Origin of the sequence: Comamonas terrae, assembly GCF_001544075.1 — a bacterium.
GTDB classification, from domain to species: Bacteria; Pseudomonadota; Gammaproteobacteria; order Burkholderiales; family Burkholderiaceae_C; genus Comamonas; species Comamonas terrae.
Genome location: NZ_BCNT01000008.1, coordinates 111,537 through 167,324, shown reverse-complemented (window position 1 = coordinate 167,324; position 55,788 = coordinate 111,537). Strand labels below are relative to the sequence as shown.

Genomic DNA, 55,788 nt, shown 5'->3' with positions numbered 1-55,788 from the left:
CTGGCCGAAGTCAACAACACGTTCGGCGAGCGGCATGCCTATCTTCTTGCAGGGCCTGACCTCGCCTGGGGGCGCGAGCAGGCGGCAAGCAAGCAGTTCCATGTATCGCCGTTCTGCGAGGTGCGAGGAGAGTACCGCTTCCGTTTCGAGCGCAGCGAAGACCGCGCCGTGGTGCGGGTGGATCTCCATGACGAGGCAGGCCCGCTGCTGTGCACCGGCGTGGAAGGCGCGCTGCAGCCATTGAGCATTTCCCATGTGCGCCGCGCTTTCTTCGGCATGCCGCTGATGACGCTGGGGGTCATCTTCCGCATTCACTGGCAGGCGCTTCGCCTCTGGGCCAAGCGCCTGCCTTTCCACCGCAAACCTTCCGAGCCCAAGCGCTTCGTCACACGATGAACACGACCACCGCCCCCGTATTGAGTCCGTCCTCCGCTGCGCCGCGCTCCATGCCTCGCAGCGCGCGCCGCGTCATGAAACTGCTGGAGCGCCTGCCATGCGGCCACCTGGACGTGCAGCTGCCGCAGGGGGGAGTGCTGCATTTTCCGGGGAAGAACCCTGCGGAAGCCGATGCGCGCTGCACCATCCAGCAATGGAGTGCCCTGGAGCGCATCCTGCGTTCCGGCGATATCGGGCTGGCCGAAGGCTACATAGAAGGGGAATGGGACAGCCCGGACCTCAGCGCGCTGCTTCGGCTGTGCATCGGCAATCGCGACCATATGGAGCAGCTGGTATATGGCAGCTGGTGGGGAAGAATGGGCTTCAGGCTGCGTCACCTGCTGCATCGCAACACGCGGGCGGGCAGCGCCCGCAACATCCATGCCCACTATGACCTGGGCAATGACTTCTACCGGCTCTGGCTGGATCCGAGCATGAGCTACAGCGCCGCCTGGTTCGGGGGGCTCGACGGCGAGGCCTTGCAACAGGCCGACCTGCAGCAGGCGCAACAGGCCAAGATGAGGCGTGCGCTGCGCGAGGCGGGACTCCAGCCCGGCCAGCGCCTGCTGGAAATCGGTTGCGGCTGGGGGGCTCTCGCGCAGACTGCGGCCGCCGAGTTCGGCGCCCACGTCACCGGCGTGACGCTGTCGCGCGAGCAGCTGCAGTGGGGCGTGCAGCGCATCGCGCAGGCCGGTCTGCAGGGGCAGGTCGAGCTGCATTACCAGGATTACCGGGATCTGGCCGCCCGGCATGCCGAACGGCCCTTTGATGCGATTGTTTCCATCGAGATGTTCGAGGCCGTGGGACATGAATATTGGCGCAGCTATTTCCAGATGCTGCGCGACTGCCTCAAGCCCGGGGGCCATGCCTGCCTGCAAACCATCACGCTGCGCGAGGACCTGTTTGCGCGCTACCTGCGCTCCACCGATTTCATCCAGCAGTACATCTTCCCGGGAGGGCTGCTGCCCAGCATTCCTGCTTTCGAGAGGGAGGCGCTGAACGCAGGCCTGATCGTGGAGAACAGGATGGGCTTCGGCAAGGACTATGCCGAAACCCTCAGGCGCTGGCGCAGCTCCTTCGAGGAGAACCTCGACGCCGTACGAGGCCAGGGTTTCGACGAGCGCTTCATCCGCATATGGAGGTTCTACCTGGCCTATTGCGAAGCCGCGTTCGACATGGGCAACACCGATGTCGTCCAGTTCACCTTGCGCAGGCCCGGCCATGATTGACGTTCGGCGCCGCCAAGCCCTGGCCTGGAGCGCCAGCTTTCTTGCTCCTATTCTTGCTGCAATGACCCACGATCTTCCGGCCGCTGTGCCTGCCCTCCCGCCAGAGCTGCGTTCTGCCTTGCCCTCGGCCCGCCTTGTCGGCAGCGGCGTATTGCGCTTCTTTGGACTGCGCGTGTATGAAGCCCGCCTTTGGGCGCCGCCTGGTTTCGAGCCAGCGGACTATGCGCGCCAGCCGTTCGCTCTGGAACTGATCTACGACCGCAAGCTGGAGGGCGAGGCGATCGCCGAGCGTTCGGTCGCCGAGATGCGGCGTGTGGGCGGCTTTTCCGATCAACAGGCACGCCAGTGGCTGCTCTTGATGAAGAAGGCCTTTCCCGATGTGGCTGCGCAGGATCGCCTGCTGGGCCTCAGCGATGGAGCGGGGGGCGTGGGCTTTTTCCATAACGGCCGTGAAACCGGGCGGATACGGGATGCGGAATATGCGCGCCTGTTTTTCGGCATCTGGCTCTCCGAGCAGACGTCCGCGCCGGCGCTGCGCGCTGCCTTGCTCGGCCAGGGCTGATCGGATCTGCGCCCCATGAACGCGCCGTCGCACCCCCGCCCGACACCGCTGTCCTGGCGCACGGGGCTGGCCTATGGCGGACTGGCGGCGCCGCTGGCCTTTGTGTCGCTGCCTTTGTACGTCACCTTGCCCCATCACTACGCCGCGGTGGCAGGGGCACCGCTGGCTGGCCTCGGTGCCGTGCTGCTCGCCACCCGCGCGCTCGATGCCGTGCTGGATCCCGCCCTGGGGCGCATGGCCGATCGCCTTCTGCATCGCGGATCGGGCCCGGCCTGGTTCGCGGCGGCGCTGGGCAGCGTGCTCATGGCCTTGGGTTTCGCCGCGCTGTGGCACCCGCCCGCCGGAGGTCCCGGCCGGTTGCTGGGCTGGCTTTCTGCCAGCCTGCTGGTATGCACGCTGGCCTACAGCGCCGTGGGCATCTTGCACCAGGCCTGGGGCACGCGCTGGGGGGGCGATCCTGCATGGCGCACGCGGGTGACGGCCTGGCGGGAAGGCGCCACCCTTGCCGGCGTGGTGCTCGCCAGCGTGCTGCCTGCATGGCTGGGCCATGATGCAACCAGCGGTGTGCTCGCGGCAGGGCTTGCCCTGGGCCTTGCAGGACTGCATCGCCTGCGTGGGCCCGCTGCAGCACCGGCATTCACCGGGCAGCCGCGCGGAGCCAGCGCGCGGCCGGCGCCCTGGGCAGATGCAGGTTTCCGCCGCCTGCTGTCGGTCTTCATGCTCAATGGCGTAGCCGCTGCCATACCCGCCACCCTCTTGCCGTTCTTCGTGGCGGACCGGTTGCACGCACAGGAATTGCAGCCGCTGTTTCTGCTGTGCTACTTCGGCGCCGCCGCTGCAGGTCTGCCGCTGTGGGTCACGGCAGTCTCCCGCTGGGGCCTGGCACCCAGCTGGCGTGCGGGCATGCTGGCGAGCGTCATTGCCTTTTGCTTCACGCCCTGGCTCGGGGCGGGCGATGGCGGGGCTTTCGCCGCCATCTGCCTTGTCAGCGGACTGGCCCTGGGAGCGGATCTGGCGCTTCCCGGCGCTTTGCTGACCGGAGTGATCCACGAGTCGGGGCAGGGCGGTTCGGGTGAAGGCCGTTATCTGGGCTGGTGGGCCTGCGCCGCCAAGCTCAATCTGGCGTTGGCGGCCGGGTTGGGCCTGCCGCTTCTTTCCGCTGCGGGCTATCGCAGCGGCACAACCGACCCTGCCGGCCTGCAGGCGCTGGCATGGGCCTACGCAGGCCTGCCCTGCCTGCTCAAACTGATGGCTGCGGCGTGCCTCTGGCGTGCCGAGCGCCTGCACATGTCCTGGAGGTTGATATGAAGTCCATGGTAAGCACTCGTTCTTTCCTGCCCTTGCGGCGTGCCGGGGTGTGGCTGGCGCTCATGGGAATGCTGGCCGGCTGCGCGGGCCCGTCGGTCCAGGAATATGCCAGGGAGCGCCCCGAACTGGATCTGCGCCAGTACTTCAATGGACCGCTGCTGGCGCATGGAGTGTTCACGGACCGCTCCGGAAAAGTGGTGAAGCGCTTCACCGTGCGCATGACGGGCCGCTGGAGCGGCGACGAAGGCACGCTCGACGAGCACTTCGTCTACAGCGACGGCAGCACTCAGCAGCGCATCTGGCATCTGAAGTACCTGGGCGAAGGCCGCTACACCGGGCGTGCCGACGATGTGGTGGGAGAGGCGCGCGGCCAGAGTGCCGGCAATGCCTTCCATTGGAACTATGTCCTGGCCCTGCCGGTGAACGGAAAGGTCTGGAACGTCAGCATGGATGACTGGATGTACTTGATGGATGGGCGCACCATGCTCAACCGCGCGGCAATGAGCAAGTTCGGCATCCATCTGGGGGATGTGACGCTGTCCTTCACCAGGGAGTAGCCGCCATGTCGCTGCTGAACGCCAGGCTCAATCCGCCGATGGCCCGCTGGCAGGGGAAATGCGCCTGGATTGTCGGTGCCTCTTCAGGCATAGGGAAGGCCACTGCCGAGGCCCTTCATGCCGAGGGCGCCCGTGTGATCGTATCGGCCAGGGATGCCGCTGCACTGCAGGCATTCGCCGCAGGCCATCCCGGATGCGTGGCCTTGCCGCTGGATGTGACCCGGCCCGAAACCGTGGCGGAGGCCGCCCGGGCCGTGCAGGCCCATGCGGGAGGAGCTCCGGATCTGGTCTTGTATTGCGCGGGCCTTTACCGGCCCCTGCGCGCCACCGAGTTCGACCTTGCCGAAATGCAGCATCATCTGGCGGTCAACTATGTCGGTGCCCTGCAGTTGCTGGATGCCGTGCTTCCGATGCTGCTGGAGGCCGGCCACGGCCACCTGGCCCTGGTGGGCAGTGTGGCCGGTTACCGGGGGCTGCCGATGTCGCTGGCCTACGGTCCCACCAAGGCCGCGCTCAACAATCTGGCCGAGAACCTGTATCTCGACCTGCATCCGCGGGGGGTGGGTGTTTCCATCGTGAACCCGGGCTTCGTCGAGACGCCGCTGACGGCGCAGAACCGCTTTCGCATGCCTGCGCTCATCACTCCCGAAGAAGCCGCGCGGCACATGCTGCAGGGCTGGGCCCAGGGCCATTTCGAAATGAACTTTCCGCGGCGCTTCACGCGCTGGATGCGGCTTCTGCGCTGTCTGCCCGACGGCTGGTACTTTTCTGCCGTGCGCCGCATCACGGGAGCCTGACCGGCCGTTGCGCCCGGAAGCCGCCTTCGAGCTTGCTCCCGGTCAAGAGGCAGCAGCTGCGGGCGCTGTGATCGGAGGCGAAGCGCGTATATTGCAGCGATCAGGGGCAAGGGAGCTTTTCTATGAGCGACAGCCGGGCAGGGCTGCTGGCGCAGCAGGCATGGCACGAGGATGGCGTGCACTTCCTGCGTGCCGTGACCGATATGGCGGACCGCCGTCGCGTGGTGGCAGTCCAGGCCATCTATACCGACAAGGGCGTCAAGCTGCTGGACAAGGGGGCTCGCATCGACAGCCGTGTTTATGCGCGTCTGGTGGAGCACAAGCTGCGCGATCCTGTCGAAAAATATCTGAGCGTGGACGGTTGCGTGGACGTGCAGGAGATCGGGGCCCGTGCCATGGACCAGATCGAAACCATGGAGCTGATGCGCCGCATGGCACGGGCGCTGGACGGGGCGCAGCGCCTGCTGGCGCCGGTGCGCCAGATCGTGCTGCCGCCGCAGCTGGCCTTCAAGCTCACGGTCATGCGCGAGCAGCGTCCCGGCCTGTTCGCGCACAGCATCCAGATGATGCTGGTGGCCGTGTACCTGGCACAAAAGAATGGCTGGAGCGGGCACGACTGCGCTTTGCTGGCTGCGGCGGCGTTGCTGCATGACGTGGGCATGCTCCATATGGATCCGGCCTGGACAGACACCGAGCATTGGCTGACGGGTACCGAGCGGCGGCATCTGGTCGCGCACTCGGTCACGGGCATGCTCATCGTCCGCAGCTGCGGCGTCTATCCCCAGGCGGTGGAAATGGCGGTGCTGGACCATCATGAGCGCATGGATGGTTCAGGCTACCCGCGCGGCAGCCGGGGCGACGCGATATCGACAATGGGACAGGTGCTGTTGCTGGCCGAAGTGGTCGCGGCCTTTTACGACAAATTCCGGGACCTGCCCGGCCAGCGGCTGTCGCTGATGCTTCGGATGAACCATCGCAGCTATCCGGCGCATCTGGTACGCCACGTCTTGCCGCTGCTGTACGACGAAAGCGCGCCGGGCGCCCCGTTGCAGCCGTTGCAGGCCGAGTTCACGTACAACGTGACGGCACTGTCGGCGGTCTTTCAGCTGTGGCGCACGCTGAGCCGGCAGTTTCCCGAGCGCTGGCAGGACATGCCCGACCACCAGGCGGCCATCTTCATCGACTCCAGCCTGAGGGGGCTGCAAAAGCAGCTGGCCGAAGCCGGCCTGCATCCGGGCCAGCAGTCCGAGCTGCTGGCTTTCCTGCAGGACGATGCCCTGGGCATGGGGGAGCTGGCCCTGGTCAGCCGGGAAGCCCGATGGCAGCTGCAGGCCATTGTCAATGCATGCCTGCACCGCTGGCCCGACACCGGTGCGCGCAGGCATGCGTTGGATGCTGCCGTCATGGAGTGGTGCGAGGCCAGCCTGCGGATCGATGCCGTGCCACCGCTGCAGGAGCCTGCCGGCAACGCATAGCGTGCCATGGCGCCTGCAAGCAAGGGGCGGGGGCCCCGCTCCTGGGACGCTGCTTTGCAGTCAGGGTATTCACCCGCTTTGTGGGCAGCAATGGATTTGATAGCTGCCAGCGCTTTCCGATAGGCGATACTAGGCATGTTTGACCTACAAAAAGACACAGTCTTTCAGGCCGGGCACATGTCTTATTTGTAATCAAATGATAATTTTGTATATTTTGTGTACGAAGCTATCCGCGTACCAAGCCTTGGGAAAGTCCGCATGAACGAGAAGATGGCGCAAAGTCCGCAGTCGGATAGCGTCGAATGGCGCGATGACGGTGTGCATTATCTGCGTGCCGTCACCGACATGGCCGACCACTGCCTGGTGGTGACCAACGAGGCGATCTATACGCACAAAGGCATCAAGCTCGTGGAAAAGGGACTGCGCATCGACAGCCGCATGTACGAGCGACTGGCCCTGTATCCCCTGCGCTATCCGGTGGACTGGCATCTGAGCACGGACCATCTCGTCGATGTGGCCGAGCTGGAGGCCACGGCACGGGAGCAATGCCGGACCGTGGAGCTGCTCCAGCGTCTGGTGCGCTCCATCGGGGATGCCGAGCGCCTGCTGGCGCCGGTCCGCGGCATCGTGCTGGCGCCGCGCATCGCCTTCAAGCTCACCGTCATGCGCGAGCAGCGCCACGAGCTGTTCATCCACAGCCTGCAGATGAGCATGGTGGCCATTTATCTGGCGCTGCAAAGCGGCAGGACCGAGCGCGAATGCGTGCCCCTGGCCACGGCGGCGCTGCTGCACGACCTGGGCATGCTGTACATGGACCCGGCCTGGACCGATGCCAGCTACCGGCTCACGGGCGAGGAGCGCAAGCAGCTGGTGGCGCATTCGGTCACCTCCATGCTGATGGTGCGCAGCGCCGACACCTATTCGCAGGCGGTGGAGCTGGCCATCCTCGAGCACCACGAGCGCATGGACGGCTCGGGCTATCCGCGCGGCGTGCAAGGCCGCAATATCTCCGCCATGGGCCAGGTGCTGATGCTGGCCGAGGTCATCGCTGCCTTCTTCGAGAAATTCCCCGAGCTGCCTGGCCAGCGACTGTCGCTGATGCTGCGCATGAACCACCAGCGCTACCCCGCGCCACTGGTGCAGATCATCCTGCCGCTGCTGTATGACGAAATCGAACCGGGCATGCCGCTGCCGCCCCTGCAGGCCGAGGTCGGCCACAGCGTGAACGCGCTGGCCGCGGCGTTCCAGATGTGGGCCACGCTCAGCCAGGCCTTTCCCGCGCTGTGGCAGAGCATGCCGGACCACCAGGCCGCGGTCTTTGTGGACGCCGGCATAGGCCAGCTGCAGAAACAGCTGGCCGAGGCGGGCGCGCATCCCGACCAGCAGACCGACCTGTGGAGCTGCCTGCGGGACGATGCGCAGGGCATGAAGGAGCTGGCCCTGGTCAACCGCGAGGCGCTGTGGCAGCTGCAGTCCATCGTCGACAAATGCCTGCAGCAATGGCCGTCCGTGAGCCGGCGCGAGAACGCCGTGGATGCGGCCGTGGCCCAGTGGTGCGAGGCCTGCATGCAGATCCAGCCGGACCAGCCCGCGCAGATGCCGCCCGTGCTGCAGGCACCCTGAGCCGGGCGGCAGAGCACGACCGTTCAAGCGATGCCGGCCATGCCGGCATTTTTCATGCCTGCGCCGGCTTTGCTGGCTGCAAAAACCGAATAACTGTATATTTATACAGTTACCAGGATTTTTGCATGCCTGCTCTTTCTTCCATCGCCTTGCCGCCTCTGCCCCAGGAGCCTGGAGGCCGGACTGCGGCCGCCATGCCCCAGGTGGCGGGCGTCTGGCGCGGCTCGGACTGGCATGAGAGAGGCGGCGGCAGGGCCTGGCCCACGGGCTATGGCGTACTGGATGCCGAACTGCCCGGCGGCGGCTGGCCGGCCAATGCGCTGATCGAAGTGCTGCAGCCCGCGCATGCCCATGCCGAATGGCCGCTGCTGCTGCCGGCGCTGGCGGCCCGCATGCAGGAAGGCAAGGCCCGGGCGGCCGGGGGCGGCCACCGGCGGCTGGTGCTGGTGGCGCCGCCTTTTCTGCCGTTCGTGCCGGCCCTGCAGGCTGCGGGCATAGCGCCCGAGCGCCTGTGCTGCGTGCAGAAGGCGGCAAATGCCAGGGCTGCCTCCTGGAGTGTCGACCTGGCCTGGGCCTGCGAGCAGGCGCTGCATTGCCGGGATGTGCTGGCCGTGCTGGCCTGGCTGCCCGATCTGCCGGTGCCCGTGCTGCGGCGCCTGCAACTGGCCGCTGCTTCCCAGGGGCGGCCGCTGTGGCTGTGGGGCGGACTGGAGGCAAGCCGGCGCAGCTCGCCCGCAGCCCTGCGCCTGCAGCTCGAAATTGCAGAGGACTGCACGCTGCAGGTGCGCCTGCTCAAGCGCAAGGGCCCGGCACTGGAAAAGGCCTTGCTGCTGCCCCGCACCTCCTGGGGCTGGCTGCCCGTCATGCAGGCCCAGGCCATGCGCCAGGCCGCGCAGCACAGGGAAGCCGCTTTGCTGCTGCACGGGCACTCGATGGGCGGACGCCCGGCCACAGCGGCGGCTGCCGCGCATGCGGGCGCATAGCGGAGCAGGGAGGCGGCATGGACGGCATGGAGCGGCACTGGATTGCATGGCCCCACGGGCAGGGGACGGCTGCGGCGGGCGGGCAGGAGGCTGGCAGCGATGCGCTGTTCAGCGCCGCCTGCTGGGCCTTGCAGTTTTCCCCGCGCGTGGTGGTGCTCGAAGAAGCCGTGCTGATGGAAACCGCCAGCGTGCTGCGCCTGTGGGGCGGACTGGACGCGCTGGTCGATGCAGTGCGGCAGCAGTTGCAGATGCATGCCCCGGCGCAGCCGCCGGACTTTGTCTGGGCGCAGGGCGCCACGGCCTGGCTGGCATTGGCGCGGCTGCGGCTGGCGCAGCGCTTTCCTGCTGCAAGGCCGGCCCTGGTGGGGGCCGATGCGCTGCCGCTGTGGACGCTGTCCGCGCTGCAGCCGCATATGCCGGTGCTGCAGCGCCTGGGCTGCCGCTCTTGGGGCGATGTGCGGGCCCTGCCGCGCGCGGGCCTGGCGCGCCGCATGGGCGCAGCATCCATGAAGGTGCTGGACCAAGCCTATGGGCTGCTGCCCGAAGCCCATGAGTGGCTGAGCTGGCCCGAGCGTTTCGTCCTGCGGCACGACCTCGGCTATCCGGCCCATGATGCGGCGGCCGTGCTGCAGGCGGCCCGGCCCCTGCTGCGCTCGCTGCAGCTGTGGCTGCAGGCCCGCCACCATGGCGTGCTGGCCCTGCAGCTGCGCTGGCACCATGATCTGCGGCGCATGGACGGAGAGGCGCTGCCGCCCTGGGATGCGCTGGAGATCCGCACGGCGCAGCCCACGCAGGCCATGGCCCATCTGGAGCGGCTGCTGCGCGAGCGCATCGCGCGCCTGAGCTGGCGCGCACCCGTGGACATGCTGGAGCTGCAGGCGCCGGAAACCACGGCCTTTGCGGCCGAGGCGCTGAGCTGCCTGCCGCCGTCCCTGCAGGATGGGCAGGACGGACCGGCAAGCACGCGGGACGGCGCAGGGGCTGCGTCCCTGCAATGGCATGAATGGGTGGAGCGGGTCGGCGCGCGCTGGGGCGAGGACTGCGTGCAGATTCCCTTGCCCTGTGCCGACCACCGGCCCGAGGCCATGCAGCAATGGATCCCTGCCGCAGCGGCACCGCCGGAGCATGCCGCTGCGAGGCGAAGCCCCGCTGCGGGCTGCGCCGATCCCTGGCAGGGGCTGTGGCCCCCCTGGCTGCTGCCGCAGCCCAGGCCGCTGCCGCTGGAGCGCAACCGCCCCTGCTGGCACGGGCCGCTGCAGCTGCGCGCCGGCCCCTACCGGCTGGAGGCGGGCTGGTGGGACGAGGAGGGCGCAGCCGCGGTACGCGACTATTTCGTAGGCTACAACGAGGCGGTAGGCCATGTCTGGATCTACCGCGAGCGGGTCCAGCTGCCTGTCCGCGAGGCCGGGGCGGGCGGCGCATCCGGGCCATCGGTGGCCTGGTATGGGCAGGGCGTGTATGGCTGAGCAGGCCGCCGTTTGGAACCGTCCTGCGGTCCGGCTGGCTTCTCCGCCGGTGCCGCCGCCGGGAGACATGCCTGCGCCGCCCGGCGCCTGGGGCGCAGGCCACGGGCCGCTGGCCTATGCCGAGCTGCATTGCCTGTCGCATTTCAGCTTTCTGCGCGGTGCCTCCTCGCCCGAGGAACTGGTGCAGCGCGCCAAGAGCCTGGGCTATGCGGCGCTGGCGCTGACCGACGAATGCTCGGTGGCCGGTGCCGTGCGCGCCTACGAGGCGGCCAGGGACTGCGGCCTGACGCTGATCCACGGCAGCGAATTCGCTCTCGCCGATCAGGAGGGGGCGCGCATCGTGGTGCTGGCGCGCGACCTCGCGGGCTGGGGCGACCTGTGCGAATTCATCTCCGCCGCGCGCGGCCGCAGCGGCAAGGGCGGCTATGTGGTGGATGCCTGCAGTCCCTGGCAGGCGCTGGCGCGCAGCTGCGAATGCATTGTGCTGCCCCGGCGGGAGGTGCTTGGTGCTTCCGATCTGGAAGCGGTCCGCGCTTGCGTGCAAAGCGTTTCGGCCTGTTTTGCCCAGGAATGCCCGCAGGCCGGCATCTGGCTGGGCGTGGAGCTGCACCTGGCGCCCGACGACAGCCTGTGGCTGCAGACCCTGCAGCAGGTGGGCGCGGCGCTGGGGATTCCGCTGGTGGCCTGCGGCGATGTGCACATGCATGCGCGCTCGCGCAAACCGCTGCAGGACGTGGCCACCGCCATACGCCTGGGACGGCCGGTGGCCGAATGCGGCTTTGCGCTGCAGCCCAATGCGGAGCGCCACCTGCGCTCGCGCCTGCGGCTGGCGAGCCTGTACCCCAAGGCCTTGCTGGAGGCCACGCTGCGCTTGGCGGCGCGCTGCCGCTTCACGCTCGACGAGATCCGTTACCACTACCCGCAGGAAAGCGTGCTGTCCGGCATGGATGCACGACAGACCCTGGCCTGGCACACCTGGCAGGGTGCGGCGGGCCGCTATCCGCAAGGCATTCCGCAGAAGGTGCAGGAGCAGCTGCACAAGGAGCTGGACCTGATCGCCGAGTGCCGCTACGAGATGTACTTCCTCACCGTGCACGACATCGTGCGCTATGCGCGCAGCGAAGGCATTCTGTGCCAGGGCCGGGGCTCGGCCGCCAATTCGGCGGTCTGCTACTGCCTGGGCATCACCGAGGTCAGCCCCGAGGGCAAGCACCTGCTGTTCGAGCGCTTCATCAGCCGCGTGCGCGGCGAGCCGCCCGACATCGACGTGGATTTCGAGCATGCGCGCCGCGAGCAGGTCATCCAGTACATCTACACCAAGTACGGGCGCGAGCGCGCGGCGCTCACGGCCGTGGTCAGCTGCTGGCGCAGCCGCAGCGCCCTGCGCGACGTGGGCAAGGCGCTGCGCATCCCCCCGCCGCTGGTGGATGCGCTGGCCAAGGGCCAGTACTGGTTCAGCGAAACAGCGGAGCAGGGGGCTGGCGCCGAGGCAGAGGGCGAACAGGACCTGCCCGAGCCCCGACCCGAAGCACTTCCCGACGACTGGGTGGAACGCAAGTTCCTCGAAGCCCAGGCCCTGGCCAAGGCCCAGTCCCATGCGTTGACGCCGCGCCAGCTGCGGCTCTGGATCGAGCTGGCCTGGCAGCTCAAGGACAGCCCCCGGCATCTGAGCCAGCATGTGGGCGGCTTTGTGCTGACCGATGGCAAGCTCACGCGCCTGGTGCCCGTGGAGCCGGCGGCCATGAAGAACCGCTCGGTCATCCAGTGGGACAAGGACGACCTGGATGCCATGGGCCTGCTCAAGGTCGATGTGCTGGCCCTGGGCATGCTCACCGTGCTGCGCCACAGCCTGGACGAGCGCGCGGCCTGGCGCGGCGAGCGCTGGAGCCTGGCCCAGATTCCGCCGGAAGATGCGGCCACCTACGCCATGATCCAGCGCGCCGACACCGTGGGCACCTTCCAGATCGAGAGCCGCGCCCAGATGAGCATGCTGCCGCGCCTGCGGCCCGAGACGCTGTACGACCTGGTGGTGGAGGTGGCCATCGTGCGGCCCGGGCCTATCCAGGGCGGCATGGTCCACCCCTATCTGCAGGCCCGCGAGCGCCGGCGGCGCGGCGAGCCGCTGGTGCTGGAACGCTCGCGTTTCGAGAAACCGGACGAGAAGGCCGCACTGGAGGATGCGCTGGAGCGCACCCTGGGCGTGCCCATCTTCCAGGAGCAGGTCATGCAGATCGCCATGGTGGCGGCGGGCTTCACGCCCGACCAGGCCGATGCGCTGCGCCGCTCCATGGCCGCCTGGAAGCGCAAGGGCGGCGTGCACCGCTTCGAGCGGCCGCTGATCGACGGCATGGTCGCGCGCGGCTACCGGCTGGAGTTTGCCCAGGCCATCTTCAGGCAGATGCAGGGCTTTGGCGAATACGGCTTTCCGGAAAGCCATGCCTACAGCTTTGCCTCGCTGGCCTACGCCAGCGCCTGGCTCAAGCGGCACGAGCCGGCCATCTTCCTGCAGGCCCTGCTCAATGCCCAGCCCATGGGCTTTTACTCGCCCTCGCAACTGGTGCAGGATGCGCGCCGCCACGGCGTGCGCGTGCTGCCCGTGGACGTGCGCCACAGCCATTGGGATTGCACGCTCGAAGAGCCGCTGCAGCCCGTGCCCGGCGTGCAGGCGCTGCAGCCCGCCGTGCGCCTGGGCATGCGCCTGGTGGCGAACCTGGGCGAGGCCGCGGCGCTGCGCATCGAGGCGCAGCGCGCCCAGGCCCCATGGACCGGCACGCAGGACCTGGCCTTGCGCGCCAGCCTGAGCCCGGGCGACCTGCGGGCCCTGGCCGCCGCCGATGCCCTGAGCGGCCTGTCCGGCCACCGGCGCCAGCAGATGTGGGATGCGGCGGCGCATGCCGCGCTGCCGCCCCTGTTTGCCGGCGTGCCCGTGAACGAAGGCTCGGTGCAGCTGGCCGAGGCGCCCGAGGGCGAGGAAATCCTGCACGACTACGAAGCCACGGGCCTGACCCTGCGCCGCCACCCGCTGGCCCTGCTGCGCGAGCGTCTGGCCCGCCACGGCATGCGCACGGCCGTGGAGCTGCGCAACGCCCTGCCGGGCCAGAAGGTGCGGGCCTGCGGCATCGTCACCGTGCGCCAGCGCCCGCCCACGGCCGGCGGCACGCTGTTCATCACGCTGGAGGACGAAACCGGCGTGGTCAACCTGGTGGTCTGGGCCAGGGCCTTTGCGCGCTGGCAGGCCGCCCTGCTCGGATCGCGCCTGCTGGCGGTGGAGGGCGTCTGGCAAAGCAGCGCGAACTGGTCGCGCGATGCCGATGAGGAATTTGAGCGAAATTCGCCTGAAACCCAGAAGAGAAAAGCGCCGGCAGCTCATCATTTGGTAGTGCAACGGGCCAGGGACATGACGGCCTGGCTTGGGCGTCTGGCGGGCGCCGGGCTGAGCAGCCGGGATTTCCATTGAGCTGCTGGCTGCTGATGGGCGCCATGGTGGTCCCGCCGGTGTGCAAGGCCGAGGTTGGGCTGGCGGCATCCGGCCGGGACTCGCCCCGGCAGGCGAGACCCGATGTCTGTTGCCGGTGGCGTACAGCCCAGGCAGGGCCATGTGCCATGACCCTGGCCGCAGTGCCATCGCGCCTGCCGCTATACTGCCCGCCCCGATGAAAAAGCAGGATTTCCTGTCATGCGTTTGAAGAATTCTTTGGTGTACCTGGGGCTGGCCGGTCTGGCCGCCCTGTCCGGCTGCGGCAGCAACCCGCCCGTCAAATCGGCGGCTCCCGAGGCCACGCCCACAGCGCCCGCGCCCGGCGTTGCGCCGGTCAGGATCGGCGTTGCCCTGGGCGGCGGTGCAGCCAAGGGCTTTGCCCATATCGGCGTGATCAAGATGCTGGAGGCCAACGGCTTCACGCCCGCCGTGGTGGCCGGCACCAGCGCGGGCAGCGTGGTCGGTGCGCTGTATGCCAGCGGCATGAACGCCTTCGAGCTGCAGGAAAAGGCCGTGGCCCTCGACGAAGCCAAGATCCGCGACCTGCAGCTGTCCTCGGGCGGCCTGGTGCTGGGCCAGAAGCTCGAGGACTATGTGAACGAGCAGGTACAGCGCAAACCCCTGGAGCAGCTGGCCAAGCCCTTTGTGGCCGTGGCCACCCGGCTGGAGGACGGCGAGCGCACCGTGTTCGCCCGCGGCAACACGGGCCAGGCCGTGCGTGCCTCCAGCAGCGTGCCGGGCGTGTTTCAGCCCGTGGGCATCGGCAAGTCCCACTATGTCGACGGCGGCATCACCAGTCCCGTTCCCGTGGATGCGGCGCGCCAGCTGGGCGCCGACATCGTGATCGCCGTGGACATCTCCAACAAGGCGCGCGGCAAGACGCCCGAGAACATGCTGGGCGCCCTGGGCCAGTCGATTGCCATCATGGGGCAGAAGCTGGGCCAGGCCGAGCTGGCGCGTGCCGACATCACCATCCGCCCCAAGGTGCTCGATATCGGGCCTGCCGATTTCAGCCAGCGCGCCAGCGCCATCGTGGAGGGCGAGAAGGCCGCGATGGCGGTCATGCCCAGGATCCGCGAGCGCGTGGCCCAGCTGCAGGCCGAGCGCGCCAAGGCCGCGAGCCTGGCGCAGCAGAAGGCGGCCGAAGCCCGGCACCAGGCCTGCCTGGACAACCGCTCCAGCCTGCAAAAGCTCGCGGGCATGGCAGGCCTGGACGGCGCCTGCGCCCATCCCTGAGCACGCGTTTCTTAGCACGACTCCACACCCTCCGCGATGTGGCGCTCAGGGGCACGCTCTCACTTTGCGTGAACCTGGGTCAGCAGCTGCCTGCAGTTCACATCGTCCTCGGCCGCCGGCACGGTCAGCGGCACCAGGGCCAGGGCCACGGGCGCTGCAACCACGGCCGCCACGGCCGCGCCGGCGCGCGCCAGCAGCGGGCCCGCTTCCAGGCCCACGTCGGGCTGGGCAAAGCTGCCGCGCACATACAGCGGCGTGCGCAGCGAGAAGAACTTCCACTTGAGCGACTCGGGCACGATGCGCAGATCCAGGGTTTCCTTCGCCAGGTTGACCTGGCCGGTCGCCTGCACGATGGCCTCGGTCGTGGCCAGCTTGGCGATGCGGGGCGTGGCCAGGCCGTTTTGCACATTGAAGTCGGCCACGGCGCAGCGCAGCTGCACTTCCTTGTCGGTGCCGAACAGCTTGGCCACGATGACGGAGCCCAGGTTCAGGCCCGCCAGATCGAGCAGCTGGCGGCTGAAGGTGCCTTCTCGCACATAGAGCCGGATCGAACCGTCGCCCGAGCCCAGCCACTGGGCCACGGATTCGCCGCGGCCCTGCATGGACATGGCACCGTCCAGGCTGCCCAGGCTTTTCTTCATGGCCTCGACCTTGGGAAACAGCGCCGACAGCCGCAGCCCGCTGACCTGGCCCTTGAGCTGCGCCCTGACGGGCCTGGCATGGCTGTCCACCGTGGCGTCCAGGGTCAGCGTGCCCTGGGCCAGGCCGAACTTGAGCGGCGACAGCACGAGCTTGCCGTTGTCGAGCACGGCATGCACGCTCAAATTCTGCAGCGGCAGCGCTTCGGGGCGCAGGATATGGTCGCCGGCATAGCGCAGGTCCAGGTCCATGGCATCCCAGTTGGCGGTCTTGAAGCGGGTCTGCGGCAACACCTTGCCGTTGACGGCCTTGGGCTTGCTGCTGCCTGAGGGGGCAGCGCCGATCACGGGTCCCAGGTCGACCAGCCGCAGCTGCCTGGAAGCAAGCTCGCCGCTGAGCCGGGGCCGGGGCTGGCCCGAGACATAGTGCAGATCGCCGCGCAGGTCGCTCTGGCCGACCTTGCCCTGGAACTTGCGGTAATCCCACACGGCCTTGCCGGGCTGCAGGCTGCCGATCAGGTGGCCGCTGGTTTCGAAGGGCGGGGTGGGCGGCAGCAGCAGGCCGGTGAGAGGGAACAGGTCGGCCATGCTGTTGCCGCGCAGCCGCACTTCGAAGTCCAGTCCGTCCAGCGCCTTGGGATTGTCCAGAAAGCCTTCGGCCTGGGCCTGGATGCTGCCGGCGCGCGCGGACAAGCGCAGCGGGAAATGCAGCTTGTCCCGGCGCAGGTCCAGCACCGGCCCGGTCAGGCCCTGGGCCTGGATCTGCGCCTTGCCCATATGGCCTACCAGGCCGAAGCGCAGGCCGTAGGGATGGTCCTCGCTGACGGGCCTGCGCAGGCTGTCCACGCGTGCGCGCACGGCCAGGTTCTTGACGCCGTCGGCCCAGCCCAGCACGCCGTGGCGTATGCGCAGCTGGCCCAGCTCCACGCTCCAGCGCGGGCCGCTGCTTTCGGGGGAGTGGAAAGTCCAGTTGTTGTCCCCGCCAGGCTTGCGCGCCAGCACGATGTCGGGCGCTTCCAGCACCACCTGGTCGAGCTGCACATGGCGGGCCATGAGCGGCCACAACCGCAGGCTGGCCGTGGCGCGTGCCGCCGTGGCCATGGTTTCCGGCGTGCGCTCGGGCGGCTGTTCCTGGGCCGGGGCAATGGCGTCGGCATCCGCCTCACCTGCAGACGGTGGGACGGAAGCCGCTTTTCCTGCGCCGGGCAACCGGCCCGCGTTGAGCTCCCGGGGCACGGCGGGCAGGGCAGGCAGCTCGCTGCCGTTCTTTTCCGGTGCCTCCGGCACCCGCCAGCCCGGCGGCTGGCCCAGGCGCAGATTGGTGGCAATGACGGTCACGCCCGGAATCCAGTGGCGCCAGCCGTCATCGAGCGGCTGGGGCCAGGTCCAGCGCAGCTGCAGGTCGCCATCGACGGCGAATTCCCGGCCCGTGGCGGTGCTGACCCTCTCGTTCACCCAGGGCTTGAAGCGGTTCCAGTCCATCAGCGCGATGGTGGCGGCCACGGCCAGCACGAGCACCACCAGCGTGCCCAGCACGGCAGCCAGCAGGCGCAGCCACAGCCGGGGCCTGGCGTGCGAGGAGGCGGGGGCGGCAGAGGTGGCCGGGGCGGCCGGTTGTTGTGCGGTATCGTCCATGGGTCATTCAGCCTGTGAAGGCCCATGCTAGCGGTCTATGGGCTGCACGAATACCTTGCGAGCCCGTCAGTTCTGCGCAGGCATGTCCTACAAGCGTGTACGAGGCCCCGCCTTGCAGGATTGTCGGTGGTGCCTGCGCCAGGGTAGGCGGCCCCGCCGGGGGAGCGGCATAGCCGCCCAGGGCTCAAACATCCATATCCTTGCGCTGCACCGGCGGCTGCGCTGCATTCCTGCGGCTGGCGCCGGCGCGGCCGGCCTTGCTCCATTCGTAGGCCTGGCCGTCGGGCGTAAGCCCGTCCTCGACGGCGGCCACGCCGATCTGCCCCACCATGTCGCGCAGCTCGGAAGAGATGACCACATGCGCATGGCGCGGGTCGCCGCGCAGCGCCTGGCACCGCGCCAGGGCTTCGCCCATCTGGGCGTCGCCGTACGAAACGCACTCCGGCTGCCAGACGGGCGCCTCCCCTTCGGGGCTGCGGTTGCGAAGATAGAAGACGGCGATGCTCATGGTTTCTGGTGAAAGCTGAAAAATGGCGCTCCATGGCGCGGGTGGTCGCTGCCCTGCGGCTGCCTCCCGGAGCGGCCCGGCGAGTGAAAGGCGCCGCCCAGTATGCACCAGCGGGAACGGACTGCCGGCCGGTCTAGAATCGCCGCGCCATGCATAACTCCCACGATCCCAAGGTACTGCCGCTGCGTGACGGCGTCAGCCCCAGCTGCGTCGTCCTGCCCAGCCAGGGCCAGGGGCTGCTGATCGACTTTCTCGCCCGGCGCCTGCCCGCGGTCACGCATGCGGACTGGCTGCGGCGCATGCAGGCCCGCGAGGTGGTGAGCGAGCGGGGTCAGGCGGCCACGCCGCAGACGCCGTTCACACCGGGGCTGCGCTATTACTACTACCGCGAGCTCGAGCGCGAGCCGGAGATCCCGTTTGCCGCCGAGGTGCTGTACCAGGACGAGCATCTGCTGGTGGCCGACAAGCCGCACTTCCTGCCCGTGGTACCGGCGGGCCGGTATCTGCAGAACACCTTGCTGGTGCGGCTCAAGCGTATGCTGGACCTGCCCGAGCTGTCGCCCATCCACCGCATAGACCGCGACACGGCGGGGCTCGTGGTGTTCTCGGTGCAGCGCGCCACGCGCGGCATCTACCAGGCGCTGTTCCGCGACCGGGCCATCCACAAGGTCTACGAGGCCGTGGCCCCGTACCGCGCCGACCTGGCGTTCCCGCGCGAGCATGCGAGCCGCCTCGAGGAAAGCGGCCATTTCTTTCGCATGCACGAGGTGCCCGGCGAGCCCAACAGCCGCACGCGCATGGACATCATCGAGCACAACGGCCGCTGGGCGCGCTATCGGCTGGAGCCGGTCTCGGGCAAGCGCCACCAGTTGCGCGTGCACATGGCGGCATTGGGCCTGCCGCTCAGGGGCGACGCCTTCTATCCCGAGGTCAACGATCCCGAGCCCGGCGACTACTCCAATCCTCTGCAGCTGCTGGCGCGCAGCCTGGCCTTCGACGATCCGCTGACCGGCCAGCCGCGCGCGTTCGCGAGCCGGCGCAGCCTGCTGGCATTGCCCGGCTGAACACCTGCCAGGCTGCGCCACGGCCTCTGCGGCAAGTCTGCATGGCGGTAGGAGGGCGCCCTTCATGCGAGTAGGGAATGCGCAAACGTGACACTTATTCGGACATTTTTGTCCGATAATTGTCCGCATGAATGCCAAGCGTCCCGCTCCCGCCGAACGCCGCGCCCAGTTGCTGGACGCGGCCGATGCCGTGTTTGCCGAACATGGCGTGACGGCGCCGCTGGACCTGATCGTCGAGCGCGCGCAGGTCGGCCGCGCCACGCTGTACCGCCAGTTTCCCGACCGCAAGGCCATCATGCTGGCGCTGCTGGAGCGTTCCCTGGAGAAAACCCGCCAGGCAGCGCAGGCCCTGGGCGATGACGACCAGGCCTTCTTCAAGCTGCTGGCCCTGGTGGCCGACCGCATCGCTGTCTCCGCGCCGCTGGTGGACTACTGGCGCGCCGTGGAGCGCGGCGACGAGGTGATCGCCCAGGCGCGCCGGCAGATGTGGGAAGCCTTCCAGGGGCCCATGAAGCGCGCGGTGGAGGCCGGTCTGTGCAGGCAGGTGCTGAGCTTTCAGGACCTGTCGCTGGTGTTCGGCATGCTGGGCGGCTCGCTGCGCGGCGAGACGGCGCAGCAGCGCAAGAAGCTCGCGCGGCGCGCGCTGCAGATCATCTGGCACGGGCTGGCGGACTGAACCATGAGCCAGGCCCAAGACACTTCCGCCTCCGCGCAGGCCGCCATGCCCGCACCCCAGCCGGCGCTGGTCTACCTGCGCCGCCCGCCCGATTGGGAGGAGCATGAGAAGCCCAGCCTGCCGGGATCGCCCTCCATGCCGGTGCACGCACCCATGGTGCGCGTGGCCTATGGGCTCATCGCCGTGCTGGTGGCCATCACGGGCGGCCTGGGCAATGCGCTGTTCACGGCCAACCTGCCCACCATCCAGGGCCAGATGGGGCTGACGCCGGCCGAGGCCGGCTGGCTGACCGGCAGCTACGTCATGCTCAACATGACGGCCAATCTGCTGGTCTACAAGTTCCGCCAGCAGTTCGGCATGCGCCTGTTCGCCGAGATCGGCTTGGGCGCCTATGCCCTGCTGTGCGTGCTGCACCTGCTGCTGGGCAGCTACGACAGCCTGCTGCTGCTGCGTGCGGCCAGCGGGCTGACGGCCTCGGCCTGCTCGTCGCTGGGCACGCTGTACCTGCTGCAATCGGCTCCGCGCAAATACGTGATGAAGATGCTGGTGATAGGCGTGGGCCTGTCGCAGATCGCCACGCCGCTGGCCTGGATGCTGTCGCCGGGCCTGCTCTACAACAGCGAGTGGCACAACCTCTACATCTTCGAGGCCGGGCTGGCGCTGATTTCGTTCGCGGGCGTGGTCGTGCTCAAGCTGCCGCCGGGCCTCTATATCAAGACCTTCGAGAAGCTGGACTTCGTCACCTTCTTCCTCATGGTGCCGGGCCTGGGCATGCTGATTGCCGTGCTGGTGCAGGGCTACACGCGCTGGTGGCTGGACACGCCGTGGCTGGCCTGGCTGCTGGTCGGCTCCATCGTGCTGCTGTGCACTGCCCTGTACATAGAACACCACCGCAAGAATCCCATGCTGCAGACCCGCTGGTTCGTGCAGGGGCCGACCATACGCTTCGTGATCGGTGCCGTGCTGCTGCGCTTCCTGACCACCGAGCAGACCTACGGCATGGTGGGCCTGATGCGCACGCTGGGCATGACGCCCGACCAGATGCAGCCGCTGTTCGGCGTCATCCTGCTGGGCACGGTGGCTGGCATCGCCCTGTCGGCGCTCACCTTCGGCGTGCCCCACATGGGCAAGCAGATTCTCGCGTCCATCGCGCTGTTTGCCGTGGCCGCCTTCCTGGACCACCACCGCACCAGCCTGGACCGGCCCGCCGATTTCTACTACAGCCAGTTCCTGCTGGCCATGGGGGCTGGCATCTTCATGGGGCCGCTGATGCTCACGGGCGTCATCCAGGGGCTCAAGTTCGGCCCCAACCACATGCTGACCTGCATCGTCACCATCTCCATGACCCAGTCCATGGGCGGGTTGATGGGCTCGGCCCTGCTGAGCACCTACCAGACCCACCGCGAGCAGGTGTATTCGACCGCGCTGGTGTCGCAGATCGACCCGACCGACCCCGTGGTGGCCGATCGGCTGCGCATCCAGGGCCAGGTCTACGGCCGCGTCACGGTGGACCCGGCCCTGCGTGCCGGCCAGGGCACGCTGCAGCTTTCGCAGATCGTGCGGCGCGAAGCCAACGTGCGGGCCTACAACGATGTCTTTGCGCTCACGGGCGCGATTGCGCTGCTGTACCTGCTGTGGAGCCTGGCTGCCTCGGTGCGCGTGCGCCGCGCCGCCGCCATGGTGCGCCTGATGACGCGCCAGAGCGGCAACCAGGGCACGGCCGCGGCCGCCACCGACGGCGCGCCGCAGCGCGCGCCCTCGGTGGCCGCGCAGCACCAGGCCGGCCCGGATGCGCAGCCGCCGGGCGCGCTGACCGTGATCGTCGACGACAGCGGCAGCGACGCCTCGGATGAGACAGGCCTTCCCGCTGGCGCCGGGACGGCCGCTGCGGCACGCCAGCGCAGCATGGTGCTGGGCGGCGCCCAGGCCCGGCATCTGAGCGAGGCCATGCAGGCGGCCGAAGCCGGCGAGCAGCAGGCGCTGGACAGCGCCGACCCGCTGCGCGACAACGAGCAGGTGCTGGAGCTGGAAAGCGAGCTCGAAGCCGAACTCAGGCAGCACCCGGGTTCCGAAACCCCGCAAGGCGAGGGCGCGCCGCCCGCCGCCCCGCAGAAGCCCGGCAAGACCACGGATGCCGAGCCGCCGCACCGTACCGAATGACGCAGCAGCGAACCCATCGATTCCCATGAGCGAAAACCAGACCCACAATCCATCCTCATCGCCCGCAGCATCCGCTGCGCCCGCTGCCGCACCGGCGGCCACGCTGCCGCCCACGCCCAAGAAGATCAAGCCTTCGCGGCGCAGCGTGCTGGTCATGGCCGTGGTGGCGCTGGCCGGCATCCTGCTGGTGCTGCGCGCCTGGAACCAGTGGCCGTTCAACAGCTCGGTGGTCTCCACGGACAACGCCTATGTGCGCGGTGCCGTCACCGTGCTGGCACCCCAGGTCAACGGCTATGTGACCGAGGTGCTGGTCCGGGACTACGAGCAGGTGCAGGCGGGCCAGCCCCTGGTGCGCATCGACCGCCGTACCTACGAGGCATCGCTGGCCCAGGCCGAGGCCCAGCTGGCCAATGCCCGGGCCCAGCTGGCCAATGCCGACCAGACCCAGGCCCAGAACCGCGCCACGCTGTCGGCCAGCCGCGCAGGCCTGGCGGCCGTGCAGGCCGAGGCCGAGCGCTCCCAGGCCGAGCTCAGGCGCGTGCAGGAGCTGGCCGAGCGTGGCTCGGTCTCGCTCAACGAGCGCGACAAGGTGCGCGCCACCGCGCGCCTGGCCAGCACCAACGTGGCCAAGGCCCAGGCCGACATCGAGATCAACCAGGAGAAGATCAAGGCCACCACCGTGGGCCGCGAATCGCTCAAGGCCCAGGTGCAGATGGCCGAGGCCCAGCTGCGCCAGGCCCAGATCAATCTGGACAACACCGTGGTCTACGCGCCCAGCAGCGGCCAGGTCAGCGAAGTCTCGGTGCGCAAGGGCCAGTACGTGGCCGCCGGCACCCAGCTCATGTACGTGGTGCCGCCGCCATTCTGGGTGATGGCCAATTTCAAGGAGACCCAGACCGCCCATGTGCAGATCGGCCAGGCCGTGAGCTTCAGCGTGGATGCGCTGGGCGGCGCGCGCCTCAGGGGGCATGTGCTGGAGATCGCGCCGGCCACGGGCTCGGAGTTCAGCGTGCTCAAGCCTGACAATGCCACGGGCAACTTCACCAAGGTCGTGCAGCGTCTGCCCGTGAAGATCTCCGTCGACGAAGGCCAGCCGCTGGCCGCACGCCTGCGTCCGGGCATGTCGGTGGTCGTGCGCCTCGATACCGCGCAGAAAAAGGAGCAGGCTGCGCAGGACCGGCAAGGGGCCGAGGCTGAAAACGCTCAGAAGCAGCCAGACCCGGAAAAGGCCAAGCCATGAGCCTCAAGACCTTGGCAACCTGCCTTGCAGCCTGCGGCGTGCTGAGCGCCTGCAGCGTGCCGGCCATCACCGAAGCCCCGGCTCGGGCCGCGCCCGCCATCCCGTCCGCCTGGCCGGGCGAGCCAGCCAGCCAGGGACAGCAGGCGGTGCAGGCCGCCTGGTGGCAGGCCTTTGGCGATCCGCTGCTGGACCGCTGGATGGCGCTGGCCGCCGAGCGCAACAACGATGTGCTGGCCGCCATGGCCCGCGTGGACGAGGCGCGCGCCAACCTGGAGCTGGCAGGCTCGGCCGCCTTGCCCCAGGTGTCGGCCACGGCGCCGCTGTCGGCCGGGCGCAGCCTGGGCGCGCGCGGCCTCACGCAGACGCGCTCCCTCCAGCCCGGGCTGCAGGCCAGCTGGGAGATCGACCTGTGGAACCGCCTGAGCCAGCTGCGCAATGCTGCCGACCTGCGCCTGCAGGCCACGCAGGCCGACCGCGATGCGGTGGGCCTCGCGGTGGCCGCCACCACGGCCCAGGCCTATATCGCGCTGCGCTCGCTGCAGGCCCAGCTGGCGGCGGCGCAAAGCACGGTGCGTTCGCGCCAGGATGCGGTGCGCCTGGCCGACGACCAGGTGCGCGTGGGCTATATCTCGCAGCTGCAGCAAAGCCAGGCGCTGGCCGAGCTGCAAAGCGTGCAGCAGGCCGTGGAGCAGCTGTCGCTGGCACTGGAACGCCAGCGCCTGAGCCTGCTGCAGCTGGTCGGTGGCGCGGGCGACGAAGCGGCCCAGGCGCTAATGCGCGAAACCCTCGGGCAGGGCAGCTTCGACGCCGTGGCCCTGCCGGCCGTGCCGTCCGCCGGCATGCCTTCGGCCCTGCTGGAGCGCCGGCCCGACATCGCGCGCGCCCGGCTGCAGCTGGCGGCCAGCGACAGCAACCTCGCGGCCCAGCGCGCGGCCTTCCTGCCCCAGGTCACCCTGAGCGCCAGCGTGGGCAACCTGCTCATCAATGCGCTGGACTACCACCCGGCCACGGTCTGGTCCGTGGGCGGCAGCATTCTGGCGCCGCTGTTCAACGGCGGGCGGCTGCAGGGCCAGTTCGATGCGGCCTCGGCCCAGCGCGACCAAGCCGCTTATGCCTACCGGGGCGTGGTCGTCAAGGCCTTTGCCGATGTGGAAGGCGCGCTGCTGTCGGCCAAGCGCCTGCAGGCCCAGTGGGAGCATGCGCGCCAGCGCGAGGCGGTGCTGGCACGCACGCTGGGCTTTGCCAAGGACCGCTACGAGGCCGGCTACGCGAGCTACCTCGAGGAGCTGGACGCCCAGCGCAATCTGTATGCGGTGCAGCAGGAAGTCATCAAGCTGCGCGAAGCCCAGCTGCAGAACGCCGTGGCGCTGTACCAGGCCCTGGGCGGCGGCTGGCAGACGCCGCCGGCGGCACCGGCCGCGGCGAAATGAACAGGGCGGCCCGGCCGCGCGCGTCCGGCATTCAGGGCAGTCCGAAATAACGCCAGACGCCGTAGGCCACGGCGGCGGCCGCCGCCAGCGCCATCCAGCCCAGGGCACTGCCGCGCGGCACTTCGCCCGGCACGAGGCCGGCTGACGGGGCGCGGGGCACTTCGCTGCGCAGGTCCAGCGCCTCGCCTTGTTCGGCGGCATCGACACGCCTTTTGGCCTCGGCCAGGCTCAGGTGGCAAGCCTCGCGCAGCAGCTTGACCGCCTCGATCTTGCGGTCCCGCGCCAGCTCGGCGGCAATGCGTAGCTCCAGGCCGGGCGGTGGCGGTGCATCGCCGGGCAGGGAAGGCGACGCCCCGTCGGGGGATTCGAGCAGCTGCCTGGCTTCGGCCAGGCCCAGCCTGCTTTGCTCGCGCAGCAGCTCGATGGCCTGCACCTTGCGGCCGCTGTTCCAGGCCTGGAGGGTTTCTTCCGGGATGGGGCGTGTCATGGGAGTGGGCTGCTATCGGCACATGAGCTGTTTTCGCCGGGCATCCATGGTTTTTATGGGGTTTGCGCGCTGAAAGCAAGAGTATTCAAGCGGCAGCAGCTATTCAAGCCATAGCGGCATGCGCCATGGGCCTGCGGGTCTCCTGCGGCAAGCCCTTGCATCCCGGATTCAGGCAGTATATTCAGCGATATATAGCGAGGCGCCTGGATCGGCTCGCCGTTGTCCGTTGGAGGTGGAGTTTGATGCAGGAATTTCTTCCCTATCTGCTGGCGTTGCATGGCGCGCGGGACTGGTTGCAGGCAGCCCGGGACTGCGGCCTGACCGAGGCCGAATTGCGCCGGGCCGTGCAGCATGCGCAGCGCGAATACGGCCAGGTGCTGGTCGTGGCCGGCAACGGGCATGTGGACTTCACCGCCGCAGGCGAGGAACTGGTGGCCCGGGCGCGCGAACTGGCCGGCGCCGTCGATGCGCTGCAGCGCTGCTTTGCCGAATCACGCCGGAGATCCGTGGTTGCGCCGCTGCTGCAGCGCCGCTCGGTCTCGCCCAAGCGCCTGACGGGGCCGGGCCCCGACGCGGCCGAGATCGACCTGATGATCGAGGCGGCCCTGCATGCGCCGGACCATGGCAGCCTGCATCCCTGGCGCGTGCTGGTGTTCGCGCAGGAGCACCGCGCCCGGCTGGCCGATCTGTTCGAGCAGGAAAAGCTGCGCCGCGACCCGCTGGCGCCGCGCAGCGATATCGAACGGGCACGCGAGCATGCGACGCGCTCGCCGGCTCTGCTGGGCTTTGTAGTCTCGCCCAGGGCGCGCACGCAGGTGCCCTTGCGCGAGCAGTGGCTGGCCGCGGGCGCGGCCCTGGGCAACTTCATGAATGCCGCCCACCAGCTCGGCTTCGGCGGCATCGTGCTCAGCGGCGAACGCTGCTTCGATGCGGTGCTGGGTGCCGAGCTGGGCCTGGCATCCACGGAATGGCTGGCCGGCTTCATCAGCCTGGGCCGCATTGCCCAGGCACCGCCGCAGCGCAAGCCCGTGGCGCTCGATGCCGTGCGTGCGCAGTGGATTCCCGGTCCGTCCCTTGCTGCGGCCGAGCTGGGGCCCCGAGTTTCCTAGCCCCCGGCCCAACAACCCGGCGTGCAGCGGGCACAACGGCGGCTTGCTATGATGGCTGTATATAAATACAGTCATTGCGATTTTCTTTGCCTTGCCCGCGCCCATGCTTGCTCCCCATCGCTACTACTACCTGCACAATTTCCGGCAGGCGCTGGACTGGATAGGCGAACGCCATGGCGACCTGCTGGCTGCCGACGAGCAGTGTTTTCTCGCGCAGTTTGCAGCGCTGCCGCAGCTGTCCCAGGCGCTGATGGTGCGCATGCTGATGCGGCGCGGTCCCTGGTTCCGCGCCGGCAAGCTGGTCTACGAGGAAATCCCGGACGTGGCCGCAGCCGCGGCGCCCTTGCAGGAGGTGGGCTGGCTGGCGACGCAGGAGCCCATGGAGCTGGACGAGCTGTTTGCGCTGCACACCAAGCCCGAGCTGCTGCAGCTGTTTGCCGGCGCGGGACTGCCGGGCGGCCTGCGCAAGAGTGCGCTGCTGCAAGCCTTGCAGGCCGGCCATGCGGCGCCACGAACCTATGCGCAGTGGAACCCGGCTGCCCGGGAGCCGGTCTGGCGCGTGATGGTGGGCGAGCTGTGCGAGCGCCTGCGGCTGATGTTCTTCGGCAATCTGCATCAGGACTGGTCGGAATTCGTGCTGGCCGACCTGGGCATCTTCAGATACGAAAGCGTGGCCTTCGATGCGGATTCGCGCGCCTTCCAGTCGCGGGCCGACGTCGACTGCTATCTGGCGCTGAGCGCCTTGCGGCAGGCGCTGGACGAAGGCGAGGATGCCGAAGTCCTGCTGCAGGCCGTGGCCAGTTGCGAAAGCGCCAATCCCTGGCTGGAAAAGCGCCGCGCCAGGCTGCTGCTGCGCATAGGCCAGGCCTGCGAACGGGCGCAGGACTGGAGCCAGGCCGAGCGCGCCTATCTGCAATGCGGCTATCCGGGGGCGCGCCACCGGCGCATGCGCGTGTACGAGCGCATGCAGCGCTTCGAGGATGCTCTGGCCCTGGCGCTGGCGGCCCAGCAGGCGCCCGAGAGCGACGAGGAAAGCCAGCGCGTGGCACGCATGCTGCCGCGATTGCGGCGCAGCCTGGGGCAGGGCGGCACGACGCGCAAATCCGCGCCGGAAGCGGCAGGCTCCCTGGAGACCGTCACGCTGGAGCTGGATACGCCTGCCGTGCCCACGGCCGTGGAATATGTGCTGCGTGCGCACTGGCACACGGCCGAGGCTCCGGTGTTCTATGTGGAGAATGCGCTGGTCAATTCGCTGTTCGGCCTGCTGTGCTGGCCGGCTATCTTTGCGCCGCTGCCGGGCGCGTTCTTTCACCCGTTCCAGAGCGGGCCCGCCGACCTGGGCGCGCCGGACTTTGCCGCGCGCCGCGCGGCCCTGTTCAACGCATGCCTGGAGCTGCTGGACACGGGCGCCTACCGGCAAGCAATCCTGCAGCGCCATGCAGAGAAGAACGGCGTGCAGTCGCCATTCGTGTTCTGGGGCACGGTGGACGAAGCGTTGCTGGCGCTGGCGCTGGACTGCATTCCCGCCGCGCACCTGAAGCTGCTGTTCACGCGCCTGCTGCGCGATGTAAAAGCCAATCGCACGGGCTTTCCCGATCTGGTGCGGTTCTGGCCGGCGCAAAGGCGCTACGCGTTCGTCGAGGTCAAGGGGCCGGGCGACAAGCTGCAGGACAACCAGATCCGCTGGCTGCAGTATTGCGGCGCGCACGGCATTCCGGCCAGCGTCTGCCATGTGCGCTGGCGCGCAGAGTCTCTGGGGGAGGCCGCATGAGCCAGGTGGTAGCCGTGCGTGCGCTGTGCGAATTCACGGCCCGCGCCGGCGATCTGGACCTGCGCTTCACGCCGGCACCCACGGCGCTTGAAGGCATTGCGGGCCACCAGCTCGTCGCCTCCCGCCGCGGCAAGGATTACGAAACCGAGATCAGCCTTTCCGGCCGGCACGAGGACCTGCTGGTGCGCGGCCGTGCCGACGGCTTCGATCCTGCGCTGCAGCGGCTCGAAGAGATCAAGACCTACCGCGGCGCGCTCGATGGCGTGCGCGCCAACCACCGCGCGCTGCACTGGGCGCAGGCCAAGGTCTACGGCCACCTGCTGTGCCGCGAACGCGGCCTGGCGCAGCTGTGCATCGCCCTTGTGTATTTCAATGTGGGCACGCAGCAGGAAACCGTGCTGGAAGACCGCTTCGACGCGGCCGAGCTGCAGGCGTTCTTCGGGCAGCAGTGCGAGCGCTATCTGGCCTGGGCGCGCAGCGAAGCCGAACACCGCCGGGCGCGCGATGCGGCGCTGGCGCAGCTGGCCTTTCCGTTCGAGCGCTTTCGCGCGGGCCAGCGCGAACTGGCCGTGGCCGTGTACCGCAGCACGCGCACCGAGGAAGGTGGCAACTGCCTGATGGCACAGGCGCCTACGGGCATCGGCAAGACGCTGGGCACGATTTTTCCCCTGCTCAAGGCCTGCCCCGGGCAGGGGCTGGACAAGGTCTTCTTTCTCACGGCCAAGGGCACGGGCCATGGCCTGGCCCTGCAGGCGCTGGCCGCCGTCAATGCAAGCCTGGCACGGCAGGGCGCAGCCTGTATCCGCGTGCTCGACCTGCGGGCCCGCGACAAGAGCTGCGAGCATCCGGACAAGGCCTGCCATGGGGAATCCTGCCCGCTGGCCCAGGGCTTTTACGACCGCCTGCCGGCCGCGCGCCGGCAGGCCCTGCAACAGCCCGGGCAGGCGGATGCGCCGGCCGTGCGCGAGGTGGCGCTGGCGCACCGCATCTGCCCCTATTACCTGATGCAGGAGCTGGTGCGCTGGAGCGACGTGGTGGTGGGCGACTACAACTACTACTACGACAGCTCGGCCATGCTGCATGCGCTGGCCCAGGCCGGCCAGTGGCGCGTGGGTGTGCTGGTGGATGAGGCCCACAACCTGCCCGAGCGCGCCCGGCGCATGTACACCGCGCAGCTGTCGCAGTTCGCGCTGGCCGCTGCGCGAAAGAATGCATCCGGCGCGGTCCGGAAGGCGCTGGACAGGTTGCAGCGCAGCTGGAACGCCATCAACAGGGAGCAGCAGGCCGCGCAGCTGGCCTACCGGGCCCATGAGGAAATTCCGGCCGGACTGCTGGCCGCGGTGCAGCGCGCCGTAGGCGCGATGGCCGAGGAAAATGCCGACCGCCCCATGCTGCCCGGCGATGCCGTGCTCGACTTCTATCTGGAGGCGCTGCAGTTCATGGCGCTGGCCGAGCAGCTCGGGCCGCATGCGCTGTTCGATGTGAGCCTGGCACCGGCAGGCGCCGGCGCGCGCAGCACACCGGCTTCCACGCTGTGCATACGCAATGTGGTTCCGGCGCCGCATCTGGCTCCGCGCCATGCGGCGGCCCATGCCACGGTGCTGTTCTCGGGCACGCTGAGCCCCCCGGATTTCTACCGGGACATGCTGGGCCTGCCCGAAGGCACGCGCTGGATCGATGTGCCCGCACCGTTCCAGGCCGAGCAGCTGCAGGTGCGCATTGCCGGCCATATCTCCACGCGCTGGCGCGACCGCGAGCGTTCGCTGCAGCCCATCGTGGACCTGGTGGCCCGGCAGTACGCGCGCCAGCCCGGCAACTACCTGTGCTTTTTCAGCAGCTTCGACTATCTGCAGCGCACGGCCGAGCGCATGCGCGCCAGCCATCCGGGCCTGCCCATCTGGCTGCAGACCTCGGCCATGGACGATGCGGGCCGCGCGGAGTTTCTGGAGCGGTTTGCGCAGGAGGGCCGCGGCATTGGCTTTGCCGTGCTGGGCGGCGCGTTTTCCGAGGGCGTGGACCTGCCGGGCAGGCGCCTGATCGGCGCCTTTGTCGCCACGCTGGGCCTGCCGCAGGTCAACCCCGTCAACGAACGCATGATGCAGGCCATGGCGCGGCGCTTTGGCGCGGGCAAGGGCCACAACTACACCTATCTGTATCCGGGGCTGCGCAAGGTCGTGCAGGCGGCCGGCCGCGTGATACGCACGGAAGAGGACAAAGGCGTGGTGTTCCTGATCGACGACCGTTTTCGCCGCGCCCAGGTGCGCGCGCTGCTGCCTGCCTGGTGGCGGGTGGAGTGATACGAGGTTTGCTATTTAATAAAGAGCGTGAAACGCTTTGCCGATAAGAGAAAAGCGTGTTTTTCTATTGCATTCTGTCGTCTGAAAGCTTGCCAGGCAGCTGTTGCAGGCCCTGGGCAAACCAGCCTATGCGCCCGGTCTCGCGCACGTCCAGCCGGGGCACATAGGGCTTGATGTCGAGCACCGGCGTGCCGTCCAGCATGTCGTTGCCGCGAAAGTGCAGCATGCGGCCTTCCAGGCGCAGCAGCTCGATGATGGACAGCCCAATGCGATTGGGCCGCGCCGGCGCCCGCGTGGCGAACACGCCGTGGCTTTGCGTATCCATGAAGGGAGTGACTTCCAGCTTTTCCACCGCCTCGTGCAGATGCGTGAGCACGATGAGGTACTGGAACTCCTGCACGTCGCGCAGGCCCGGGGCAAAGGTCTCGAACACCTCGATCTTTCCCTGATGCCGGCCGGCAGCCACGGTCTGTATGGGCATGCCCAGAGTGCTTCGGAAGGGGCTGTGCACACGGCCTATGGCGCGCATGGCAATGGTCTCGTGCTGCATGGGTGGCTTGCAGGGGTGAAATCGGGACTTATAGCATGGGCTGGCGCGGACGCCGGAAGGCCGCGGGGGTGGGCAGGAAGGCCATGGCCGAACTGTCCTCGGTCAGTACGGGGAATGCAAAATTTTGTGGTTCAGCTGGAGTTCGCATTTAACGATCGGCGTGAAAATGCAAAAATCATCAGATTTTCATGGTTTGTCCGTATTTCTAATATTAATTTTCAGGCGAATGGAAATTTGAGTCGATAGATTTTCAAAAGAGGCAAGCAATGAGCAAGGAATTGAATATAGTATTTCTGATATTTAATCCCATCATGTCTGCTTTTTTTGCGGCTGGATTCTATTTGCTATGGCGCACGCAGAAAAAATCAAGATTCATTGCTATTTTGGTCTTTTCATACCTGATGCGGGCCTTGTGCTTTCTCATTCTTTATGTTTCGCTGAAATACAGCGACATGGTGTTGCGGCAGATCTCCAATGCCATGATACTGATCACCACCGCGCTTTTGGTCATTGCCTATGCGCAGCGTTCCCATCAGGCGCCAAGATTCAAGTTACTGGCTTTTATTTTCACCGTGACCATGGCCGGGCTGCAGTATTTCATGTCCATGGACAGCGGGTTGCAGGAAAGAGGTGTTGTCATCAATCTGGGATTGTTCGCCATTTTCCTGGTGTTCCTCGGTCATATAAGAAAGGCCGGAGATGAAAACCCTGTGGCGCAGTTCCTGGGCATACAGGTGGTGATTGCCGGCGCCATGACCCTTGCAAGGCCGCTCATCATCCTGGGCAGTGCCTTTTTCGAGATGGATTACCCGGACTTCTACTGGATTTTCACCTCCGTATCCGATGCCATCGTCAGCGTCGCGCTGGCTGTGGGTATTTTTGCCGTCATGGCCTCCGATGTCATGGAGAAAATCAAGGCGGAAGCGCTTACCGATTCATTGTCGGGCCTGCTGAACCGCAGAGGGTTCGAAAAGCGTGCGGATGCCGTGCTGTTCGGTGAAACCTCGGACAGGCCGGCGGCAATGGTCATGTGCGACCTGGATCATTTCAAGAAGATAAACGACAGCTTCGGGCATCTCGCGGGCGACAGGGTAATACGCGCATTTTCCGACAAGCTCAAGGAAAATGCGCCCCCTAGAACCCTCATAGGCCGGCTCGGTGGCGAGGAGTTTGCTGTCTTCCTCATGGCGGACAATTCCCTATCCGCGCGGAAATATGCCCAAGATGTCCAGGCTTCGTTCAATGCAATATCCGCGGGCCTGGTGAATGGGGAAATGCACCCCACCGCCAGTTTCGGCATTGCGTATGCGAACGAGGGCGACGGGCTTTTCCACCTGCTTGATCGTTCCGATCGCGCCCTCTACCAGGCCAAGAAGCAGGGCCGCAATTGCATTTGCGAGGCCGAAGCCGATTCAGGCCAGGCGGGTGTGCCGGCGTTGCCGGAACTCCGGCCGGCCTGACGGTCTTCCCTCGCTTGCGGATAGACGGCCATGGCCCTCAGCAGCGGATATACGCCCAGCCCTGCTGCTGCATGAGCACCAGTGACTCCACCGCGCCCTGGGGCAGCACATGCATGCCGGGCGCGGGCGCCAGACCCATGTTCTGGAGAGTATTCGGGCACAGCAGCATGCGCGCCCGCGCCTGTTCGCCCAGTGCTTCGGGGGCCTGCACGGCGGCGCGCACGGCCTGGGCGTTGGCGACGATCCAGATTTCGGCATGGGGCTGGCTGGCCAGCAGGTTGCGCAGATTGCTTTGCGCACGCTCCAGGCTGGCGGGCGTGGGTGCATGCAGGGCAATGCGCAGGGGAGGCGCCGCAGGACGGGCGGGAAACAGCGTGTTCCAGTCGGGCATGGTGGGCATGGTCGGAGGGTCTGCTTTGATGGCGATAGCGGCCGGCGCTTGCCGGCCGGGAGCTTGGGGCCGATTCTGCATGCAGATCGGCAGTGGTTGCGGGCTGCCAGGGCAGAGGGCGCGCATGGCTTGCCGATTGTGGGGATCGGGAATTAACGGTCCGTTAATGGTTGCAAAAGGTAAATCTGCGATGCTCGACCGCTTTGGATGGAGCAAGAAGCGGCCGGCACGGGGCCGCACGATACGACGATGCATGTGCTGGTAGTTGAAGATAGCGCCCTGGTCGCCAGTGGAATCAAGGCAGGCCTGTGCCTGCAGGGCTTTGGCGTGGATGTGGTGGGCTCGGCCGCCCAGGCGGACGCGGCGCTCAAGTCCTCGCACTTCGATGTGTGCGTGCTGGACCTGGGCCTGCCCGACGAGGACGGCCTGCAGCTGCTGGAGCGCTGGCGCCGCCAGGGCGTGGAGCTGCCGGTGCTGGTGCTCACGGCGCGCGATGCGGTGGAGCAGCGCATTGCGGGGCTGCAGACCGGCGCGGACGACTATCTGGTCAAGCCTTTCGACCTGCACGAGCTGGCCGCGCGCCTGCATGCGCTGCTGCGCCGGGCGGCGGGCCGCAGCGTGGACTGGATCACGCTGGGCGATGTGCGCATCGACCTGGCCGCGGGCCGGGCGCAGCGGGCCGGCATGGGCGTGGACCTGTCGCGCCGCGAATGGGCCTTGCTGCGCGCGCTGCTGCAGTCGCCCGGGCGCATTCTGAGCCTGGAGCAGCTGTGCGACAGCCTGTACGGCTACAGCCAGGATGTGGAGAGCAATGCCGTGAACGTGCATGTGCACCATCTGCGCCGCAAGCTGGGCGCGGACCTGGTGGAAACCGTGCGCGGCGTGGGCTTCCGGCTGGGGCGAGCTGCCCGGGCCGGGGCTTGAGGACGGTGGCCATGCGCAGTCTGCGCGTACGCCTGGTGGTGGGGCTGAGCCTGGCGCTGTGCACCCTGTGGGGCGCGGTGGCTGCCTGGATGTTCGCGGACATGCGCCACGATCTGCGCCATATGCTGGACGAGCGCCTGATCGCCTCGGCCCGCATGGTGGCCGGCATCGTGCACCAGTTCCGCCCGGCACATGGAGCGCCGCAGGACTGGAGCTCGGTGCTCAACGTGGTGGCGCGCGACGGCGTGGCCTGCGAGGTCAGCATGGTGCGCAGCGAGGTGCGCGCCGTCGCCGCCACGGGGCCGGGGCCTGCGCGGATTCTGGCCCGCACCGAAGGCGGGCCGGGCTTCCAGGCGCCGTTGCCGCTGGGTTTTTCCACCATGGAAAAAGGCGGGCGCCTGTGGCGCGCCTATGTGCTGGAGGAGCAGGGCGTGCGCATTGCCACGGCCGACCGCATCGATGTGCGCGAGCATCTGATCCGCAGCTTTGCCTACACCATCGTCGTGCCGTTTGCGCTGGCGCTGCTGGCCAGCATGGCGCTGATGTGGTGGGCCGTGACGCGCGGGCTGCGGCCGCTGGACGCGCTGCGCCGCGAACTGGCGCGGCGCCCGCCCGGCGACGATGCCCCCGTCACGCAGGGCGCGAAGGTCAAGGAGCTGGCGCCGCTGGTGCAGGCCGTGAACCAGATGCTGCAGCGCGTGCATGGCGCCATCGAGCGCGAGCGCCGCTGGAGCGACGATGCGGCCCATGAGCTGCGCACGCCGCTGACGGCCGTCAAGACCCATGTGCAGGTGGCGCAGATGGCGGTGGCCAGTGCCAGCCGGCAGCTGGTGCTGGACCCTGCGGCGCAGCCGGCCACGGAAGAGGCGCCGCCCGTGCCGATCCCGATTGCCGAAACGCCGCAATGGAATATGGCGCGCGACGCCTTGCTGCAGGCCGGCGAGGGGGTGGAACATCTGCAGCACACCATGGAGCAGTTGCTGCTGCTGGCGCGGCTGGAATGCCAACCCGACGCCGGCGAGCGCGATGCGGCCCGCTCCGGTGCCGTGGTCTGCGGCGCCGAGCCGGGCATGGCGCTGGAAGCGCTGGAGAAGGCCTGGGAGCTGGCGGCCACGGCGATTGCGGCAGGGCAGCGCCGGCTGCAGTGGCTGCCCGGCCAGGCGCATGACGATGCGCGGCTGGAAGACCTGCAGGTGGTCGTGCCCCAGCCGCTGCTGGTGTCCGCGCTGCGCAATCTGCTTGAAAACGCCTTGCGCCATGCCGATACCTGCGGGGCCGACGGCTTGCCCACACCCGTGCACCTGGGCCTGCGCCAGGTGGCCGCATTGCCGCCGGGCCTGGCGCAATCCGCCGCCATGGCGGGCAGTGTGGCCGCCGCACCCTGCGGCTATGCGGAATTCACCGTGGCCGACCAGGGCGCCGGCCTGAGCGCCGCCGACTGCGAGGTGGCCGTGCAGCGCTTCTGGCGCAAGCAGCACCAGGCCCATGGCAGCGGGCTGGGGCTGGCCATCGTCCAGCGCATTGCGCGCTGCAGCGGCGGCCAGCTGCAGCTGCTGACGCGCGCCCAGTGGCTGGCCGAAGCGGTGCCTGCGGGGCTGCAAGAGGGCGGGCCGGCCGCCACGTCCGGCCTGGTGGCGCGCCTTTATCTGCGGGTCCCGGGCTGCGGTCTCGATGATGGCTGAGGTAGGACTTGCGGAATTCATAGCGTCTGGCGCTTGCTGGCCATCGGTTTCCCGCATAAATGCTTCTGGAAACAAGGCATGAGAAGCGCTATATGCTATTGATGATGTAGCAAGATGCAGGCCCGCACACGGGCCGCCGCCCGCCTGTTAATGCTTGCTTAATCCTGCCTGCCTATCGTGCAGCATACGTTTGGATACGGCCGTTCCGCCCGGGGCGGCCGTCGATTCTGTGCCGTTTGCCGCTTCCCTGGCAGCGGGCGGCATGCACTTTTCTCCTCCCACAATGAACCGCTTGAACACGAAGACCCTGCCACGGGCCTGGGTGGCCGCCGGCATTTGCATGCTGATGGCGACCGCCGCCTGGGCACAGGACAATGCCAAGGCAGCGCTGCAAGGCCAGGCCGCTGCCGGCGAGAAGATCGCGCGCGCGGGCTCGGCCGGCGGCGCTGCCGCCTGCGCCAGCTGCCACGGCGCCAACGGCGAAGGCCAGGCCGGCTTTCCCGCGCTGGCCGGCCAGCATGCCGGCTATCTGGTACGCCAGCTCAACCAGCTGGCCTCGGGGGCACGCCAGAATCCCGTCATGGCGCCCATGGCCAAGGCCCTGTCCGAGCAGGAGCGCGCCGATGTGGCGGCCTATTACGCCAGCCTCAAGCTCTCCATCAAGCCGGTGCGCGGGCCCTTGCCCGGCAAGAAGGACGACGACGGCGCCTGGCTGGTGGAGCGCGGCCGCTGGGCCGACGGCATCCCGGCCTGCGCGCAGTGCCACGGCCCGGGCGGCGTGGGCGTGGGCCAGGATTTCCCGGCCATCGGCCACCTGACGGCCGACTACATGCAGGCGCAGGTCGACGCCTGGAACAAGGGCCAGCGCGACGCCGGACCGCTGGGCCTGATGGGGGCCGTGGCCAGGAAGCTCACGGCCGAGGACATCCAGGCCGTGGCCACCTATTACCAGCGACTGCACGGCGGCGCAGCCCCCCAGGCAGCGCCGGCGAAACCTTGAAGCCACGGGAGTTGCATATGGCGAAACAAGAACACACTTCGAAAAGCTCCAACCTGGCCGAATACGCCGTCGTGGCCAGCCTGTTTGCCGGTCTGGGCGGTGCACTCTGGTACGGCATGCATGTGAGCACGCCTGAAAAAGCCCCGGCCACGGCGGCTGCAGCGCCGGCGCCTGCCGCGGCAGCCGTTGCCACGTCCGTCAGCACGTCGCCCCCCGGCGGTGCGTTCGCCCCGCCGGATGCGCGCGATATTCCCGACGGCCCCATGGGCGAGTGGATACGCCGCGGCGAAGCCATCTTCATGCGCACGCCGGCCAATGCCGTGGGTTTTTCGGGCAACTCGCTCAACTGCGTGAACTGCCACCTGGATGCCGGCCGCCTCAAGGGCTCGGCCCCCATGTGGGGCGCCTATCCGCTGTACCCGGCCTACCGCAAGAAGACCGACCATGTGGACACGTTCGCCGAGCGCATCCGCGGCTGCTTCATGTATTCGATGAACGGCAAGGCGCCCGACGACGGCCATGACATCCTGGTCGCGCTGGAGTCCTATGCCTACTGGATGGCGCAGAAGGCTCCGACGGGCGAGAAGCTGCCGGGCGCGGGCTTCAAGAAGGCCGGCGAGCCGGCCGAGACGCCGAGCTACGAGCGCGGGGCCCAGGTTTACGAAGCCAAGTGCGCACTGTGCCACGGCGCCGACGGCCAGGGCCAGAAGGTGGACGGCGTGGCCGTATTCCCGCCGCTATGGGGCAAGGATTCCTACAACTGGGGCGCGGGCATGCACGACATCGACAAGGCGGCCAACTTCATCAAGAACAACATGCCTTACGGCAATGCCACGCTGACGGACCAGCAGGCCTGGGATGTCTCCACCTACATCAACAGCCAGGAGCGCGGCCAGGATCCGCGTTTCACGGGCAGTGTGCAGGCCACGGCCGAGAAGTTCCATGGCGGTCCGTACTCCATGTACGGCAAGGAAGTGAACGGCAAGCTGCTCAAGGGCCTTTAAGCGCCGCCGGGCTGCCGCCGAAAAGCCAGTCCTTCACGGGGCTGGCTTTTTTATGTCTGCCTGGCTTCAAGGACACATGGAGAATGCGCGGGCAGCCATGGTTTCCGTAGGCTGCATTGCAATTGGCATGAAAAAAGCCCGGCGCAAGGGCCGGGCTGGATGCAGGACGGCAAGGCATCAGCCCAGCCAGATGTAGTGGTCCACGAGCAGGGCCGCAAACAGCAGGCTCAGGTGGATCAGCGAGAAGCGGAAGGTACGGCGCGAAAGCTCGTCCGAATAATTGCGCCACAGCGCGATCGCATAGCCGCAAAAGCCCGCGCCCAGCACCACGGCGGCCACCAGATACAGCCAGGAACTCATGCCGTACATGAAGGGCAGCAGGCAGGCCGCGAACAGCACCAGCGTGTACAGCAGGATCTGCAGCCGCGTGTATTCGCTGCCGTGGGTCACGGGCAGCATGGGCAGGCCGGACTTGCGGTAGTCTTCGACGCGGTACAGCGCCAGCGCCCAGAAATGGGGAGGCGTCCACAGGAAGATGATCAGGAACAGGATCAGCGCTTCGGGGCCGACGTCGCCGGTCATCGCGGCCCAGCCCAGCACGGGCGGCATGGCGCCCGATGCGCCGCCGATCACGATGTTCTGCGGCGTGGCCGGCTTGAGCACCACGGTGTAGATCACCGCGTAGCCGACGAAGGTGGCCAGCGTGAGCCACATGGTCAGCGCATTGGTGCAGACCAGCAGCACCGCTGCGCCCGCCGTGCACAGAATGGCCGAGAAGCCCAGGGCCTGCTGGCTCGAAAGCTCGCCGCGCGCCGTGGGGCGCCAGGCCGTGCGCTTCATGCGCGCATCGATATGGCGCTCCACCAGGCAGTTGAAGGCCGCGGCCGCGGCGGCCACCAGCCAGATGCCCAGGCAGGCCTGGGCCATGTGCAGCCACTGGCTGCCGCTGGGCCAGCCGGGAACGGCCAGCACCATGCCGATCAGGGCACAGAACACGATCAGCTGCACCACGCGCGGCTTGGTCAGCGCGTAGAACTGGCTCCAGCGCGAGGTATGGCTATCGGAAAAAACGTCGCTACTACTCATGTAAACACTCCACGACTTGCGCAGATCCGGCAACGGCAAGGCGCATTCCCTGGGGAGGCGCCTTGTATGCATGCGGGCTGGGCGTCAGTCCTGTTCTCCTTTGTGCGGGCTTGGCGGCGGCAAGCGGCTAGGCCCGTTGAGGGTTGGCATCGGCCCTGGTGACGGCCAGGCACCAGACCACAATGGTCACCAGCGCGGCGGCACCGCCCGTGTGCAGCACGGCGGCCACCAGCGGCCAGTCCAGCACCACGTTGGACAGGCCGGTCAGCACCTGCAGTATCAGAAATCCGCCCAGCAGCCGGCGCTGCGCGGCCAGCGCCGGTGCATGGCGCAGTGCCGCCCACAGGCCGGCCAGCACCGCGATCACGCCATAGGCCGCCAGGCGATGCAGATAGTGGATGGCGGTCAGCGCCTCGAAGCTGATGTGGCTGCCGTCGGCCAGCAGGCCCAGCGGCCGCCAGAGCTGCAGCGCCTGGCCAAAGTCCATGGCCGGCCACCAGCTGCCCTGGCAGGTCGGGAAGGTGGTGCAGGCCAGCACGGCGTAATTGGTGCTGACCCAGCCGCCCAGCGACACCTGGGCCACCAGCAGCACCAGCGCCAGCCACAGCAGCCAGCGCAGCCTGCGTGCGACCGAAACCAGCGTCCGCCCGGCCGCCTGCAGGCTCAGCGCCGAGGCGGGAATGCACAGCAGCGCCAGCAGGAACGTGCCGCCGAGCAGGTGCAGCGTCACGATGGCAGGAAAGAGCTTCATCGTGACCGTGAGCGCGCCAAAGGCACCCTGTATGCAGACCCAGACCAGGGCGGCGGTCGGCCACCACGGGCTGAGAGAGCCGCCGGGCCAGGAGCGACCTTCGCGGCGTACGCGCCGGGCCGCCAGCCAGGTAAGCACCGTGATCGCAATGATGAGCACACCCACTGCGGTGGCCAGATAGCGATGGATCATCTCCACCCAGGCCTTGCCGTGCGTGACGGGGCCTGTGGGCATGGCAGCCTGGGCTTCGGAAATCTGCGCCTGCGCGCCGATGGGGCTGGAGCTGCCGTAGCAGCCGGGCCAGTCGGGGCAGCCCAGGCCGGAGTCCGTCAGCCGTGTGAAGGCACCGAACAGGACCAGGTCGAAGGTGAGAAACAGCGTGAGCACGCACAGGGCCTGCAGCCTGGCATGCGCTCCCCGGCTGCGGTTGCGCCACCAGACCCAGGCCAGCGGGCCCAGGGCCAGCAGCAGGCCCAGGCACATGAGCTCCAGCACCGGCGCGAGGTTGTAGAGCGAGGAAGCGGCCGGCGTCATGTCTGATCCGCGGGACATGCAACTGCCTTGTCTGCGTCGGCGCCTGGCGACATCCGGCATCGGGCGGCAAAAGAACTCTCGCGGGAAAGGCAGGACATGGTGGACAAGGGCGGCCGTCTGTTGCGGTCTGAAAAAATGGCGGGGCAGCGGAAAAGGGCCAATGCATGCCCTCTCCCTCACGCCTGTTCAAGCAGAACAGAGACGGCTGAAGCTGGCGTGGATCTGAAAAAGCAGAACATTGCACAGGCCCGTCAGGTAAAAAAGGGCGGATGTTTGATCCGGAACAATTTTACCTGTGCCATTTCTGGCAAAGCACTCTCGTTTTGAGTGCCCCTAATGCAGCATGGGAGCGCCTAGGACAATTTGTCCTAATGCGCAGCAGCCCTGCGGGACGGGTTCGGCGCGCCTGCTCTTTGGCAGGGGAGCATTCGCCAACGCAAGAATCCCCTCGAATTGGCTTGGCACGCCATTGGCTTGAGGTACGATAGCGACTCGCTGCTGCCGGATGCGCCGGCGGCGGCGATTTCTTCTTCATGCACTTCAGGCCTGCGAAGTGCATGCCACAGGCGGGCGTCGTTCAATGGCAGGACCTGAGCTTCCCAAGCTCATGACGTGGGTTCGATTCCCATCGCCCGCTCCAGATTGCTGGATCCAGAGCAAGGCCGGCCAGGCCTCTTCGTCGTTTCCATGTGGTCCCGGATGGAGCTTCGGCGCACCGCAGGCGACGGATCCTGCCATTTCAAGTGTCCTGCGCGTCTTCTGCCCGGCTTTCCGGGAAGATGTCGGCATGCCTCTTTCCGATCACGGAGCGTGAAGCGTTTTTCGCTTGGGCCCAGGTCAGGCGCACATCGGTCTTGCTGGCCGAGCGATAGACAAAGCTGCGGTCCAGCAGTCCGCCCTGACTGGGCAGTACGGGCCTGCGCATGCCCGTCAGCAGAGGGCGCTCCCTGAAGTTTTCAGCCATACAGGGCAATCACTTGAAGCCATGTCCAGGCGAAAAGCAATGACACGCCTGCCACGGCCAGCCAGGTAGTGGCCAGCACCAGCCCGCAGAGGAGGGGATGACCATTGCGGGCAGGATTCACGGCATCACCCGCACGCTGATGGCCCGTGCATCGGGATAGCGGTACATGGCGTCAAGCACGGCCATGGCACTGGAACGGAACAGGCCTGTGTATCGCAGGCAGCCTATGGTGACGAGGCAGGTTTTCATGGCTATTTGCTCCTTGGTGATGGCGCCAGATGCTTGATGCATAAGCGCCGAGGCATGCTTCGATCGTTTGGTTCTCCATCAGGAAAAAGAGCGGGGCACCCGGCTTGGGGTCTATCGGTGGCAGCATCCAGGCTGCCTCGATCCACACCCGGTTCTGGTTGAACCACGCTCTGTGCTGATGGGCCTGGTCTGTGCCAGGCGGGATACTGATACTGTTATTTTATACAGTATTTTCCTGAGGTGGCAAGCTGTCCGTTGCAGCCGGCCGTCGCTGTGTCCAGCCGGTACATCGGTTTACAGCCTGTCAACCCACGGTGCCTAGACTGAAGCTGCATATGAGAAGGGATTGCCATGAAACAGCTTCTGTTCCTGGCTGCAGCCGTGCTGTCGCTGGCAGGCTGCATCGCGTCGCCCCCCGACCACAGGCATGGAGGGCAAGATCAGGGAGAAAGGGACCAGGGCGGCGAATACAGCCGCAAACCGAGCCCTGACATGCGCTCGGGCGATGGTTTCGGTCCGGATGGGCAGTGGGACTCGCGCAACTGCATACCTGATCGCGGCTGCTGACGCCGTCAGGGCTGCAACTCCTGTGACTATTGCGTAGCAGCGTTGCCCGGATGGCTGGCCGGCCCGGCTTCATCTTCCGAGGGAATGAAGAACAGATACTCGCCGGGGCCCATTTCCGGTGTGATGACATAGCCCTGGCAGTGCTGGCTCCTGCATTTGACGATGACGGCCCTGGGCCAAATGGTGGCCGAGGTGGGATAGCCTGGCAGGTATTGGGGCACGTGCCAGACGCCGTAGTTGCCCACGGGCTGGGCAATGTCCTCGCCTGCCTTGCTTTGCTCGCCGCTGCCAAATGGCATGCGGTCGATGGTGAGAGGTGCATTGGTTGCTGGCGGCGTCAGCATGGCCGACCAGGCCGGCAATCCGCCGCCGACCAGCCAAAGAGCCAGCAGCGGAAGGCGCGGAAACAGGGATCTGGGCATGATGGTCTCCGTACAGGCAGAGAATGCGGCCTGTCAGTTGTTGTAGAGACTCGAAGTTCGCGGGTCCTCCGTCACGGACAGGGCCGCTGCGCCTTCCGGTGCACCGACAGGACCGGTCAAGGCCATGTCGGAAGAACGGGCTGAGACTGTGGCCGTGCTGGCGGTAATGCCCTCTGCCGAAGCATCGGGCCCATAGTTGGCACGCCGCTCCTGCAACGTCATGGATTGGGGACATTTGGTCCCTGTGATCTCCAGTGCAACCCGGGCCGAGGGGTCCATGCAATCCATGGCCAGCGATGCAGCCTTCATGCCCTTGTTCCAGAGTTCACGACTCATCTTGAGGCGTTTGCAATGCTCGTCGGTCCAGGTGGTGCCAAAGCTCACGCCAAACCCTGCACCATTGGCGCTCCCGCTGCTGCTGCCCATGCAGGTGTCGTTGCTGGTTGTCAGATTGGGACCATTCACACTGGGCACGTTTTTCATGGTGTAGCTGCCCGTGTATTGAACGATGTTCCTCGTAGTGCCGCTCGCGACGGTATTGACGTTCTGCGTGGTCGTTCCGCTGGTGGTGATGTTCTGGTCCGAGCGGCTGTCGATGGTCTGTACCGGCGGCGTCACGAAAGTAACAGACTGTTGATTTCCTACAGCGTTGCTGCTCGCCATGCTCTCGCTCGTCTCAGGCGTTTGGGCAAGACCGCCCAGGCTGACGAAGAGTCCCAGCAAACCAATTAGCACTCTCATGATCTTCTCCTTGGCCCCCGGCCAGCCCGTAGGGACTGGCCAAGGTGCGGGCACAACAGTGCAGCGAAAGGTCTCAGTGGGCGTTTGCCAGCGAGCCGGCAATTGCAGAGCCCGAAGTTCCGCCTCCGTTGGACCAGGCCGCGGCATTGCCTGCGACACCGGTGTTCTGGAACACGCTGGAGCCCGTCGATCCTGCTCCGGAAGTCGTGTTAGTCCAGGTACCACCAGGAGCCGAGATGGCTGCGGACGTTGCACCGTAGCCCGACTGTGTGCCGGAAGTGTTGTTGACCACGGCAATGCCTCCGCCAGGCCCTGCAGCAGTCACTGCCATATTGTTGGTATTGGATTGCGCTCCTCCGTATGCCACGCCGCTGACCGAAGCGCCAGGAGCGCTGGAGCCATAGCCGGCAATTGCGCCCGAATTTGCGGAGGAGGTGGCTTGTGCGCCTCCCAAGGCCGCGCCATTGCCCGAAGTGACGGCCAGGCTATGCACCGTGCCGGAGGTGGTGGCACTGCCGCTCACCCCGGCGCTGCCAGCAGCAAAACCGGGAACCGCGAAGGAGCCACCGCTGGCATGGGCAGTGGCGCCGGCGTCAGACGTCGCACTGTTGAGGCTCAGCGCACTGCCATTGCCCGAACTGCCCGCTGTAGACACCGTACCCGACGACGAACTGGTCGAGGTCGTTGTTGCGGCAATGCTGGAGCTGCTGACAGCTGCCGAGGCCATGCCGGCCACGGCGATGACAGCCATAGCAATCAGAGATTTTTTCATGATCGTCCCTTTGAAAAGCCAGTTCCCAGAATGTTGGGAGGGTTGAGATGACAGACTGCTTGCCCGGTTGGGCAACGCAGATCCAACGGAACCTTCTGCAGTAGTGAAAGGCATCAAATCGGTCCTTTCAAAAATGCTTTCGGTCCTAAGCAGTTTCGGCAGGGATATCAAAAATAAAAATACCTTATTTATTTTTCAAGCTTCAGCAAATATTGTGTACTTGAGTCCCACGGGAATTCATTTATTTTGTCGTGAATCTTGCTATAGAATTTGAATTAAATTTCGGAAATTTTATGTGGTAATCAAAGGTAAATTTCTATTCTTAATGTTCTATAATTTATGCGTCTTCATATTTTGATAGGTACTGCATTAAAGCTAAATATGTCTGAATATTGATTAGTCAATAAATCGAATTTAATTCAACGGTGAAATTTTATTTGCAGAGATGAAGGTAAAGGAACCAAGAGATACCTTGAAAATATGTGTTGCTTTGTAATTTTGGTAAATTTGACGCAGTTTTTGACAATTTTTATAGATTTTGGGTGGTGTTGCTTTTAGTTTGCGCTTCAAGGGAGGAAATTTTCTTCTTCCCGGGTTTATGGGGCGCAACATGTCCGTTTTGTCCAGGGCTTCAGAAGCCGCAACCATGCCGAATCAACACTTGCTGGCCATGGATCCCCATCTATGGCCCCATGACATGGTGGGGCAGGAGGGTCAGCCCGTACGGGTGTTTGTGGTTGACGACGACTGCCACGCACGCCGAGTGATTGCGCAAGGTCTAATGGCGGACAGCCGCACGCTGCTGGTCGGACAGGCTGCCAATCTGCGGGAGGCACGCAAGAACATACGCCAGCAGGAATTCGATGTGCTCATCGTCGACCTGAATCTAGGAGATGGCGAGGGGCTGGAACTGCTGGAGTTCGCGCGCAATCTGTATCCGAGCGTGCTGTCCATTGTGGTGTCGGTGACAGAGCGCGATGACAAGGTACTGCAAGCCTTCGAGCGGGGAGCGGTAGGCTATCTCCTCAAGAACTCATGGTTCGATGACTATCCCCAGGCCGTTCTACAGGTTGCCAACGGGGGGGCCTCGATTACTCCCGTTCTGGCCAGAAAGCTGCTGTCCCATCTGGGGAAAGCGCCTGCAAAGTTCTCTCTTTCTGAAGAGCCTTTGCCGGATGATCAGCTTTCCGCACGGGAATGTGAAATCCTCAAGATGATTGCTTGTGGCTATACCGGACCCGAGGTGGCCAGTTTCCTGAAAATAAGCGCCTTGACGGTCAATACACATATCAAGAATATTTACAGAAAACTGCAAACTCATACAAGAGCTCAGGCGGTACGCGCGGCATCTTTGAAAGGATGGCTCTGAAAAGCAAATGCTGGGAAATTCCATTAAAAGGATAAGGATCCCCATATAGAGGTCACCATGGAATCGCGGCGCATTTTGGGTTGGCAGGTTTCATGCAATTTATTCCAGTCGATGGTACTGCTAACTTGGTGTTTTGATAGCTCCTTGAAGCATAAGGCAGACCTGCAAGCCATCAGTTTGATTGCAGCCTTATGCAGCTTGATGCTTGTATTGAGTTCAATACGCAGATTCGCCAGCATGTTTCAATTGAAGATGCAGAAAAGCTTGGAGATACCCACGGCAATCCAGGCGGAAAGAAAACGCATTGCCAGTGATCTGCACGATACATTGGGATGCCAGCTGGTTCAGGCGCTGTCCTTGATTGATACGCAAGATCAAGACGGTAAAAACCATATCAAGGATATCCTCGAGCGAGCCTTGCTGGATTTGAGGCTTGTTGTGGATTCGATGGATGCGCAGGACGATGGTTTGGTGTCCCGCTTGGCACGATTGCGCCACCGTCTGGAGCCTGCCTTGCGGCATAAAGGGATACAGCTGCACTGGCAGGTCAGCGATCCTGAGCTGGGGGTAGGTTCACGCTCAGCCGCCTCTTTGCCTTGTGGGAGGCGGGCGCAGCAGGTATTGGCCATTGTCCAAGAATGCATGAGCAATGCGATGACACATGCCAATGCCACGGAAATCTGGGTCACGCTTGAACCGTATGAACAAGGCCATTCACAAGGTTACGGCTGGAACTGGCGTCTTTGTATAGAAGACAACGGCGACGGTTTTGACCTTCGCACTACCCTGGCGGATGCATCTAAATCCGGCCATGGGCTGCCGGGCATGTTCCGCCGTATGAACGACATAGGCGGCGATCTGCATATCCACCCGAGGCATGGTGGAGGAACACAGGTGCTGCTGCGCTGGCGAAGCGGGTCGAGCTGCCGACAATGAGCCAACCAGGCAGCGCATTGCCTGCATCGCCAGCCTTGAAGAGCTAAAAGATCAGGATCAGCTAGCGAAGCGCAGGCATGCGCGTGAAACAAAGCGCTCGATACTTTTGCGGCGCTGAACGCGTGCGAATTGCAAGCAGTCGATGGCAATGCTGACACAGCCCGCACCGGCGATGCACCCGAACAGCAAGGTGAATTGGGGGAAGAATGTCCACAGGGCGGTTGACGCAGAGGCCACTACCGCGAGGGAACTCCAGCTTCTCAAAAAAGCGGCACGCATGAACTGGCGCTGCTGGATTTTGTTGAGGATGGCTGCGGCAACAGCCTTCTTGCATTTCCCAACGAGCTTGTGGCTCCTGACCATGTCTGTTCCCTCTCGATATTGTGGTGGTTGTGTTTCTATTTGTATCAGGCTCCTGGATTCTATGGAGGTCGACGTCTTTTTGCCATGGTTGACTGGCCTTTGAAAAGACCTGTTCAGACCTTAAATGCACTGGCTCTGCCAACGTCAGCAAGGCTTTATTGCTTGGATTTTGAGAGCGGAAAAATATTTTTCTCAGGCAAGCTGGACTGTTGCATAAAGGAACAGCTGTCCAGGGAGATGCATTAGTCCAGCCAGCCGACGCGGCCTTGGCCGTTTTCGTTGAGCAGGTCCACAAATGCAGTGGATTGCGGTTGGGGCAGCTGTATGTGCATGGTGACAAGACTGCCATGCTCGACGCTGACAAGTTCGGCCCCGGCGGCTTCTATCTGGCGGCGAATCATGCCTTCGAGCGCATACGGCGCAGCGCAGCGCAGCAGGCACATGCGCTGGATGGCAACCTTCTCGGCCTGCATCAGCGCTTGGGCTACCGCATCGGTATAGGCGCGCACCAAGCCACCTGCGCCCAGCTTGACACCACCGAAATAGCGCACCACGGTTGCCAGCACGCCTTCCAGACCCTGGTGGCGCAACACATCGAGCATGGGGCGGCCCGCGGTCCCGCTTGGCTCGCCATCGTCCACAGCGGCCGACTGGCCACCGGCCAGCAAGGCCCAGCACACATGATTGGCTCCTGGATGCTGGCGCCGCAGCTGCTCGACTACGGCCTGGGCACTGGCTCTGTCGGTCATGGGTTGGACGCAGCCAATGAAACGACTTTTCTTGATGATGAGATCGCTGTGCGCTGCTGTTCGGAGAGTCTGGGGCATAGAGGACGGCAGCATAGCGTGAAAAGGGCACTGCCTTTCCCTATGCCGCCCGGGCTGCGTGCCCATGCTTGCGGGATTATCTGGATCGAAAACGCATAGACATGTTTCTTCTTCCTACATACGCAAGAGGGCATGAGCTGTAAGCTTTTTGCAAAGGAGTGCAGCCATGGACATGCCCAAGACTTCGAACAACGCTTTGACCGAGCATACGTTCGGTCGCGAACACTTTTCTCCTCCGCCGCTCCAGCAGGAACTGGGGGAAGGCATGAAGGCCGCGGGACAAGCCGAAGAGGACGCGTTGGATTGGGTTCAGCGTATCCGCAATGTCGGCGAGTGGTAGCGGCCTGCCGAGAACCGGCGAAAGCTCAATCCCCGATTGAGCTTACCGGCTGCTGCGCTGATTTGTTGAGCCCGCTTTCCATCCGTGCATCTGCACTCCTAAAAACGCAGACCGGCAGGGTTATCCGCTGCCGTTGAACCAGGTGGCGGGGTGGCTGCCGGGCGCGTTGCTTCGGCTGGCGTGTCTGTGGCAGCCTGTTTCAATGGCTGTTCTTCGGCCATGGGCTTTGTCAGCTTGGCAGCGGGAGGCGGTTGGTAGCCCGTGGGAAGCTGGGACTTTGCAGGATAGCCTGCAGCACTGAGATACTCCCCCCAGATGTTCTCGGCAAAGCCGTTCAGATGCTGCTGCCCGATGGTGGCGAACGGAAGGGAGTTCTGGCCACTGAGTTTTTGCAGGGCCGCCTGATCGGCGCTTGTCTCCACCAGCCATTCCGCGAAAGGTATGCCGCGCGCCTGCAGAAAACAGCGAGCCTCATCGCAGGGCTGACAATCCTTGGCGGAATACAGGGCAACTGGATAGCGGCTGGCAGTCTGGCGCAGCGCATAGGGCAGTGAGGCATTGCCTGCGGGCGGCGACGCGGGAGCAGCCGTTGGGGCGGATTCCATTCTTTGGCCGCTCTGGAGGACAGGCCGGTCGGAGAACGTCACCCGCCCGTCCGGCCCCACACTTTTGTAGATGCCCTGGGCCTGCCCCATGGAGACACCCAGGCAGGCTGCAAGCACGGCCATCTGCAACAGGGTATTGCGGCTTCGCCGTCCGAAGCGCAAAAAAGAAGAGGTAGCGGAAAAGTCGTTCTGTGGCATGAGCAAGGCGTAGGTCATGGCTGAAAAGGCCGACCTAGCTTAGCGCAGCTATCCGCCGCCAGACAGCAAAAGGCGCAGCAACCGGCACCTTTTGCAGGAGGCTGAAGAAGTGCCTGTTCAGGCCTGGGCCATACCCTGATGGCGCAGCAAAGCGTCGAGCTGGGGCTCGCGGCCGCGGAAGGCCTTGAAGGACTCCATGGCCGGGCGGCTGCCGCCGGCTTCGAGGATGGATTGGCGGTACTTGCGGCCGGTCTCGGGGTTGGGCGAGCCGTCGGGCAGGACCGTTTCCTCGAAGGCCGCATAGGCATCGGCGGAAAGCACTTCCGCCCACTTGTAGCTGTAGTAGCCCGCGGCGTAGCCGCCCGCAAAGATGTGGCTGAAGGTATGGGCCATGCGGTTGTAGGCCGTCGTGGGCAGCACGGCCACTTCCGAGCGCACCCTGGCCAGCAGAGGCATGAAGTCATCCGCAGGGCTATGCTCGGTATGCAGCAGCATGTCGAACAGCGCGAACTCGATCTGGCGCAGCGTCTGCATGCCGGACTGGAAATTCTTGGCGGCAATCATCTTGTCGTAGAGTGCGCGGGGCAGCGGCTCGCCCGTGTCCACATGGGCGGTCATATGCTTGAGCACATCCCACTCCCAGCAGAAGTTCTCCATGAACTGGCTGGGCAGCTCCACGGCATCCCATTCCACGCCGGCAATGCCCGAGACGTCGCGATCGTTGACCTGGGTGAGCATGTGGTGCAGCCCGTGGCCTGTCTCATGGAACAGCGTGATCACATCGTCGTGCGTGAGCAGCGGCGGCTTGCCTTCCACACCGGCCGCGAAGTTGCAGACCAGATGGGCCACAGGCGTCTGCAGCTGGTGGGTGTCGGGGCGCAGCCAGCGCGTGCGTACATCGTCCATCCAGGCGCCGCCGCGCTTGCCCTTGCGGGCTGCGGGGTCCAGGTAGAACTGGCCGACCAGCTGGCCTTCGCGCTCGATGCGGTAGAACTCCACGCTGGAATTCCAGACCGGTGCCTCGTCGCGGCGGATGGAGACTTCGAACAGGGTCTCCACGATCTTGAACAGGCCTGCCAGCACCTTGGGCGCGGGAAAATATTGCTTGAGCTCCTGCTCGCTGAAGGAATAGCGGGCTTCCTTGAGCTTTTCGCCGATGAAGGCCCAGTCCCAGGGCTGGGGATCGGCGATATCCAGTTCCTTGCGGGCGAACTCGCGCAGGTCTGCCACATCCTTTTCGGCATAGGGGCGGGCCCGGCGCGCCAAGTCCCGCAGGAAGTCGACGACCTGCCTGGGCGAATCGGCCATCTTGGGGACCAGCGACACTTCGCCGAAGTTGGCATAGCCGAGCAGTTGGGCTTCCTCCTTGCGCAGCGCCAGGATTTCCTTCATCACTTCTGTGTTGTCGAAGCGCTTGGCTTCACCTTCGGCCTGATCGGAAGCGCGGGTCACATAGGCGTGATAGAGCTTTTCGCGCAGCGCACTGCTCCTGGCAAACTGCATGACCGGCAGGTAGCAGGGCATTTTCAGCGTGAGCTTGAAGCCTGGCTTGCCTTCGGCTTCCGCGGCGGCACGCGCTGCCTGCTGCACATCGGCGGGCACGCCGTCCAGCTCCTCGGCCGTGGCGTAGTAGGCAAAGGCATCGGTGGCATCGAGAGCGTTTTCGCTGAACTTCTGGGCCAGCTCGGCAGAGCGTGCCTGGATCTGCGCAAAGCGTTCCTTGGCCGCGCCCTGCAGCTCGGCGCCCGACAGCACGAAGCCGCGCATTGCATGGTCCCAGGCTGCGCGCTGCTCCTTGTTCAGGCTGGCGGGGTCAATGGCCTTGTATTTGGCATACAGGCGCTCGTCGGCGCCCAGATTCGTCCAGAACTCGGTGACCTTGGGCAGAACCTGGTTGTACGCTGCACGCAGCTCGGGCGTATCGGCCACGCTGTTGAGGTGGTTGACGGCTGCCCAGGCCGTGCCCAGCTTCTCGGTGGCGACATCCAGCACGGCGGAGATGGCTTGCCATTGCGCAGGAAAACCGGGCGCCGTGACGGTCTCCAGCGCCTCGCTGGCGCGCGCCAGCAGGATGTCGATGGCAGGGCCCACATCCGCAGGCGTGATGCGGTCGAACAGGGGCAGGTCGGAGGATTCGAGAAGTGGATTGCTCATGCTGTATCAGTTTCCGGCAAAAACCGGGAAATCAAGCGCTGGCCAGGACGGGAAGTTGCTATGGCTGCGATAGCGTCAGCCTGAGGTCAGCGTCCATGCGGACACCGGCCGAGACCCACGCACAAGCCCTGCATGCGGGCCGGTCTCAGACGGCCGCGCGCTCGGCGGACTCCATGGTGTTGACCAGCAGCATGGTGATGGTCATGGGGCCCACGCCGCCGGGCACGGGCGTGATGTAGCCTGCGACCTGCTTGACGCCTTCGAAGTCCACGTCGCCGCAGAGCTTGCCCTCGGCGTTGCGGTTCATGCCCACATCGATCACCACGGCGCCGGGCTTGACCATGTCCGCAGTCAGCACGTTGACCTTGCCCACGGCAGCCACCACGATGTCTGCCTGGCGTGTCATGGCGCCCAGATCGGCCGTGCCGCTGTGGGTGATGGTGACGGTGGCATTGGCGGCCAGCAGCATCATGGCCATGGGCTTGCCCACGATGTTGGAGCGGCCGATGACCACGGCGTGCTTGCCGCGCAGGTCCTTCATGCCGATGGATTCAAGCATCTTCATGCAACCGTAGGGCGTACAGGCCTTGAAGCCAACTTCGCCCACCATCAGCGCGCCGGCGCTGGCCACGTGGAAGCCATCGACGTCCTTGGCCGGCGAAATGGTCTCGATGACCTTGTGATCGTCGATGTGCTTGGGCAGGGGCAACTGCACCAGGATGCCATGGATGCTGGGATCGTTGTTCAATGCCTCGACGCGGGCCAGCAGCTCCGCTTGCGTCATCGCGGCATCGTACTTCTCCAGTACCGAATGGAAGCCTACATCTTCGCAGGCCTTGACCTTGTTGCGCACGTAGACCTGGGAGGCCTGGTTGTCACCGACGAGGATCACCGCCAGGCCCGGCGTGATGCCTTTGGCTTTCAGCGCGGCGGCGCGCGTGGCGACTTCCTTGCGCAGTTGTTCGGAAAGGGATTTGCCGTCGATGATTTGGGCTGTCATGGCTGGGGTTTACCAATAAAAATGCTGCTAACCCTTGATATACAAGCGCTAGCAGCTATCAGAATGGAAGTGGGCTAATCTGAAAGCACGAAAGCTTTGTGCTGGCTTTCCCCGATTATCCTGCCGATCCGGCAAGCCGGAACCGGCTCCGTGTTCAGTGGGTGGCGGCCGCCTTGGCTGCGGCCGCGGTCTGGCCTTGGCCCAGCGCGATCTTGAGCAGGTCGGCAACGGTGTTGGCGTTGAGCTTTTCCATGATGTTGGCGCGGTGCGCCTCCACGGTCTTGATGCTGATGCCCAGGTCGTCGGCGATCTGCTTGTTCAGGCGGCCTGCCACGATGCGCTCGAGCACCTGCGCCTCGCGGCCCGTGAGCTTGGCCAGCAGCGCATCGCGGTTGGCGGCCTGCTGGTGGCCGGCAAAGGCTTCGCGCGCATGGTCCAGCATGCGTTCGACCAGGCCCACCAGCTCTTCCTCGTTGAAAGGCTTCTGGATGAAGTCCAGCGCGCCTTTCTTCATGGTGTTCACGGCCATGGGCACATCGCCGTGGCCGGTGATGAACACGATGGGCAGGGGGGACTTGCGTTCGATCAGGCGGTCCTGCAGCTCCAGGCCGGTCATGCCGCCCATGCGGATGTCCACGATCAGGCAGGCAACTTCGCGGGGGTCGTAGCGCGAAAGAAAGGTCTCTGCGGAATCGAAGCAGCGGACACGGTAGTCCTTGCCTTCGAGCAGCCATTGCAACGAATCACGAACCGCTTCATCGTCATCAACTACGTACACAGTGCCTTTTTTGGGAATCAAACTCATGCAATCGTCCTCGGTATGGATTCGGTTGACGTGGCGAGTGTTGTCGTCTCCACCATTGTTGCCAGAGGCAGCCAGAAGGAAAAGCGGCAGCCAATGACCTCGGAACCATTGTAGAGGTTCTCGGCACGCATTCTTCCGTGATGCGACTCCACAATGGAGCGGCAGAGGTTCAGGCCGATGCCCATGCCTTCGGACTTGGTCGAGAAGAAGGCTTCGAAGAGATGCTCCAGCACTTCGGGCGGCAGGCCCTTGCCGGTGTCTTCCACGGTGAACTCCACGCCTTTGAGGTTTTCGAACATCTGCGGACGAACGCGCAGCTCCACGCTGCGCTGGCCTGGGGGACGGTCCGAATGGTCGATGGACTCGGCGCTGTTCTTCATCAGATTGATCAGAACCTGCTCGATCAGAATGGTGTCGGCCATCACGGGCGGCAAACGCTCCGCAACATGGGTGGACAGTTGCACGTTGCGCCGGCGCAGCTCGATGCCGGCCAGCTCCACGGCCTCGTTCACCATTTCGCTGACCTGCGCCAGGGTGCGGTTGGGCTCGCTCTTTTTCACGAAGGAGCGGATGCGCTGGATGATCTGGCCCGCGCGCTGTGCCTGGTGGGCGGTCTTTTCGAGCGCGAACTTCATCTGCTCTTCGGTCAGCGTGCCTTTTTCCAGGCGCGAGAGCATGCCCGAGCTGTAGTTGCTGATGGCCGTGAGCGGCTGGTTGAGTTCGTGTGCCACGCTGGAGGCCATCTCGCCCATGGTGATCAGGCGGCTGGCGGTCTGGGCCTTCTCGGCCTGGGCCGCGGCCTGGTCCTCGGCCAGGCGGCGCTGGGTGATATCGGTGGCAATCACCATCTGGGCCAGGCGCCCGTCGACCCAACTGAGATAGCGCGAGCGCACTTCCAGCCACTTGCCCAGGTCGGGCACGAAGATCTCCGCATTCTCGCTGCGCGCGTCGGTGAGGGAGTCGGACACGCCCGCGAGATCCTCGTCCTCGCCGCGCCGGGACTGCCTGCGCGCGGGCAGCACGCCGGCCTTGGCCACCAGCTGCAGGTGGCCTTCGGCCTGGGAGCCGAACCATTGCCTATAGAGCTTGTTGGCGAACAGCAGCTCGGCTCCGCCCAGCGGTGCCACGGAAACCGACGCATCCAGGGCTTCCAGAACGATGGTGAAGCGCTCGTAGGAGGCGGAAAGCTGTTCGCGGATGCGGTTGGGCTCGGTGATGTCGGTCATCGAGGACATCCAGCCCGTATGCTGGCCGTGGGCATCGATCAGCGGCGAGACATACAGGCGCGCATCGAACAGCGTGCCATTCTTGCGCTTCACGCGCACCTGGAAGCCGCCCACGATGGTCTTGCCCGACAATTCCTCGCGCAGTTGCGAGTGCAGGTTGTCGTAATCGTTGTCCGGCCAGTAGGAATAGGGCGGTACCTGGCCCACCAGTTCCTGTTCGCTCCAGCCCGTCATCTGGCAGAACGCCGCATTCACATAGGTGATGCGGCCCTGCAGGTCCAGTGCGCGCATGCCGGTGAGCACGGAGTTTTCCATGGCGCGGCGGAAATTGGTTTCGGCCACCAGGGCTTCCTGCGCGCGCTGGCGCCGGCGCGTGTGCCGCCAGGTGGCCAGCAGCATCCAGGCGGTCATGGCGCTCAGGGTGCCGACCAGCCAGAACAGGCCACTGCCGACCACGCCCAGCGAGGTACGGTAGGCCTGGGCACGCAGCATGAGCGAATTGCCGACGGGCGAAACGGGTACCTCGTATTCATTGGCGATGGCGCGGAAGTTCAATAGCTCGCTGGGCGTCCTCTTGCGCAGGGTGAGCGGGGTGCCGGCCAGGATGTGGCCATGGCTGTCGCGCATGGTGATGGCATAGCGCGCCATGACTTCGGTGGGCGTGCCGTAGCGCAGCAGGCTGTCCACGGAAAACTCGCCCAGCAGCTCGCCTACATAGCGGTTGTTGCTGTTGATGGGGACATGCAGCTGCAGCAGGGGAGAGGGCTCGCCGTCGCGGCCTTGGCTTTGCACATAAATGGGCTGCAGCATCTCGCGCGCCTGCTGGTAGGCGTTGACGGCATCCGCCTGGTTCAGGGTCTCGCCGGGCACGCGCAACTGGTCGGTAGCCACGGTAGGCGCGGCCTGGCTGCTCAGTACATGGCGCTTGTCGTCCAGCCAAGTGATGGACTGCAGTTCCGGATATTGGCTGATCAGCGCCTCGGAGCGGCTGGCAAAGTCGGACCTGCCCAGTTCCTTGATGCCCAGGTCGCGCGCCATGCGCATCAGCTGCTCCTGGCGCTCCAGCAGGCGCAGGCGCACGCGCTGCTGCGCGTACTCCACATCGCGCCGCAGGGCCTCCTGCTCTCGGTCGACCTCTTCCGTGCGCAGATACCAGAACGAGGCAATGATGGCTGCCATGAACATCAGCACCGAGGCCAGCGGTGCCAGCGCCGCAAAACGGTCCTGCCGTGTAGGCGAAAGACTGCGCCACCAGCTGCGCCACCAGCGCACGGGCGCGGCCATCGATTCTGCGGAGGGCTCGGCCGCAGTCACAGTCCGGGAATTGCTTGTTTGCATCCTTGCAGTGTAGGGGAGAGCCCCACTGTTTTTGCCGAGTATTTTTGTCGTTAAAGCGACGCTTTTTTTCGGGCTCCCTGTATGTGCATTTGCAGCAATTTTTTAAATTGTGAAATCACAAAGCACAATTTGAAATTTAAAAAAAATGTGCGAAACTCGCCCGCTATCGAGACAGTGATCCGGTAATTTCGGGGTCGTACAACTGGGCCCGTGCCACACCAAGCTGGCATGGAACCTGCCACGACAGCGTGTACGGCCGCTCACTGGTTCGGTCCCGGAAGTTACCTTTCTCGAAGGAGACACCTCAAATGACAGCTCAGACTGACCCTCAAGGCGCTGGCTTGCCCGCCGGCCTGGACCAACAAGAATCGCGTGAGTGGATGGATGCCCTCTCGGCCGTGATCGATCGCGAAGGCGCTGAATACGCCCACAAGCTGATCGAGGAGCTGCTCGAGCATGCACGCCAAAGCAGCGTGGACCTGCCGTTCTCGGCCAACACCGGCTATGTGAACACCATCGAGCCCAGCCAGGAGGCTCGCTGCCCCGGCAACCTCGAGATCGAACAGCGCCTGCGCGCCTACATGCGCTGGAACGCCATGGCCATGGTGGTCAAGGCCAACCGCATTCATCCCCCCGAAGGCGGTGACCTGGGCGGCCACATCGGCTCCTTCGCCTCGCTGGCCAACATGTTCGGTGCCGGCTTCAACCACTTCTGGCACGCCGAGAGCGAGAACCACGGCGGCGACTGCCTGTACATCCAGGGCCATGTGTCGCCCGGCATCTACGCCCGCGCCTACCTGGAAGGCCGCATCTCCGAAGAGCAGCTGCTGAACTTCCGCCAGGAAGTGGACGGCAAGGGCCTGTCGAGCTATCCCCATCCCAAGCTGATGCCCGACTTCTGGCAGTTCCCAACGGTGTCCATGGGCCTGGGCCCGCTGATGGCCATCTACCAGGCGCGCTTCCTGAAGTACCTGCACGCCCGCGGCATTGCCAATACCGAAAACCGCAAGGTCTGGGTGTTCTGTGGCGACGGCGAAATGGACGAGCCCGAATCGCTGGGCGCGATCAGCCTGGCCGCGCGCGAGAACCTGGACAACCTGATCTTCGTGATCAACTGCAACCTGCAGCGCCTGGACGGCCCGGTGCGCGGCAATGGCAAGATCATCCAGGAACTGGAAGGCGAATTCCGCGGTGCCGGCTGGAACGTCATCAAGCTGATCTGGGGCAAGGGCTGGGACGAGCTGCTGGCCAAGGACAAGGACGGTGCGCTGCGCAAGATCATGATGGAGTGCAACGACGGCGACTACCAGTCCTTCAAGGCCAACGACGGCGCCTATGTCCGCAAGCACTTCTTCGGCCGCGATCC

General features: G+C 65.8%; 49 protein-coding genes and 1 tRNA gene (2 of these 50 running past the window's edge). 31 read left to right on the top strand and 19 right to left on the bottom strand.

Translation table 11 applies throughout. The features are described from left to right. From Cte04_RS13580 to Cte04_RS13525, 12 genes are all read left to right on the top strand, one after another. Positions 1–396, top strand: partial view of a DUF1365 domain-containing protein gene (locus Cte04_RS13580; protein WP_066478479.1) — the 3' portion only. The gene continues 357 nt to the left of window position 1, outside the view; the window shows 396 of its 753 coding nt (coding positions 358–753); the start codon falls outside the window, past its left edge; its stop codon occupies positions 394–396. Further along, entirely contained in the window at positions 393–1,664 is a 1,272-nt protein-coding gene (locus Cte04_RS13575; RefSeq protein WP_066478472.1) for an SAM-dependent methyltransferase, read from the top strand. The genes Cte04_RS13580 and Cte04_RS13575 overlap by 4 nt, the downstream gene beginning before the upstream one ends. Then, positions 1,657–2,226 carry a chalcone isomerase family protein gene (locus tag Cte04_RS13570; RefSeq protein WP_157082002.1) on the top strand — a complete coding sequence of 190 codons (570 nt, stop codon included), beginning with the start codon at positions 1,657–1,659 and terminating at the stop codon, positions 2,224–2,226. The genes Cte04_RS13575 and Cte04_RS13570 overlap by 8 nt, the downstream gene beginning before the upstream one ends. 15 nt (positions 2,227–2,241) lie before the next feature. Further along, the gene (locus tag Cte04_RS13565; RefSeq protein ID WP_066478470.1) at positions 2,242–3,534 is read left to right on the top strand and encodes an MFS transporter; all 1,293 of its coding nucleotides are present in this window, start codon (positions 2,242–2,244) and stop codon (positions 3,532–3,534) included. Beyond that, entirely contained in the window at positions 3,531–4,091 is a 561-nt protein-coding gene (locus Cte04_RS13560; RefSeq protein WP_066478469.1) for a DUF3833 domain-containing protein, read from the top strand. The genes Cte04_RS13565 and Cte04_RS13560 overlap by 4 nt, the downstream gene beginning before the upstream one ends. 5 nt (positions 4,092–4,096) lie before the next feature. Then, positions 4,097–4,888 carry an SDR family NAD(P)-dependent oxidoreductase gene (locus tag Cte04_RS13555; protein WP_066478467.1) on the top strand — a complete coding sequence of 264 codons (792 nt, stop codon included), beginning with the start codon at positions 4,097–4,099 and terminating at the stop codon, positions 4,886–4,888. 122 nt (positions 4,889–5,010) lie between these two features. Beyond that, positions 5,011–6,363 (top strand): HD-GYP domain-containing protein, encoded by a 1,353-nt coding sequence (locus tag Cte04_RS13550; RefSeq protein ID WP_066478464.1) that lies wholly within the window; start codon positions 5,011–5,013, stop codon positions 6,361–6,363. A gap of 258 nt (positions 6,364–6,621) precedes the next feature. Next, on the top strand, positions 6,622–7,986 hold the full coding sequence (locus tag Cte04_RS13545) for an HD-GYP domain-containing protein (protein WP_083526661.1): 1,365 nt from the start codon (positions 6,622–6,624) through the stop codon (positions 7,984–7,986). A gap of 125 nt (positions 7,987–8,111) precedes the next feature. Further along, a complete protein-coding gene (gene imuA / locus Cte04_RS13540) occupies positions 8,112–8,969 on the top strand; it encodes a translesion DNA synthesis-associated protein ImuA (RefSeq protein WP_157082000.1) in 858 nt (285 codons plus the stop codon). Positions 8,970–8,986: 17 nt separating this feature from the next. Next, complete coding sequence (locus Cte04_RS13535; RefSeq protein WP_245633375.1) at positions 8,987–10,435, top strand: DNA polymerase Y subunit UmuC family protein; 1,449 nt, start codon at positions 8,987–8,989, stop codon at positions 10,433–10,435. Next, positions 10,413–13,892 (top strand): DNA polymerase III subunit alpha, encoded by a 3,480-nt coding sequence (gene dnaE, locus Cte04_RS13530; RefSeq protein WP_370671033.1) that lies wholly within the window; start codon positions 10,413–10,415, stop codon positions 13,890–13,892. The genes Cte04_RS13535 and dnaE overlap by 23 nt, the downstream gene beginning before the upstream one ends. A 219-nt stretch (positions 13,893–14,111) precedes the next feature. Continuing rightward, positions 14,112–15,149 (top strand): patatin-like phospholipase family protein, encoded by a 1,038-nt coding sequence (locus Cte04_RS13525; RefSeq protein WP_066478446.1) that lies wholly within the window; start codon positions 14,112–14,114, stop codon positions 15,147–15,149. A gap of 59 nt (positions 15,150–15,208) precedes the next feature. On the opposite strand, the gene Cte04_RS13520 is transcribed toward Cte04_RS13525, so the two are convergent. Then, entirely contained in the window at positions 15,209–17,422 is a 2,214-nt protein-coding gene (locus Cte04_RS13520) for an AsmA family protein (protein ID WP_066478429.1), read from the bottom strand. Between the two features lie 184 nt (positions 17,423–17,606). Then, on the bottom strand, positions 17,607–17,930 hold the full coding sequence (locus Cte04_RS13515) for a hypothetical protein (protein WP_066478427.1): 324 nt from the start codon (positions 17,928–17,930) through the stop codon (positions 17,607–17,609). Between the two features lie 149 nt (positions 17,931–18,079). On the opposite strand from Cte04_RS13515, the gene Cte04_RS13510 reads away from it, so the two are divergent. The 5 genes from Cte04_RS13510 (at position 18,080) to Cte04_RS13490 (ending at position 24,500) form a co-directional block, all read left to right on the top strand. Continuing rightward, positions 18,080–18,994: an RluA family pseudouridine synthase gene (locus Cte04_RS13510; RefSeq protein ID WP_066478426.1), complete on the top strand. Its 915-nt coding sequence runs from the start codon at positions 18,080–18,082 to the stop codon at positions 18,992–18,994. A 127-nt stretch (positions 18,995–19,121) separates the two neighbouring features. Next, a complete protein-coding gene (locus Cte04_RS13505; protein WP_066478422.1) occupies positions 19,122–19,670 on the top strand; it encodes a TetR/AcrR family transcriptional regulator in 549 nt (182 codons plus the stop codon). A 3-nt stretch (positions 19,671–19,673) separates the two neighbouring features. Beyond that, positions 19,674–21,830, top strand: a complete 2,157-nt coding sequence (locus Cte04_RS13500) for an MFS transporter (RefSeq protein WP_083526660.1) — start codon at positions 19,674–19,676, stop codon at positions 21,828–21,830. Between the two features lie 25 nt (positions 21,831–21,855). Beyond that, positions 21,856–23,070 (top strand): HlyD family secretion protein, encoded by a 1,215-nt coding sequence (locus tag Cte04_RS13495; RefSeq protein WP_066478418.1) that lies wholly within the window; start codon positions 21,856–21,858, stop codon positions 23,068–23,070. Next, positions 23,067–24,500, top strand: a complete 1,434-nt coding sequence (locus Cte04_RS13490) for an efflux transporter outer membrane subunit (RefSeq protein ID WP_066478415.1) — start codon at positions 23,067–23,069, stop codon at positions 24,498–24,500. The genes Cte04_RS13495 and Cte04_RS13490 overlap by 4 nt, the downstream gene beginning before the upstream one ends. A 31-nt stretch (positions 24,501–24,531) precedes the next feature. Here the strand turns inward: Cte04_RS13490 and Cte04_RS13485 are convergent, their stop codons facing one another. Then, a complete protein-coding gene (locus Cte04_RS13485) occupies positions 24,532–24,987 on the bottom strand; it encodes a hypothetical protein (RefSeq protein WP_066478409.1) in 456 nt (151 codons plus the stop codon). Positions 24,988–25,229: 242 nt separating this feature from the next. Here Cte04_RS13485 and Cte04_RS13480 point away from each other — a divergent pair, with 242 nt between their 5' ends. From Cte04_RS13480 to Cte04_RS13470, 3 genes are all read left to right on the top strand, one after another. Then, on the top strand, positions 25,230–26,096 hold the full coding sequence (locus Cte04_RS13480) for a nitroreductase family protein (RefSeq protein WP_245633374.1): 867 nt from the start codon (positions 25,230–25,232) through the stop codon (positions 26,094–26,096). 103 nt (positions 26,097–26,199) lie between these two features. Beyond that, positions 26,200–27,867, top strand: coding sequence for a VRR-NUC domain-containing protein (locus tag Cte04_RS13475; RefSeq protein ID WP_066478400.1), 1,668 nt, complete (start codon positions 26,200–26,202; stop codon positions 27,865–27,867). After that, positions 27,864–30,164 carry an ATP-dependent DNA helicase gene (locus tag Cte04_RS13470; protein WP_066478397.1) on the top strand — a complete coding sequence of 767 codons (2,301 nt, stop codon included), beginning with the start codon at positions 27,864–27,866 and terminating at the stop codon, positions 30,162–30,164. Before Cte04_RS13475 ends, Cte04_RS13470 begins: the two co-directional genes overlap by 4 nt. A 64-nt stretch (positions 30,165–30,228) precedes the next feature. Here the strand turns inward: Cte04_RS13470 and tsaA are convergent, their stop codons facing one another. Then, positions 30,229–30,714 (bottom strand): tRNA (N6-threonylcarbamoyladenosine(37)-N6)-methyltransferase TrmO, encoded by a 486-nt coding sequence (tsaA, locus tag Cte04_RS13465; protein WP_066478391.1) that lies wholly within the window; start codon positions 30,712–30,714, stop codon positions 30,229–30,231. Positions 30,715–30,980: 266 nt separating this feature from the next. Between tsaA and Cte04_RS13460 the strand changes: the two genes are divergently transcribed. Then, positions 30,981–32,174, top strand: a complete 1,194-nt coding sequence (locus tag Cte04_RS13460) for a GGDEF domain-containing protein (protein WP_066478389.1) — start codon at positions 30,981–30,983, stop codon at positions 32,172–32,174. A gap of 37 nt (positions 32,175–32,211) precedes the next feature. On the opposite strand, the gene Cte04_RS13455 is transcribed toward Cte04_RS13460, so the two are convergent. Next, positions 32,212–32,574: a DsrE family protein gene (locus tag Cte04_RS13455; protein ID WP_066478387.1), complete on the bottom strand. Its 363-nt coding sequence runs from the start codon at positions 32,572–32,574 to the stop codon at positions 32,212–32,214. Positions 32,575–32,814: 240 nt separating this feature from the next. On the opposite strand from Cte04_RS13455, the gene Cte04_RS13450 reads away from it, so the two are divergent. From Cte04_RS13450 to Cte04_RS13435, 4 genes are all read left to right on the top strand, one after another. Further along, positions 32,815–33,489: a response regulator gene (locus tag Cte04_RS13450; protein WP_066478798.1), complete on the top strand. Its 675-nt coding sequence runs from the start codon at positions 32,815–32,817 to the stop codon at positions 33,487–33,489. 11 nt (positions 33,490–33,500) lie between these two features. Next, complete coding sequence (locus tag Cte04_RS13445) at positions 33,501–35,171, top strand: ATP-binding protein (protein WP_066478808.1); 1,671 nt, start codon at positions 33,501–33,503, stop codon at positions 35,169–35,171. Between the two features lie 283 nt (positions 35,172–35,454). Beyond that, complete coding sequence (locus Cte04_RS13440) at positions 35,455–36,171, top strand: c-type cytochrome (RefSeq protein WP_066478384.1); 717 nt, start codon at positions 35,455–35,457, stop codon at positions 36,169–36,171. Positions 36,172–36,188: 17 nt separating this feature from the next. After that, positions 36,189–37,175 carry a c-type cytochrome gene (locus Cte04_RS13435; RefSeq protein ID WP_066478382.1) on the top strand — a complete coding sequence of 329 codons (987 nt, stop codon included), beginning with the start codon at positions 36,189–36,191 and terminating at the stop codon, positions 37,173–37,175. Positions 37,176–37,352: 177 nt separating this feature from the next. Here Cte04_RS13435 and cyoE read toward each other — a convergent pair whose 3' ends face one another. Together cyoE and Cte04_RS13425 are read right to left on the bottom strand one after the other, a co-directional pair. Continuing rightward, positions 37,353–38,261, bottom strand: a complete 909-nt coding sequence (gene cyoE / locus Cte04_RS13430; protein ID WP_066478380.1) for a heme o synthase — start codon at positions 38,259–38,261, stop codon at positions 37,353–37,355. A 127-nt stretch (positions 38,262–38,388) separates the two neighbouring features. After that, entirely contained in the window at positions 38,389–39,564 is a 1,176-nt protein-coding gene (locus tag Cte04_RS13425) for a COX15/CtaA family protein (RefSeq protein ID WP_245633373.1), read from the bottom strand. 548 nt (positions 39,565–40,112) lie between these two features. Here Cte04_RS13425 and Cte04_RS13420 point away from each other — a divergent pair. Further along, positions 40,113–40,186, top strand: a tRNA-Gly gene (locus Cte04_RS13420). A 99-nt stretch (positions 40,187–40,285) separates the two neighbouring features. On the opposite strand, the gene Cte04_RS13415 is transcribed toward Cte04_RS13420, so the two are convergent. Beyond that, the gene (locus Cte04_RS13415) at positions 40,286–40,510 is read right to left on the bottom strand and encodes a hypothetical protein (protein ID WP_066478367.1); all 225 of its coding nucleotides are present in this window, start codon (positions 40,508–40,510) and stop codon (positions 40,286–40,288) included. 117 nt (positions 40,511–40,627) lie between these two features. After that, a complete protein-coding gene (locus Cte04_RS22150; protein WP_281178779.1) occupies positions 40,628–40,759 on the bottom strand; it encodes a hypothetical protein in 132 nt (43 codons plus the stop codon). Between the two features lie 351 nt (positions 40,760–41,110). On the opposite strand from Cte04_RS22150, the gene Cte04_RS13410 reads away from it, so the two are divergent. Then, complete coding sequence (locus tag Cte04_RS13410) at positions 41,111–41,326, top strand: hypothetical protein (protein WP_157081998.1); 216 nt, start codon at positions 41,111–41,113, stop codon at positions 41,324–41,326. A 26-nt stretch (positions 41,327–41,352) separates the two neighbouring features. On the opposite strand, the gene Cte04_RS13405 is transcribed toward Cte04_RS13410, so the two are convergent. The 3 genes from Cte04_RS13405 to Cte04_RS13395 all read right to left on the bottom strand — a co-directional run bounded on the left by Cte04_RS13405 (position 41,353) and on the right by Cte04_RS13395 (position 43,375). After that, positions 41,353–41,748 (bottom strand): hypothetical protein, encoded by a 396-nt coding sequence (locus Cte04_RS13405; RefSeq protein ID WP_157081996.1) that lies wholly within the window; start codon positions 41,746–41,748, stop codon positions 41,353–41,355. 33 nt (positions 41,749–41,781) lie between these two features. Beyond that, positions 41,782–42,489, bottom strand: coding sequence for a hypothetical protein (locus Cte04_RS21840; protein WP_174522929.1), 708 nt, complete (start codon positions 42,487–42,489; stop codon positions 41,782–41,784). 73 nt (positions 42,490–42,562) lie between these two features. Next, positions 42,563–43,375 carry a hypothetical protein gene (locus Cte04_RS13395; protein ID WP_441529266.1) on the bottom strand — a complete coding sequence of 271 codons (813 nt, stop codon included), beginning with the start codon at positions 43,373–43,375 and terminating at the stop codon, positions 42,563–42,565. Positions 43,376–43,907: 532 nt separating this feature from the next. Between Cte04_RS13395 and Cte04_RS13390 the strand changes: the two genes are divergently transcribed. Together Cte04_RS13390 and Cte04_RS13385 are read left to right on the top strand one after the other, a co-directional pair. Continuing rightward, entirely contained in the window at positions 43,908–44,630 is a 723-nt protein-coding gene (locus Cte04_RS13390; RefSeq protein ID WP_245633372.1) for a LuxR C-terminal-related transcriptional regulator, read from the top strand. 57 nt (positions 44,631–44,687) lie between these two features. After that, positions 44,688–45,566 (top strand): sensor histidine kinase, encoded by an 879-nt coding sequence (locus Cte04_RS13385; protein WP_066478361.1) that lies wholly within the window; start codon positions 44,688–44,690, stop codon positions 45,564–45,566. A gap of 57 nt (positions 45,567–45,623) precedes the next feature. Here the strand turns inward: Cte04_RS13385 and Cte04_RS13380 are convergent, their stop codons facing one another. Further along, positions 45,624–45,929 carry a hypothetical protein gene (locus Cte04_RS13380; protein WP_066478358.1) on the bottom strand — a complete coding sequence of 102 codons (306 nt, stop codon included), beginning with the start codon at positions 45,927–45,929 and terminating at the stop codon, positions 45,624–45,626. Between the two features lie 242 nt (positions 45,930–46,171). Continuing rightward, complete coding sequence (locus Cte04_RS13375; protein ID WP_066478353.1) at positions 46,172–46,756, bottom strand: IMPACT family protein; 585 nt, start codon at positions 46,754–46,756, stop codon at positions 46,172–46,174. Positions 46,757–46,922: 166 nt separating this feature from the next. Between Cte04_RS13375 and Cte04_RS21770 the strand changes: the two genes are divergently transcribed. Next, positions 46,923–47,096 carry a hypothetical protein gene (locus Cte04_RS21770; RefSeq protein ID WP_169798050.1) on the top strand — a complete coding sequence of 58 codons (174 nt, stop codon included), beginning with the start codon at positions 46,923–46,925 and terminating at the stop codon, positions 47,094–47,096. A 98-nt stretch (positions 47,097–47,194) separates the two neighbouring features. Here Cte04_RS21770 and Cte04_RS13370 read toward each other — a convergent pair whose 3' ends face one another. The 5 genes from Cte04_RS13370 to Cte04_RS13350 all read right to left on the bottom strand — a co-directional run bounded on the left by Cte04_RS13370 (position 47,195) and on the right by Cte04_RS13350 (position 54,422). Continuing rightward, positions 47,195–47,917 (bottom strand): DUF4124 domain-containing protein, encoded by a 723-nt coding sequence (locus Cte04_RS13370; protein ID WP_245633371.1) that lies wholly within the window; start codon positions 47,915–47,917, stop codon positions 47,195–47,197. Between the two features lie 99 nt (positions 47,918–48,016). Beyond that, positions 48,017–50,053, bottom strand: a complete 2,037-nt coding sequence (locus Cte04_RS13365; protein WP_066478349.1) for a M3 family metallopeptidase — start codon at positions 50,051–50,053, stop codon at positions 48,017–48,019. 145 nt (positions 50,054–50,198) lie between these two features. Next, entirely contained in the window at positions 50,199–51,053 is an 855-nt protein-coding gene (gene folD, locus Cte04_RS13360) for a bifunctional methylenetetrahydrofolate dehydrogenase/methenyltetrahydrofolate cyclohydrolase FolD (RefSeq protein ID WP_066478346.1), read from the bottom strand. Positions 51,054–51,207: 154 nt separating this feature from the next. Next, positions 51,208–51,858: a response regulator transcription factor gene (locus tag Cte04_RS13355; RefSeq protein WP_066478341.1), complete on the bottom strand. Its 651-nt coding sequence runs from the start codon at positions 51,856–51,858 to the stop codon at positions 51,208–51,210. After that, entirely contained in the window at positions 51,855–54,422 is a 2,568-nt protein-coding gene (locus tag Cte04_RS13350; protein ID WP_066478338.1) for a PAS domain-containing sensor histidine kinase, read from the bottom strand. The genes Cte04_RS13355 and Cte04_RS13350 overlap by 4 nt, the downstream gene beginning before the upstream one ends. A 308-nt stretch (positions 54,423–54,730) precedes the next feature. Here Cte04_RS13350 and aceE point away from each other — a divergent pair, with 308 nt between their 5' ends. Further along, on the top strand, positions 54,731–55,788 hold the beginning of the coding sequence (gene aceE / locus Cte04_RS13345; RefSeq protein ID WP_066478333.1) for a pyruvate dehydrogenase (acetyl-transferring), homodimeric type. Its footprint extends 1,657 nt past the window's final position; the window shows 1,058 of its 2,715 coding nt (coding positions 1–1,058); its start codon is at positions 54,731–54,733; the stop codon falls past the right edge of the window.

Excerpts from the sequence above, each read along its gene's own strand:
- Cte04_RS13425 (WP_245633373.1), bottom strand. The coding sequence starts at position 39,564 with ATGTCCCGCGGATCAGACATGACGCCGGCCGCTTCCTCGCTCTACAAC.
- Cte04_RS13565 (WP_066478470.1), top strand. The coding sequence starts at position 2,242 with ATGAACGCGCCGTCGCACCCCCGCCCGACACCGCTGTCCTGGCGCACG.
- Cte04_RS21770 (WP_169798050.1), top strand. The coding sequence starts at position 46,923 with ATGGACATGCCCAAGACTTCGAACAACGCTTTGACCGAGCATACGTTC.
- Cte04_RS13570 (WP_157082002.1), top strand. The coding sequence starts at position 1,657 with ATGATTGACGTTCGGCGCCGCCAAGCCCTGGCCTGGAGCGCCAGCTTT.
- Cte04_RS13555 (WP_066478467.1), top strand. The coding sequence starts at position 4,097 with ATGTCGCTGCTGAACGCCAGGCTCAATCCGCCGATGGCCCGCTGGCAG.
- Cte04_RS13550 (WP_066478464.1), top strand. The coding sequence starts at position 5,011 with ATGAGCGACAGCCGGGCAGGGCTGCTGGCGCAGCAGGCATGGCACGAG.
- Cte04_RS13525 (WP_066478446.1), top strand. The coding sequence starts at position 14,112 with ATGCGTTTGAAGAATTCTTTGGTGTACCTGGGGCTGGCCGGTCTGGCC.
- Cte04_RS13490 (WP_066478415.1), top strand. The coding sequence starts at position 23,067 with ATGAGCCTCAAGACCTTGGCAACCTGCCTTGCAGCCTGCGGCGTGCTG.
- Cte04_RS13485 (WP_066478409.1), bottom strand. The coding sequence starts at position 24,987 with ATGACACGCCCCATCCCGGAAGAAACCCTCCAGGCCTGGAACAGCGGC.
- Cte04_RS13460 (WP_066478389.1), top strand. The coding sequence starts at position 30,981 with ATGAGCAAGGAATTGAATATAGTATTTCTGATATTTAATCCCATCATG.
- Cte04_RS13455 (WP_066478387.1), bottom strand. The coding sequence starts at position 32,574 with ATGCCCACCATGCCCGACTGGAACACGCTGTTTCCCGCCCGTCCTGCG.
- Cte04_RS13365 (WP_066478349.1), bottom strand. The coding sequence starts at position 50,053 with ATGAGCAATCCACTTCTCGAATCCTCCGACCTGCCCCTGTTCGACCGC.
- Cte04_RS13435 (WP_066478382.1), top strand. The coding sequence starts at position 36,189 with ATGGCGAAACAAGAACACACTTCGAAAAGCTCCAACCTGGCCGAATAC.
- Cte04_RS13545 (WP_083526661.1), top strand. The coding sequence starts at position 6,622 with ATGAACGAGAAGATGGCGCAAAGTCCGCAGTCGGATAGCGTCGAATGG.
- Cte04_RS13405 (WP_157081996.1), bottom strand. The coding sequence starts at position 41,748 with ATGCCCAGATCCCTGTTTCCGCGCCTTCCGCTGCTGGCTCTTTGGCTG.
- Cte04_RS13395 (WP_441529266.1), bottom strand. The coding sequence starts at position 43,375 with ATGCCTTTCACTACTGCAGAAGGTTCCGTTGGATCTGCGTTGCCCAAC.
- Cte04_RS13480 (WP_245633374.1), top strand. The coding sequence starts at position 25,230 with ATGCAGGAATTTCTTCCCTATCTGCTGGCGTTGCATGGCGCGCGGGAC.
- Cte04_RS21840 (WP_174522929.1), bottom strand. The coding sequence starts at position 42,489 with ATGAGAGTGCTAATTGGTTTGCTGGGACTCTTCGTCAGCCTGGGCGGT.
- Cte04_RS22150 (WP_281178779.1), bottom strand. The coding sequence starts at position 40,759 with ATGAAAACCTGCCTCGTCACCATAGGCTGCCTGCGATACACAGGCCTG.
- Cte04_RS13410 (WP_157081998.1), top strand. The coding sequence starts at position 41,111 with ATGAAACAGCTTCTGTTCCTGGCTGCAGCCGTGCTGTCGCTGGCAGGC.
- Cte04_RS13535 (WP_245633375.1), top strand. The coding sequence starts at position 8,987 with ATGGACGGCATGGAGCGGCACTGGATTGCATGGCCCCACGGGCAGGGG.
- Cte04_RS13390 (WP_245633372.1), top strand. The coding sequence starts at position 43,908 with ATGCCGAATCAACACTTGCTGGCCATGGATCCCCATCTATGGCCCCAT.
- Cte04_RS13445 (WP_066478808.1), top strand. The coding sequence starts at position 33,501 with ATGCGCAGTCTGCGCGTACGCCTGGTGGTGGGGCTGAGCCTGGCGCTG.
- Cte04_RS13510 (WP_066478426.1), top strand. The coding sequence starts at position 18,080 with ATGCATAACTCCCACGATCCCAAGGTACTGCCGCTGCGTGACGGCGTC.
- imuA (WP_157082000.1), top strand. The coding sequence starts at position 8,112 with ATGCCTGCTCTTTCTTCCATCGCCTTGCCGCCTCTGCCCCAGGAGCCT.
- tsaA (WP_066478391.1), bottom strand. The coding sequence starts at position 30,714 with ATGCAGCACGAGACCATTGCCATGCGCGCCATAGGCCGTGTGCACAGC.
- Cte04_RS13505 (WP_066478422.1), top strand. The coding sequence starts at position 19,122 with ATGAATGCCAAGCGTCCCGCTCCCGCCGAACGCCGCGCCCAGTTGCTG.
- Cte04_RS13375 (WP_066478353.1), bottom strand. The coding sequence starts at position 46,756 with ATGCCCCAGACTCTCCGAACAGCAGCGCACAGCGATCTCATCATCAAG.
- dnaE (WP_370671033.1), top strand. The coding sequence starts at position 10,413 with ATGGGCAGGGCGTGTATGGCTGAGCAGGCCGCCGTTTGGAACCGTCCT.
- folD (WP_066478346.1), bottom strand. The coding sequence starts at position 51,053 with ATGACAGCCCAAATCATCGACGGCAAATCCCTTTCCGAACAACTGCGC.
- Cte04_RS13440 (WP_066478384.1), top strand. The coding sequence starts at position 35,455 with ATGAACCGCTTGAACACGAAGACCCTGCCACGGGCCTGGGTGGCCGCC.
- Cte04_RS13470 (WP_066478397.1), top strand. The coding sequence starts at position 27,864 with ATGAGCCAGGTGGTAGCCGTGCGTGCGCTGTGCGAATTCACGGCCCGC.
- Cte04_RS13500 (WP_083526660.1), top strand. The coding sequence starts at position 19,674 with ATGAGCCAGGCCCAAGACACTTCCGCCTCCGCGCAGGCCGCCATGCCC.
- Cte04_RS13415 (WP_066478367.1), bottom strand. The coding sequence starts at position 40,510 with ATGGCTGAAAACTTCAGGGAGCGCCCTCTGCTGACGGGCATGCGCAGG.
- Cte04_RS13355 (WP_066478341.1), bottom strand. The coding sequence starts at position 51,858 with ATGAGTTTGATTCCCAAAAAAGGCACTGTGTACGTAGTTGATGACGAT.
- Cte04_RS13495 (WP_066478418.1), top strand. The coding sequence starts at position 21,856 with ATGAGCGAAAACCAGACCCACAATCCATCCTCATCGCCCGCAGCATCC.
- cyoE (WP_066478380.1), bottom strand. The coding sequence starts at position 38,261 with ATGAGTAGTAGCGACGTTTTTTCCGATAGCCATACCTCGCGCTGGAGC.
- Cte04_RS13450 (WP_066478798.1), top strand. The coding sequence starts at position 32,815 with ATGCATGTGCTGGTAGTTGAAGATAGCGCCCTGGTCGCCAGTGGAATC.
- Cte04_RS13350 (WP_066478338.1), bottom strand. The coding sequence starts at position 54,422 with ATGCAAACAAGCAATTCCCGGACTGTGACTGCGGCCGAGCCCTCCGCA.
- Cte04_RS13370 (WP_245633371.1), bottom strand. The coding sequence starts at position 47,917 with ATGACCTACGCCTTGCTCATGCCACAGAACGACTTTTCCGCTACCTCT.
- Cte04_RS13475 (WP_066478400.1), top strand. The coding sequence starts at position 26,200 with ATGCTTGCTCCCCATCGCTACTACTACCTGCACAATTTCCGGCAGGCG.
- Cte04_RS13560 (WP_066478469.1), top strand. The coding sequence starts at position 3,531 with ATGAAGTCCATGGTAAGCACTCGTTCTTTCCTGCCCTTGCGGCGTGCC.
- Cte04_RS13515 (WP_066478427.1), bottom strand. The coding sequence starts at position 17,930 with ATGAGCATCGCCGTCTTCTATCTTCGCAACCGCAGCCCCGAAGGGGAG.
- Cte04_RS13380 (WP_066478358.1), bottom strand. The coding sequence starts at position 45,929 with ATGGTCAGGAGCCACAAGCTCGTTGGGAAATGCAAGAAGGCTGTTGCC.
- Cte04_RS13385 (WP_066478361.1), top strand. The coding sequence starts at position 44,688 with ATGGAATCGCGGCGCATTTTGGGTTGGCAGGTTTCATGCAATTTATTC.
- Cte04_RS13520 (WP_066478429.1), bottom strand. The coding sequence starts at position 17,422 with ATGGACGATACCGCACAACAACCGGCCGCCCCGGCCACCTCTGCCGCC.
- Cte04_RS13575 (WP_066478472.1), top strand. The coding sequence starts at position 393 with ATGAACACGACCACCGCCCCCGTATTGAGTCCGTCCTCCGCTGCGCCG.